Raw genomic sequence first — 55,140 nt, 5'->3', positions numbered from 1 at the left:
TATTCTATTGCGGGAAGTCTTTATGCTTTTTGCCCATACAAAAGTATAGCGGTTGGCATTGGCCTCTATTTTAGTACCATCCACATAAATATCTTTTAAGCTTAAATACCCTTGCTCTGCCAGGAGCACTACGACTTGATTAAAGATTTTTTTGAACTGCCCTTTTAGTTTCCCGGAACGAAAGTTACTAATGGTATTATGGTCTGGCTTGGCCGTGCCTGCCAACCACATAAAATGAAGGTTCTCTCCCAAGGCTTCTTCTATCTTACGGGAAGAATACAAATTACGCAAGTAGGCGTAAATCAAAATCTTCAAGAGTACTTTAGGGTGGTAACTAGATGTTCCCCCTCCTTTATATCCCTTTTCTAAAATACTTAAATCTATTTGGTCCAATATTGTATTGACAATTCGTACCGGATGATTTTTTGGGACTAAATCATCATAACTGGGTGGGAGAAGACTTAACTGGTCTTGGTTATTGGTCTTCCATACTACTTTTCGGCTCATAACTAAAGTTACGATCCTTTAGCATTAATTCAAAAAAAAGAGGCCGCCTTTTTAGACAGCCTCTTTATACTTATCCTCTAACTGGATTGTTTTCTATTAAATCTATATAAAGATTGATTTTCTTTTTAAGATCCCTTCGATGGACTATGAAATCCAAAAATCCATGTTCCTGTAAAAATTCAGCGGTTTGAAACCCTTCTGGCAATTCTTTACCAGTAGCTTCCTTAACAACGCGTGGGCCGGCAAAACCGATCAATGCCCCGGGTTCGGAAATATTTATATCGCCCAGCATGGCATAGGAAGCAGTAGTTCCGCCAGTAGTTGGGTCCGTACAAAGTGAAATATAGGGGATACCAGCATCCGCAAGCTGCGCCAATTTAGCCGATGTCTTGGCCAATTGCATAAGTGATAATGCGGCTTCCATCATACGTGCACCTCCAGATTTTGAAATCATTACAAAGGGAATTTTCTTTTTAATGGCATAGTCTATGCCCCTTGCAATTTTCTCACCTACCACACTACCCATAGATCCACCAATAAAGCTGAAATCCATACAGGCAATGACTACATCCTTACCAAGTGATTTGCCCACTGCAGTCCTAACGGCATCTTTAAGTCCAGTTTTTGCCTCGGCCGCCTTTAAACGCTCAACGTACTTTTTAGTATCCTCGAACTTTAAGGGGTCTTTTGAAGACAATTTGGCATCCAACTCGGTAAATTTGTTTTTGTCGAATAGAATTTCAAAATATTCCTTACTACCTATTCTTACATGATAATCGTCCTCTGGGCTAACATAATAATTCTTTGCCAACTCATCGGACTCAACAATTTTACCCGTTGGTGATTTATACCAAAGGCCTCTTGGGGTATCCTTTTTCTGATCGGTAGCGGTTTGTATTCCTTTTTCCTTTCTTTTGAACCAAGATGACATAAGTTTTCCTTTAGGGTTGGGGGATTATAGGGTATTCACGTTGTTAAGGTCTTCAAATGCCTTTTTTAGACGTGTAATAAATGTTTTTTCTCCTTCTCTTAACCAAACACGTGGGTCATAATATTTTTTGTTTGGCTCGTCGGCACCATTTGGATTACCGATCTGAGACTGTAAATAGTCTTTTTTGCCTTGAACATAGTCCCGGATCCCTTCCAAGAAGGCATACTGTAAATCGGTATCTATATTCATCTTAATGACGCCATAACCAATGGCTTCACGTATTTCTTCAACAGTAGAACCTGATCCACCATGGAAAACAAAATCGATATGGTTGTGTTCCACACCGTATTTTTTAGTGATGAATTCCTGAGAATTTTTTAAAATTTTCGGAGTCAATTTTACGTTTCCTGGCTTATATACGCCATGTACATTTCCAAAAGCGGCGGCAATTGTAAATTTAGGGCTTACTTTTGATAATTCCTCATAAGCATAGGCAACCTCCTCTGGTTGGGTATATAGTTTGGAATCGTCTACATCAGAGTTGTCCACACCATCCTCTTCACCTCCGGTAATTCCCAATTCTATTTCCAAGGTCATTCCCATCTTACTCATTCTGGCAAGATATTTTTTGCAAATTTCAATATTCTCTTCTATCGATTCCTCTGAAAGGTCGATCATATGAGAGCTAAATAGGGGTTTGCCGGTTTCTTTAAAATGCTTTTCACTTGCATCCAATAAACCGTCTATCCAAGGTAATAATTTTTTGGCACAATGGTCTGTATGCAAAATTACGGTAGCCCCGTAAGCTTCAGCTAATTGGTGAACGTGTTTAGCTCCGGCAACTGCACCCAAAATGGCTGCTTGCTGACCGTCATTGGATAATCCTTTTCCAGCATTGAATTGTGCACCTCCGTTGGAGAACTGTATTATTACGGGAGCATTTAAACTGACCGCAGTTTCCAGTACCCCATTTATCGTGTTCGATCCTATAACATTAACAGCAGGTAAGGCAAATCCCTTTTCTTTTGCATAGTTGAAAATCTTCTGTACCTCATCTCCGGTTGCAACTCCTGGTTTAATATTGTGTGCCATAATCTTATTTTAGTGTAATTAATTAAAAAGATGGGACAAAAGTAATAAAATATTCAGCTCTAAAAAGGATAATTTATACCTATGTTGAATATAGCGTTGGACAAATTATAGTCTCTAAACCATCTTTTGGAGGATTCTTCGGCCGGATTATAGGTTTTTAAGCCCATATCCAACCTGAAGACGAAATAGGTGAAATCGTAACGGATTCCGAGTCCAGTGCCCAATGCTATGTCTGCTAGGGAACCCAAGTTTTCGAAGTTGGCCTTCTCATCGGTAACATTGTCGAAGACATTCCAAATATTACCTGCATCGGCAAAAATAGCTCCTTTAATATCTCCTACTAAGGGAAATCTATATTCCAAATTAAAAGCGATTTTTAAATTTGCTTCGTTAAAATCGTTTACATCCTCTGTTCTGCCAGGTCCAAGGGAATAAGGCAGCCAAGCACGGTTATCGTTAGACCCTCCCGCAAAATAACTTCTAACAAAGGGGATGTTGTCCGAATTGCCATAAGGTACCGCAATTCCGAAAAAACTCCTGAATGCCAGTACGTTGGATCCTGAGGAACTCCAATGTTTTATAAAGTCGAATTCAGTTTTAATGTATTGGGAATAGGGAACACCGAAAATCAAAAGTTTGTCGTCATCACTTTTATCAAATGGGATTAAATTGGAAATTCCAGACAGTAGATTTCCGGCACTTTCCAATTTGAACCTAAACTGATAAAAATCGTCATCGGCAATCCCATTCTTGTTGTTTTTATTATACGTGAAGTTACTTGCGAATATTAAATTGTTTTCTGTAAGTCTTATTCTTCTTTCCTCAATACTACTTACATCCTCATAATCAGTTTCGCTGGAAGATACCTCGCCATTTAGAATGGCATTGGTAAAGCCAGTAGTGCCTTCCGGAATAATTAACTCAGGATCGGTACTGTCATCTGTCGTCTCAAAATAAGCGGCCAGGGCAGGTTCGGTTTCGTAATTGTCGGCAATTTCATCCAAACTCTCAAAGGTACTTTCGTATACCGCAAAAAATCGATCGGGGTTTACATTGCGGACAAATTGCACATTTAATAACTCGGCCGTATTCTTTTTGAAATCTGTTGGGGACCAATTATAACCAAATACAGTGTTCAAAGTTTGTTTGTCCAGACCAATATTCTGTTGAAAACTCGTCCCAATGGATAATTTGGTTTTGGGAAGCATGTAATTAGGTATAATTCTAGATGTATTTACGAACGGGAACCAAATTCGGGGCAAATTAAGGTTGATATCCCCTCCCGTTTCCAAAATGTTAAAAAAGCGGTTATCCACTATGTCGGGATCACTCGAGGCACCTACGCTTATCCTTCCCGAAATGCTTAGGTTTTCTGCTCCTTTAAACAAATTTCTTGCTTGTAGGGACGGACTGAACGCAATACCCAAAAATTGGATGTTGGAGTGGGTTACATCAAAATCGGTGCCCAAGGAATATTTCGGTCTCGGGGAAAGGTAGATGTTGGCCGTTAATTTGGCTGCCACACTATCTTCTACAAACTCAATATTAGGATATTTAAAAGTGTTTAGGTTAGTGATCTGTCTGTAGGTCCTTATACGATCTATTTCTCTATAGATACTATCCTTTTTAAGGAAGACAGCATCTGTGAGCGTTTTTGGCTTGTAACGCAATTTGCCTTGATAGTAAATCGTAAAGTCTTTATAATCCAGCTTATTTACACTGTCCAATCCATTGTCAAAGGTGTAGTTGGTGTAAATGTTGATTTTCTTAAAGGAATGTACCTTGTACTTTGAAGTAGAAAGGGCGTTGTCTGTTCTTGTTTTTAAATCTTCAATATTCAAAAGTATATCCAATTTTTGATTGCTTCCCAATTTGGTTGTGTCCCCAATAAGATCATAGGAAATAGAGCTTTCCTGAAAGTTGTGGATTCCAGTATTTCTAAAAAGATTGGTCAGTCGCTCCCTTTCATTGTTGAAATTGTCCAAATCTATTTGCTGACCCGATTTTATAAATGAATTTTTCATATTCACTTTATGTATGGAGTCTAAAGCGTAAGAGGTAATTTCAGTGGATATGGAGTCTATTAGGTAGGGGTTGCCCAAATCCAAGTTATAGTTAATAATAGCCCTTTGTTTTTTATTGGTGCTATCAATAGTAAAAGTGGTGTTGTTATTAAAGTATCCTTTGCTTTTGTAGTAGGCATTTAGTCGTTGTAATGACCTTCTTGTTCTAGAGGTATCAATGATGGTGGGTGGTTCACCTATATTCTTGAACCAAATGCTGGCTCCCTTGACCAAAAAAGATTCCCCTAATCTTTCCACCTGTTTTTTGGACAAAATATTGATGAGGCGCTGTTCCCTTTTTTCTTTTTTGTGCAACCATACCTGATATGAAGAATCTGGATTTTTCTTGGCCAGATTGTATAAGTTTAATCTAAGGGGGTATCCCAATAGGGTGCTGTTCGGTTTTTGAAAAATAAGGCTGTGGATATCGTCGTCGGTTACTTTAACACTATCTACGTAAAGAAGGTTTTTGGTCAACAAGAGTTCATCTTCACCAACTCTTTTTGTGGCATTACACGACGTAATTGCAATTACTAGCAATAATAATCCTATTTTCGTAATGTTAAAATACATACACGGCCGTGTCCTCATAGAAGTCAAAAATACATTATTTGTATGGTTGTTAAAAGCCAAATAAAATTTATAAAAAATTTACAGCAAAAAAAGTACCGAACACAAAATAAGTTGTTTGTTGTAGAGGGAATCAAGACTGTAAAAGAGCTATTGGAATCCACTCTTAAGGTTCATAAAATATATGTAACGGATAGCACCGTATTGGGATTGAATAATGATTTTGTTGAATTGATTAGTGAGGGGGATTTAAGGAAAATGAGTGGATTGTCCACCCCCAATAAGGTGTTGGGTGTTTTTCATTTTCCTGTGCCAAGGCAAATAGACTTTTCTGACTGGGTAATTGCCTTGGATGATGTTCGGGATCCAGGAAATATGGGTACTATTATCCGTCTATGCGATTGGTTTGGAATTACAAACCTAATTTGTTCACCCAACACTGTAGATTGTTATAATCCTAAGGTTTTGCAGGCTACCATGGGGTCTATAAGCAGGGTGAATATTGTGTACGGGGATTTGCAGCAGGTTTTGGGCGAAATAGATATTCCTGTTTACGGAGCATTTATGGATGGTACGGTGGTATATACTGAACAATTCCCTAAAAAGGGGGTATTGGTGATGGGAAACGAAGCCAACGGGGTGTCCGAAGCCATTGAAAATTTAGTTTGCAAAAAGATAAGTATACCACAGTTTGGCGCTAAAACAGCGGAAAGTTTAAATGTAGCAACGGCTACAGCTATTCTATTGAACGAAATTAGAAGGGGGTAATCCTCTATTCAAACGTAAAATTAATAAAAAGTCCTCTTGTCATCATAGCCTCAACATTGCCCGTCCAAGGGCTATTGGGGTCGTTGTCTCGAATTAATTCATCGTTAATGGCGAAAACGCCACGGATGGAAGGGGTGAACTTGAAATATTCCAAATAGAAATCAATCCCAAAACCCATTTCATAGTAATATGTGGTCTTTTTCATCCGGAAGGTGGCACTGCTGTTGTCGTCCAAACTTTGTTCATTGCTGCCCAGGTTTAATGATGTTGATGCCCCGCCAACAAGAAATGGTTTCCAATTTCCAAGTCTTTTGGCACTGACCTTTAGGAGCAAGGGAAAGTTTATATAGGTCGATTTTACCTCTCGGATTGCGTCCCTTTCATTGTCGAAACCTGGAAATCCCAAGTTTCTCTGATTGTAATGTAGTCCCGGCTCAAATCGCAGGTCCAAAAATTTATTGAGTCGTAGTTCACCAATGAGACCTACATTAAAGCCGAAGGATTTGTCTACCAGAATATCGGGCAGATCATCTTTGTATTCAAATTTAAAGTCGTATTGATTGAAGCCTAAAAAATATCCCCAATTTAATAATGGCTGGTCCTCATTTTCAAGGTTCATTACGGGTTTTTCGTTAAACTGGGCATTGGAATTCGTACCTAGTAGTATAAAACCCAATAGAAGAATAAGAATGTTTTTCATATTTTACTTTGTAGCTACATATATGGAGGCCACCCCAAATGTTTGTGGTCTATTGTCTATACCTATAAACCCAATTTTATTCAAAATATTGTTGAAGGCTGCTCCATGTGGAAAGGCAGCTGCGGATTCCGATAAATAGGCATAAGCGCTACGGTCCTTGGAGAATAACTTCCCAATGGCCGGAAGGATAAATTTGGTATACAATTTATAGCCTTGTTTAAAGGGTGTTTTTGTGGGGATCGACGTTTCCAAAACCACAAAGGAACCGCCAGGTTTTAATACCCTATATATTTCGGACAGGCCTTTTTCTAGATTTTCAAAATTCCGAACGCCAAAGGCAACGGTAATGGCATCAAAGGAATTTGCCTCGAATGGCAGATTTTCGCTATCGCCCACTATCATATTGATAATGCCATCCAAATTTTTTTCAGTTATTTTTCTTTTACCAACTTCCAGCATGCCGGCAGAAATGTCCAAGCCAATAATTTCCTTTGCACCTGTTTTGGTCATATTAATGGCTAAATCCCCAGTTCCGGTAGCGATATCCAAAATTTTTGCAGGATGTTTTTCTGAAACTATGGATACAACACGCTTTCTCCATTTAATGTCTATTCCAAAAGATATTACCCTGTTCAATCCATCGTAATTTCCGGAAATAGTATCAAACATTTTTGTTACCTGTTCCTTTTTGCCTAGCGTTGAATCTTTATATGGGGTTACCTTCTTATCCATAATCATTATATTTTTGGTAAAGATACTATATAGGCATAAAGTTATACTTCTATTTTTTACAATATGCACCGACCTCTTATTTGTTTTAACTTCCGTGTTTTGGAATACAACCCAATTTAATTGTGTAATTTTGTGCCGCTTATATTCGGATTTTATTTGAAATTGGCCTTAACAAGCTTCAGTACTATTTAACCAAAATGGATTTGATACCTATCACAAAGGGAGGTATACAAATAAATAGATGTAGTTTCCATTTTTATTAAATTTAGGTGCCGGAGGGTGCAAAATGATAACAACACCGGACCAACCATTAATTATTATGCACTTAGGTTGATGAAAAACAATTTATATATCAGATGAAAATTATTATTGCAGGAGCAGGTGAAGTAGGATTTCATTTGGCTAAATTATTGTCATACGAATCTCAGGATATTACGCTGATAGACTGTAATAAGGACAGTTTATCATATGCAGATAGCCATTTAGATATTAGGGTGCTTAGGGGAGATGCCACCTCAATTGCCATTTTAAAGGATGCCCAGGTAGAGAAATCCGACCTGGTCATTGGTGTAACGTCCTCCGAGACAACCAATATTACCTTGTGTATGTTGGCTAAACAATTGGGTTGTAAGCGAACAATAGCCCGTATTTCCAATGCCGAGTTTATCCATAATAAAGAAGCTATAAGATTTTCGGATCTGGGTATAGATGAGCTTATTTCACCGGAGGCTTTGGCAGCTACTGAAATACAGCTTCTATTAAATCAATCTGCATTTAACAATACCTACGAATTTGAGGAAGGCCTGTTGATAATGGTGGGTGTTTCCTTGCCCAAAAGTGCACCTTTTGTGGGCAGGACGGTAAAAGATGCTGCAAAAATATTTCCTGAACTACACTTTATGCCCATTGCAATTCAAAGGATGGGTACTCAATATACCATTGTGCCTCGGGGAGATACCGTTTTTAAAGAAAATGATCAGGTTTATTTTATAACCGCCAAAGAGGGGTTGGATGAACTTTATAAACTCACCGGTAAAGAGAAAAAGGAAATCAAAAACGTTATGATACTGGGAGGTAGTAAGGTTGGCTATAAAACGGCTCGTGATCTCTGTAGAAATAAGTTCAATGTAAAGCTTATTGAGAAAAACAAAGAAAAGGCCTTCGATTTGGCAGATGAGCTACCTAGTGCCCTTATCATTAATGGTGATGGACGAAATGTAGAATTGCTGGAAGAGGAAAATCTGGAGGCAATGGATGCTTTTGTTGCTGTTACCGGAAATTCGGAAACCAATATTATGTCTTGCTTGGTGGCCAAGTCCAAGAATGTTAAAAAGACAATTGCCTTGGTTGAAAACATGGATTATTTTCAATTGTCCCATTCCATAGGTATAGATACCTTGCTCAATAAAAAACTATTGGCCGCGAATAATATCTTCAGGCATATCCGTAAAGGTGAAATAGTGGCGATGACCAGGTTGAATAATTTAAATGCGGAGATTTTGGAATTCATTGTTAAACCTACATCCCAAGTGAACGGGCAAATAATTAGGGAGCTCGAATTTCCGAGGGAAGCTACTATTGGAGGCGTAATCCGGGATAACCAAGGGATCATAGCCCTTGGAGGATTTAAGATTACAGAAGGTGATAGGGTAGTGGTCTGTTGTTTGCCAAGTGCTATTCCAAAAATTGAAAAGCTATTCCTGTAGTATGGGTTTAAATTCTAAAATTATCATTCACCTCATGGGATTGCTATTGCTCTGCAATGGGTTTTTTATGATTTTGGCTGCGGTTGTCAGCGGAATTTACGATGACGGCGCTACCTTGGACATTACCCTTGCTGCAATTGTTACCATGCTGGTAGGTGTTTTGGCCATGTTCTATACCCGCAATCACAAAAAGGAAGTAAAACGCAAGGAAGGGTACATCATTGTTACCTTTGGTTGGTTGGTCATGTCCGCTTCAGGCATGTTGCCCTATCTCTTTTCCGGAGCTATTCCGGATATTACCAATGCTTTTTTTGAAACTATGTCCGGTTATACCACCACTGGCGCTTCAATAGTAGATGATATAGAGGCTTTGCCTGAAGGAATTCTTTTGTGGAGAAGTTTAACGCATTGGATTGGAGGAATGGGGATTATAGTACTTGCCATTGCCATTTTGCCCCTTTTGGGAATTGGAGGAATGCAGTTGTTTGCTGCGGAGGCTCCCGGACCAAGTGGGGATAAATTGCACCCTAGGATTACGGATACCGCTAAAAGACTGTGGTTAATTTACTTTAGTTATACGGTGGCTGAGACCTTATTATTGAAACTTGCTGGAATGTCTTTTTTTGATGCAATAAATCATTCCTTGGCAACCTTGTCCACAGGAGGTTTTTCTACGAAGAATGCCAGTATGGCCTATTGGAACGACCAACCTTTGATACAATACATAGTAATTCTGTTCATGTTTTTGGCGGGAAGTAATTTTGTGCTCAGTTATTATGCCTTTAAGGGCAAGGTGCAGAAAGTGATAATGGATGAAGAATTTAAATTCTACTCTATTTTTATAGTTTGTTTTACCGTAGTTGCCAGTTTAGTGGTCTATTTTCAGGCCAATGTGCCGGTGTCCGATTTTCATCCCATGGTTTTGGGGGAGTGGGAAAGCTCTTTTAGGCATACCTTGTTCCAAGTTGTTTCTGTTATTACGACCACAGGGTTTGTGACAGCTGATTTTACTTCGTGGACACCCTTTTTAACCATATTCTTTTTTGGATTGTTTTTTCTCGGTGGCTCGGCCGGTTCTACCGCTGGTGGTATCAAGGTAATGAGGCACTTGCTCATTATTAAGAATGGTTTGTTGGAATTTAAACGTACCCTGCATACCAATGCCATTATTCCTGTTAGGTATAATAATAAGACGGTTCAGGAAAATATTGTATACAATATCATAGCATTCTTTGTGCTTTATATGTTACTATTTATAATTGGATCCTTGGTGCTTGGTGCATTGGGGTTGGACTTTGAAACCGCTGTGGGAGGGGCTGCTTCTTCCTTGGGGAATGTAGGTCCGGCCTTAGGTGCCTTAAATCCTTTGGCCAATTTTAATAGTCTTCCGGCATTGGGGAAATGGTGGTGCGGATTTCTAATGCTCTTGGGTAGATTGGAACTATTTACGGTATTGATATTATTTTCGCCTTATTTCTGGAAGCGTATATAGAATATCAAAAACATAAAAAAAATGGACGCCGATTGGGGCGTCCATTTTTTTTTAAGACTAAAGTCTGTATTATACAACTGCCTTTATTCTGGCAATAGCTTCTCTCAATTCTTTTTCGGAGGCTGCATAGGAAATACGAATACAATTGGCATTTCCAAAGGCTTCACCGGTAACGGTAGCTACATTTGCCTTTTCCAAAAGGTAAAGCGCAAAGTCAGAGGCATTATTGATCAAGGTCCCGTTGAGTGTTTTTCCAAAAAAGCTGGAAATATCTGGGAATACATAAAATGCTCCCTCTGGTACATTAAGGTTAAATCCTTTTATTTCACCCAATAATTCCAATACAAGATCACGTCTTTTGTGGAATTCATCGATCATGAACTTAATGGAAGAAACAGGGGCGTCAAGAGCAGCTATGGTAGCGCGTTGGGCAATTGCATTGGCGCCACTGGTAATCTGTCCTTGGAACTTGTTACATGCTTTGGCGATCCATTCCGGGCCTCCAATGTAACCAATACGCCATCCGGTCATTGCAAATGCTTTGGAAACTCCGTTTACCGTAACGGTGCGGTCGTACATTCCATCAATATTGGCAATACTTACATGGCCACCAATAAAATTGATGTGCTCGTAAATTTCATCGGAAACAATAAAAATATTTGGATGTTTTCTCAATACTGTGGCCAAACCTTCCAATTCCTCCTGATTGTAAACAGATCCACTTGGATTACATGGGGAACTGAACCAAATCATTTTGGTTTTTGGCGTTATGGCCTTCTCCAATTGTTCTGGAGTCATTTTAAAATCGGTGTCGATACTCGTAGGTACTTCCACGGGGACACCTTCGGCCAATTTCACAATATCACTGTAACTTACCCAATATGGGGCTGGCAAAATTACTTCATCTCCATCGTTGAGCATTACCATGGCAATATTAGCCAAAGATTGTTTCGCACCTGTAGATACTACAATCTGGTTTAGGCCGTAAGTCAGGCCATTGTCCCTTTTGAATTTATTGGCAATAGCCTGCTTTAAATCGGCATAACCATCCACAGGGGAGTAGCTGCTATAATTTTGGTCTATTGCTTGTTTAGCAGCTTCTTTAATGAAATCCGGTATGTTAAAGTCAGGTTCCCCCAGACTTAAACCAATGATATCTTTGCCTTCGCTTTTTAATTCCCTGGCTTTAGCGGCCATAGCCAGTGTGGCCGAGGTGGACATGGAGTTGATCCTATCGGATAAATGGTTCTTCATTTTTCTGTTATAATTTACTGATATTGTAATGCGGGTTTTTTACCCAATTCTTTTAGATGTTTGAAGTGCGAAATTATAGCTTTTCTTGTAGTTTTATATTCGTTGTATGGCAAATTAAACTCATTTGCAGTCTCTTTAACAATTTTGGCAATTTTTGTGTAATGTATATGGCTTATGTTGGGGAAGATATGATGTTCCACTTGATGGTTTAAGCCTCCTGTAAACCAGTTTACAATACGGTTTTTAGTACCAAAATTTACGGTTGTGAACAATTGGTGTATAGCCCAGGTATTTTTCATGGTACCATCTTTTTCAGGTAAGGGAGTTTCAGCTTCGTCTACCACGTGCGCCAATTGGAATACCACACTCAGAATAACACCGGCAACATAGTGCATTATAAAGAATCCTATGAGAATTTTCCACCAGGCGATATCTAAAAATACCATAGGTACAATAATCCAAATGGTTATATAAATAAGCTTGGTAACGACCAACATACTCCAGTTCATGAAGGGATTGGGGAATTTTCCGTAGGCCAATTTTCTTTTGGTATAGCGATACATTTGTTGAAAATCGGTAGTAATGGCCCAATTAAAAGTTAGAAGGCCGTAAAGAAGAATGGAATAAAAATGTTGGAATTTATGGAATTTGTGCCATTTGGCATGTTTTGAAAACCTTAATATCCTACCAGCTTCCAAATCTTCATCGTGCTCGTGAATATTCGTGTAGGTATGGTGCAGAACATTGTGCTGAACTTGCCAATTATAAACGTTTCCGGCCAGGATATAAATGCTGCCTCCCATAAGTTTGTTTACCCACTTTTTATTGGAATAGGAGCCGTGGTTTCCATCATGCATGACATTCATGCCAACTCCGGCCATACCAACGCCCATGGTGATGGTCAATAACAAATTGGCCCAATTAGGGAGTCCTAGGGTCAAAATTAGAAAATAAGGTGCCAAAAATAGGGCAAACATTACGGCTGTCTTTAAGTGCAATTTCCAATTACCTGTTTTTTTTAGGTCGTTTTCCTTGAAGTAATTATTAACGCGCTTATTAAGGGTTTTAAAAAATTGGGCAGAGTCTTTTCGTGAAAATCTTATGGGATTGTTGTCCATGATTTAATTTTTTGTAAATATACGGCAATTCGGGCCCAAATTAAGTATAACTGTTTTGTTAAAACTTAGGCCATGCCTGTTAAAGTACTATTTTTGCAAAAATTTAACGAAACAAAATGGACTACACAATCATTTATAAATATTTTCCAGATTTAACGGATCTGCAGAAACAGCAAATAGAAAAATTGCAACATTTGTACCAGGATTGGAATTTGAAGATAAATGTGGTTTCCAGAAAGGATATAGATGAGCTTTATATGCGACATGTGTTACATTCATTGGCTATAGCAAAATTTCAAAAATTTAATCCCGGGACGGAAGTATTGGATGTAGGAACCGGAGGAGGATTTCCTGGTATTCCCTTGGCCATTTTATATCCCGAGACCCATTTTACCCTGGTCGATGCAATAGGGAAAAAGATCAAGGTGGTGCAGGAAGTTGTGGCGGGACTGGAAATTGAAAATGTCACTGCAGTCAATTCGAGAGTGGAAGAAATTAAGGGGCAGTTCGATTTTATCGTTAGTAGGGCAGTGGCGGCTATGCCAACCTTTACACATTGGGTGAAAGGCAAAATAAAAAAGAAATCCGAACACGAACGTAGGAATGGAATCCTTTATTTGAAAGGGGGAGATCTTGAAGAAGAATTAAAGGGATACCGTACCGTTGAAATCTATGATCTATCGGCAATATTTGAAGAGGAATTCTTTGAAACCAAAAAGTTGGTGTACTTACCCGTAAAATTTAAGGGTTAGTATTAAAGACTTAACATGTGATAATAGGACTCTCTACAAGTTTTGGCATAGGCCTTTATGTAATTGGGGATATTCCTAAATGAAAATCTTTTTACTTTATTCCGAGTTTTGTTTTCAGTGCTTTCTTTCATGGTCAATCGCTTTTATGTTAACTTTAAATTCACTGTAAATTTACAATATCTTAACGTTAAATTTACATTATAATTGTGTAAAAGATGGTTTAAATTATGTTAAAAGTTTGCTTTGGCTTAGGTTTATTCCGAAATAGATTGCTTTAGACAGTCCAAATTATGGGTTTTACGGAGCAAACGATGGAGGTGTAGTTGCCGATAATGGGTGAGAAGAATTTTATAATAAACATGGCCCGTATCTGCAAGAAGCAAATACGGGCCATGTTTATTTAGTTTTATTCCCTTATCCCAGGAATGGATACCTATAATCTACTGGAGTAACAAAGGTTTCCTTTATTAATCTTGGTGATACCCATCGCAATAGGTTTTGGGCCGATCCGGCCTTATCGTTGGTGCCTGATGCCCTTGCACCTCCAAATGGTTGCTGTCCTACAACGGCACCTGTAGGTTTGTCGTTAATATAAAAGTTACCGGCACAGTTCTGCAATGCTTTGGTAGCTTCGGCAATTGAATAACGATCTCCTGAGAGTACCGCACCGGTAAGAGCATATTCAGAGGTGCTATCTACCAATTTAAGTGTTTTGGACCAATCCTTGTCCTCATAAACATAAATGGTAACCACGGGTCCGAAAAGCTCGGTTTCCATGGTAGTATATTTTGGATCGGTCGTTACAATGACCGTAGGCTCTATAAAATAACCTTTGGATTTGTCGTAATTACCGCCTGCATAAATTTCTGCGTTTTCGTCTTTTTTAGCCTGGTCGATATATTTGGCCAGCTTGTCAAAAGAACCTTCGTGAATTACGGCCGTAATAAAATTGCTCATGTCCTCTGGGGAACCGGGTTTGTTGAACGATTCTACATCCGATTTAACTAAATCCAATATTTCTTTTGAAATGGATTTTGGTAGGTAGACTCTTGAGGCAGCACTACATTTCTGACCTTGGAATTCAAAGGCACCCCTCACAATAGCTGTAGCTACCTGCTTGGGATTAGCGGTAGGATGGGCTATAATGAAATCCTTGCCTCCTGTTTCGCCTACAATCCTAGGGTAGGTTTTGTAGATATGGATATTGTTTCCGATCTGTTTCCATAATTCCTTAAAGACGTGGGTAGATCCTGTATAATGAATTCCAGCAAAATCAGGGCTGCTCAAAGCTTCTTTAGTAATCATCACTGGATCTCCGTAAACCACATTGATAACACCATCGGGAAGTCCTGCTTCCTTAAAGATATCCACTATTACTTTGGCAGAAAAGACTTGGCTGTCACTTGGTTTCCACAATACCACATTCCCCATCATTGCCGCACTGGCAGGAAGATTTCCTGCAATTGCCGTAAAATTGAAAGGAGTAATGGCATAGATAAAGCCTTCTAAAGGACGGTATTCCACCCTATTCCAAATACCTTCGGCAGAATCCGGTTGCTCCTCGTAAATCTGGGACATGTATTCTACATTGAATCGAAGGAAATCTATAAGTTCACATGCCGCATCAATCTCGGCCTGATGTATATTTTTTGATTGTGCAATCATCGTTGCAGCATTAATTTTGGCCCTATAAGGTCCAGAAATTAACTCTGCCGCCTTTAGGAAAATAGCAGCGCGTTGTTCCCATTCCAAATTAGCCCAATGTTCCCTTGCTTCCAATGCGTTGGCAATGGCATGGGTTACATCTTCCTTCTTGGCAGTGTGATATTGGCCTACTATATGCTTATGGTCATGTGGAGGAGAAATAGGTTTGGTGTTTCCCGTTTTTACATCCTTCCCTCCAATATACATTGCAACGTCGGTGTTGGCATTAAAATAGGCACTGTATTGCTTTAGTACTTCTTCCCGCTCAGGAGAGCCAGGGGCATAACTTTTAATAGGTTCGTTATATGCCGTGGGTACTTGAAAAAATCCTTTTCCCATGATAATTTAGATTTAAGTTCAAATTTACGGCAAAGGTACTAAATGCATCTGCGATAATAAAAAGAAGTGTTGAGTGAATTTTGTTTTCAGGGATGGTATTGAAAATATAAAATTAACAGATTATTAGTGTTAATAATTTATGCAATGCACGGTTTTTTCCTTGAAAGAATATCCAGGAAAATAAGGAGAAAGACTATGTGATTTCTGAATTCTAATTTAAGGCGAACGGAGCGCTAAATTTAAATGTAGGGATATAAACCCTGAACTTATCCGAATTATTTATGCTTACCATGTTGTAATGGCCCTTCATAGCTCCAATAGTGGAAGCCAAAAGGCACCCGGAACTGTAGGTGTGCGATTCGCCAGGCTTAATTACCGGCTTTTTACCAATTACCCCTTCTCCATCCAAGACTTCCAATTCATTTAAGGAATCGTAAATCTGCCAATGGCGGGACGTCAACTGAACAGAATCCTTGCTTTGGTTTTCTATGGTAATGGTATAGCCGAAAGCAAAATGCATCTTATAGTTCTTGAAGAAAGTTCCTTCAAAACTGGTGTTCACGGATATTTTAATGCCTTTAGTTACCTGTGTTATCATAAGATTGGATTCTAAAATGTAAATAAACTACCTATCGAAAACTATACAACTTATAGTACTGACCTAAACATAAAATACAATATTCTAAAATACGTATTCAACTAGGATTATCAATCTACCTTGCCCGAGAGGATTTCCACATTGTTTTGCAAAGATAAATAGCAAATTTCGCAAATTATATTAAAATTGCAATTCTTTTAGCAATCAAAACGGTACCTCTAAAAAGCAATTAGTCAGCAAGATAAGTAAGAAGAGCCAATTTAAAAAGTTAATATTGATATGATCGGTGTAATTATATTTTTTTCTGATGTAAGTCTAAACATTTCTTCCCAGGGCACTGTTGGGAAGAGTGTTGTTGACTGAACAGCTTGGCCATCATACTTTATTATACTTTTTAGAAACTCTCATGGCCTGCCCTATAATTTCCTAAAAGCAGTTGAATTGATTATCATGGATATTTTATTGACCTACGTCAAAATTTATTTATAATCAAAAGAGCACAGATTCATGAATATTGACTTATTTTTATTTGTAATCGAATTATAATTGCGGAAATTTGAGAAAAGGTAATATGGTATTGAAAGGAGTAAAGAATGTTTTGGCGACAGGCCGGAGAAGGTTGACAAAGATGTTGGTCTATGTCCGGGAACATCCTTTCAAATCATTATTAATTGGCGCAATTGCTGGATTTTTTAGTCTGTTTTTACTTTTTTTGGTTATCTATCTGGGTGCCTTTGGCAAATTGCCGACCAAGGCCTATTTAAAGAGCTTGAAAAATCCGGTAACTTCTACCATTTATGCTTCCAATAAAGAACCTATTGGGTATTATTATCTTCAAAACAGATCTAATGCTGATAGTTCACAAATAGGGTCATCCCTTAAACAGGCACTTGTTGCTACGGAAGACGTGCGTTTCTATGAACATGGGGGAATAGATTACCAAAGTTATGCGAGGGTACTGATAAAATCGATCATATTACAGCAAAATACAGGAGGTGGTAGTACTATTACCCAACAGGTTGCCAAAAATTTGTTTGGAAGGGAAGAACAGTTTTTTCTTTCAACCCCAATTAATAAAATTAGGGAAATATTTATCGCTAGAAGACTGGAAAAAATTTACGATAAGGAGGATATCATTTTGCTATATTTTAATACCGTTTCCTTTGGCGAAAATGTCTACGGGATAGAAAAGGCATCCTCACGTTTTTTTAACAAGGCTCCCGAAGAATTGACATTGCCGGAAAGCGCAACCTTGGTTGGTCTATTAAAGGCTCCATCCTATTATAATCCCAGAAGGTTTCCGGAAAGGGCCCAGCAAAGACGAAATGTAGTGCTTTCCCAAATGCTTAAATACAATTATATCACCGAAGAAACTTTCGACGAGGCTCAGATTCCAATGAAGGTGGATTATCAGACGCCAAAAAAAGTTTCGTCTTTTTCTGCTTATTTTAAGGATTATGTAGCCGCAGAATTTGCGGTTTGGGCTGAAGATAACCCTGCACCCGATGGTCATATTTACGATTTGGAGGCAGACGGCTTAAACATATATACTACCTTAAATACCAACATACAGAAGTATGCAGAATCTGCACTGCATCGCCAAGCGGACAATCTGCAGAAACTTATGGATACCTATTGGGCTTCGGCAACTACGGAAGGGGGAAAGGAGGTGTTGTTGAAAAAATTGGTAGACCAAAATAACCATATACAACAAATGCGTCAAGCTGGAAAAACGGAAACTGAAATTGATGCTTTCGTCAAGGAAAAGAGAAAGAGAAAGTATTGGGTGATCGGCAAGGGATATGAAGAACAAATGCAGTCGTTGGAAGATTCCATTACAAAAAGTATAAATAGGTTGCATGCCGGGGTTATTGCTGTTAGTAGTGTCTCTGGTAGGATAATGGGATATGTTGGCGGAATAGATTATGGATTTAGTCAAATAGATAATGTTACCGCGCCTAGGCAGGTGGGGTCCACCTTTAAGCCAATTACCTATTTGGCGGCCTTGCAAGCAGGGGAGGAACCTTGTAATTATTATGACAACAACCTTGTTACCTATTCAAAGTATGAAGATTGGAGACCTCGAAATTCCAATAATAAGTATGGAGGTAGTTATAGTATGTATGGTGCTTTGGCGAATTCCGTGAATACGGTTTCCGTTACCCTTCAGTTGAAGACAGGAACCGAGAGGGTGTTGGACCAAGCAAAAAAAATGGGCATAGAATCGGAACTTCCCAATGTGCCTTCCATAGTGCTGGGCACTGCAGATATCAGTTTGATGGAAATGGTAACTGCTTATGCCAGTATTTCCAATGGGGGGAATAAAATAAAACCTTATGCCATTGATCGCATAGAAGATGAACAAGGTAATATATTATATGAAGCCAAGCCTATATATGAGGGTAGGGTGGCAAGCACCGAAAATATTAAGACCTTACAAAAAATGATGGAAGGTGTTATTAAGGCAGGTACTGGTTCTCGGTTATTGGGTTATGAAATTCCTTATAATCTCATTGGTAAGACCGGAACCACCCAAAATAATGGGGATGGTTGGTTTATAGCCTGCTCCCCCGAGCTGGTTGTAGGCTCCTGGGTAGGCACCTTTGATAAACGCGTGCAGTTTGCTTCCACGAGTATGGGATCTGGTTCCAATACAGCCCTGCCCATTGTGGCATCCATTTTTAAAAATTTAAGTTACTGGAAACGACCGCTACTCAGCAATTTTGAGTATGGTTTTGATTACTTTCCTTGTAGGCCATTTGTAGAATTGAATGCACAAGAGGCTTATGAATTTGCCCAGACAGATTCCATCTATTTACAGGAATTACGGGTAAGGGATACCCTTGCTGTGTTGGTAGATACACCTATTACAATCGATTCGGTCCAGGGGATTGTGCCAGGACAAATAGCGTTCGATTCAATAGTGAAGGATAGTCTTTCAATAGAATTGAATACTTCCAAAACTGATGGCAACCAATAAAACGGTTATATGAATTCGATTTTCTGATTGAATAATAATCAGCGATTTAATAGATTTAAAAATTATTGTAAATGATATATTTACCCCTATACGGACATATTGTACCTTTCTTAAATACTCAAGTACCCTAGTTAACGTACACCCTATATTTGGATGGTTGTTCATCCATTGGAATTTAGATAGTTAGATTGTAATATTTCATTTTCATTAACAATTTTTTCTTACATTTGTAGAAAAATAAATTATAGGAAAAATATTACTTTTTAAAATTATAGACTTACCCAAATAAGGACTACCAAATCTTTAGCAATGTTTCCGTAGGTATTGTAGGTTGTATATTATTCACCTTAATCATATCCAGAAAATAGTTGGCAGGCGATTTGTATGTGTCTTTTTACACTTTTTAAGGTTATGAAGATTGAAACAGTATGCATTATTGATGATGATCCCATTTTTGTTTATGGGACAAAAGTATTATTAAACTACAACAGCTGTTTTGGTTCTTCAGTTATTGTACATGAGGACGGAAAGGAGGCCTTGGAAAATCTTACTGCAATGGTTAAAGGTGGAGAACAATTACCTGATGTCATTTTTCTGGATTTAAATATGCCCATTATGGATGGATGGGAATTCTTGGATGAATTTGTGAAATTACCCTTAGAAAATAAACCTAGGGTATATATAGTGAGCTCTTCTATTGATAATCAGGATATTGAAAAGGCCCATACCTATGACATAGTAAAAGACTTTATAGTAAAGCCATTGTCCGATTCCATTCTTTCCGATCTGTTCAAGACCATAGAGACGGAGGGTGCTGCATAAGACCTCATTGTAAAATATCTGCTTCGTTTATTCTGTAGGCTTGTGGAATTTGATGATTGTGCTTTCTTGACTTATTGGAAAAACTCTAAGTTTTGTTTGGTGTTTGCCAAGAGTTGATGGGCTTGTACCTAACGTTCGTTGGAAATATAGGCCTATAGGTAAAGAATCCAAACTTTGTATATATTGGCTCATGGCCTTGCTAAAGTACGTCCTCACAGGAGATAGGAACCTGTCTCTTCCAACATTTATCCCTAATCCAACAACAAGGACAATATTGAAATTTCGATGGTTGTCAAAAATGGAGAAGCGAACCTAAAAATATATTTCCGAGATGTTTTTTTAATTATGTAATTAGAAATGAACAGGGGCTATTTTATTTATCCACCACTACCTTTTTTTCTGGGACTTTGGATTTAGATACGTCCATTTGTCTTACCGTTCTACCTTTTTCGATAATCAGCCGTATATCCTCTAGCGTTAAATATAAGCAGGGTACAATGACTAAAATAATGGCAGTTGCAAATACGATGCCGAATCCCAGAGAAATTGCCATGGGAATTAAATAATAGGCCTGACTCGAAGTTTCAAGAATAATAGGGGCCAATCCACCAAAGGTAGTCATGGTGGTAAGCATTATGGGCCTAAACCTTCTAAGGCCGGCTTCGTGAATGGAAGTGTAAATGGGGTTTCCTTCCTTTCGCCGTTTATTGGCATAGTCTATCATAATCAGTGAATCATTGACTACCACTCCCGATAATGCTATGACCCCCATTAAACTTACCAATGAGAGGTCGTAACCAAGCAAGATATGGCCTATAACGGCACCTACTATTCCAAATGGAATGGCGGTCATGACGATCAAGGGTTGTGCATAGCTGTTAAAGGCAATGGCCAGTAATACATAAATTAAGCCCATGGCAATTGCGAAGCCGGCCCTAAGGGTGTTGGTGCTTTCCCTCATATCTGCCTGACTTCCTTCAAAGCTCCAAGTGATTCCAGGAAAATCGGCCCGTAATTGTGGTAGCGTTTCTTCCTGCACCATGTTGATGACCCTTGTAACGGTATTGGCTGGTTCAACGTCCATACCAACATTGACTATTCTACGGCCATCCCTACGGTTGATACTGCTAAAGGCCTCCCTTTGTTCCACCTTCACCAAATCCATTAAGGGGACCTCCAATCCATTGGGGGTACGTATCAGGAAATCTTCCAAATTTTTGATATCCTTACGCTCTTCAATTGGCAGTTTTACCCGTACCTCAATTTCGTTCATTCCACGAAGCTGTCTCATTGCTAAAGCTCCAAAAAAACCATCGCGCACCTGTCGGCCTACCTCGTCAGAAGTGAGCCCAAGGCTTCTACCTTGAGGTAATATCTTAAAATCGAGCTGCATTTTTCCCTTGTTGTAGTTGTCCGTAACATCACGCGTATTGGAAAATGCCTTCATCCTTTCTACAAATGCGCCGCTGGCTTTTTCCAGCACATTGATATCCGAATGGCTGAGGTCTATGCTAATGGCCTGCCTTGCACCTCCAGGACCTCGTTCCGCCTCAAAGGTAATTTGGTCAACACCTTCAATATCCCCAATATTATCACGCCATAGGGCAATAATCTCGGCAGCTGTAATATCCCGTTGGTCTGGAGGCAACATCACAATTTCGACATCTATAAAATTCTGTCCACGTACATTTGTCTTAATTCCTTCTGCAACTTCATAAAGATTGTGCTCATCAAACATGCGCTGGGTAGAGATGGTGATGGCATGTGCTACCTTGGCCGCCTGGTCAGGAGTGGTGCCAACCGGTAGGCGAACCCCAGCTTCTATTTCGTCGGCTGCAACTTCGGGCATCATGATCATTCCCATATGTCCGCTATAGCCATAACCTCCTACGATGAGTAATAGAGCAACAGCGGTGGTGAGCGTAATATATCGGTATTGTAAACACTTGTCCAACAATGGGCGATATTGATTTTCTATAAAACGGTCAAAACCATTTGCAAAAGAACGCTGCCAACCTTCAAGCTTTTTTACCCATTTGTTTTTATTGGTTTCTTTTTTAAGATGCGCCAAATGGGATGGTAAAATAAATAGCGCTTCCAACAATGAAACCCCTAAAATTACGATCACCACCGCAGGTAAGGGTTGCCAGAATTTACCAGTTTCACCGGGCATAAATAAGAGGGGTACAAAGGCTATAATGGTTGTCACAATGCTAAAGACGACCGGCATGGAAACATCTTTGGTTCCCGCAATGGCAGCTTTAATGGGGCTTAATCCCTTCTGACGGTATTCGTACACATTTTCTCCCACCACAATGGCATCATCTACCACGATACCAAGCACTACCAAAAACCCGAACATGGAAATCATATTTACACTGATACCGATAAGGGGCAGGAATATCATTCCTCCCACAAATGAAACGGTCATACCCATCATTACCCAGAATGCTAGGCGATACTCTAAAAATAAGGTCAAGATAATCAGCACTATGATAATGGCGAGCACTCCATTTTCGGTAAGAAGCGATAGCCGTTCCCGATAATCCGCGGCGCGATTGCTATCTGTGCGATATTTAATACCAGGAGGTAATTGGAAATCTTTCATGATGCCCTCAACGGCATCGGCAATCTCAAGAGGGGACTGATTCCCGATTCGGAAAATGCGAAGTTCCACATAGTTTTCTTGATTGAATTGGCCGTGAAATCCAGTTTCCTCAAATCCATCGGTGATGGTGGCAATATCTTCCAAGGTTACCTTGGCCCCAGAGGCAGAAGAGACCACAGTAATATTTCCATATTCTTTGGCCCATTGTTTTCGCTCCTGCATCCGTAGTAATATTTCACCACTTTGGGTTTGTACAGCCCCTGCAGGTACATCATTGCTGCTTTGTTCAATAATATCTGCGACCTGTCCTAGGGTCAGGTTGTATTTTTGTAGGTTATGGCGGGGAATCTCGATCCGGGTTTCATAATCGGGCACATTACCTAGTTCCACCTGTGTAATCTTGGGATTACTGAGAAGGATATTGCGCAGGCGTTCGGCTAATTGACGCAATGTCCAAATATCTGCCTTGCCGTATAATCCAATTTGAAGCACATCCCGTTGACGGGATTGCAGACTTACAATGGGCTGTTCAATATCATCCGGAAAGGTACGTATACGATTAATGGCCTGATCAATATCTTGAAAAGCTTTCATTCGTTCAGATCCTGCAACAAGTTCTATAAGAATCTCTCCCGAGCCTTCATTGGCTTCGGAAGCAATTTCCTTGATTCCCTGAACTGCCCTAACGGCTTCCTCTACGGGTTGTAGTATACCTTGCTCCACTTCTGCCGGTGAAGCACCAGGATAGGCCACCGAAACTTCAACAAAATCTAACTGAAATTCTGGAAATACTTCCTTTTGTATTTTGAACATGGTAAAAATTCCACCGCCGAGAAGCACCAACATAAGTAGGTTGGTGGCAATGGAGTTCTTGGCCATATAGGCAATAGCACCTTCTTTCCTCGGTGTTTTATTTTCTTTCCTTTCCTTTTTGTCCATGGTCTAGCTATTGTGTCGGTTCTTTTTCGGAGCCTTCTGACCGTGTTCTTAGTCCAATACCATTGCTTACCGTACTTAAATCTGAGATAACTACATGTTCTCCCTCTTGTAAGCCTTTACGAATGTAGGCGTACTCGTTATCCGTCAGCACGATATCAACTTTGCGAATCTCCAATTTGTCCTCCTTCATCACCCAAACCGTTTCGTTACTTCTAATATAATCCCTGCTTAGACGTATAACATCGTCCAATTTATTGGCCTGAATATCCACTTCAACAAAGGTGCCTATCATTAGTTTAGGCTTTCCTTTCAATTCGATATTTTTAGCTAGTGGATCTATAACTTTTACCAGCACCCTTGCCAAACGGGTTTGCCCGTCCAAGGCACCAATCTGTCTGTCTAGATAACCTTCACGATACTGCTCTTCCGGCCAGGCCGTAGAATTCTTGATAATTACTGTAGCACCCCTGTCCTTATCATTTTCAGGGAAGCGTAGCCATTGCAGTTTGGAAACCGGTACGGTTGCAGTAACCCAGTAAAACTCCGTGCCAACTAGACGACCTAAATCATCCCCAGGACCAACTTGGGAACCTGTAGTGACGTTCTGGCTAAGAATATGTGCATCAAAAGGAGCACGGATAGTAGTTCTTTCCAAATTTAATAGCGCTTGGTCCACAGAGGCTTTGGCACCCACGATGGTAGCCTTAACGGCATTAAGCTGGGGCTGCCGTAATACTAGTTGTCTCTCTTCTGCGGAAAGTGGATTGTCTTTAAAAAGGGAATCATTGGTAATAAGCTCTAAATCTTGTTCAGCTATCTGCTGTCGTCCCATTTCGGTATCCAGGGTAGTCTTGGACTGAAGTAATTCACTCTTTCTGAGTTCTAGGGTGTTTTTATAATCGGAAGGGTCTATCTGCAGCAGGGGTTGATTCTTTTTTACAAAACCTCCGGGAGTAAATGCGGGATCCCTACGTATTATCTGTCCCGAAACCAACGGACTTAAGGTAATATCCTCTACAGGTTGCACTGTTCCCGTTGCTGCTACAGTAGGTTCAAATGAGCCTCCTTTTACAGTTATCACATCTACCAACATGGCCGTTTCTATACTAGCCCCTTCGGTCTTTGCTTCTGGTTCCGTAGAAAATATAAGGGTGGTGATAGCAATCCCTGCAATGAGTATAGCTAAACATATCCACAGTATTTTTTTATTGCTCATAAAGTTAAAATTCTATTGATTGTCTATTTCTCTACCCGTTTCAAATCCACCCGCCAATGCCCTATACAATGCAATTCGTATGAGAATTAGTTGCCGTTGGGACACTATATAATCCCTGCGGAGTTGTTGCTCGGCGTCCAAACCTATAAGTACATCCAGATAGGGGCTAAATCCATTAAGGAACTCCACCCTTAGTTGTCTGTTGCTTTTTTGTGCCAATTCCAACTGTCTATCTATATTTTCTACCCTTAGTTTTTGCATTAATTCCTGTGTCAGGCTGTTCTCCACTTCTTGAAATGCCTCCAAAGTGGTCTGTCCATATTCCAAAAGGCGTTGTTGTTTAATGGCCTGGTTGCGATCCACTTCAGCACTTAGCTGTCCCCCATAGAAGAGGGGGGCCAATATATTTCCGGCTAAGGTATAGGCCCAATTGTCAAAGAGATTTTGAAAGCTGTTGGAACGCAGTTGTCCCCTACCACTTACGGATATTCTTGGATATTTACTACGCACTGCAGACGCCATATCCCTATCCGAAGCCAATAATAGGGCGTAGGATTGCTGTATGTCCGGTCTACGTCTAATAAGTTCCAAGGGCATACCTGCATCGGGTAGTTCTGGTAGTGTTGGCAGGTCGGTAGATTCAAAAGCCAAATTTATTTGTGGCTGTTTACCCAAAAGTACTGCCAATTGATTTTCCAAAAGGGCTACATTGGTTTCAAAAATTATCTGTTGCTCCTTGGTACTTTCCAATAACTGGGCCTGTCTTAGGATGTCTACTGCCCTAATCTGACCTCCCACGAACCTCGTTCTTATAAGTTTAATAATATCCTCATTGGTGGAAATTTGATCCAACGAAATTTGTAGTTGTTTTTTTGCCGCTATTAGTTGGTACCAAGTTGTTGCAATTTCAGCTGAAAGAGATATTGCTGCAGTTTGGTAATCATACAGACTGGCCTCCGACCTAAATTTTTCGGCCTGTACCGAAGTACGTATCCTTCCCCATAAATCCAATTCATAATTGGCGGTCAGACCCAATTGTGTATTTTCCCCACCCACAAAATCGGGTTCGGGTAAATTAATTGCAGATTGTGCGCTAGCTCCAATTTGTGGCCATTTATCCGCGCCCTCACGTGCTACAATGGCTTTTGCTGCCAAAAATTGTTGCCAAGTAGCCGCTAGATTCATGTTAGACTGTAATGCGGAATCGATGAGGATATTAAGTTGCTCATCGTTAAAGACGGTCCACCATTTGTCTGCCAAAACACTTGAACCATTGTATGAGAATTCCTTTAAGTCATCAATGGGTAAGGCTACATTTGAAAATTTAGGGGAACAGCCAAAGAAGAGCAAAACGAAGATCAAAAAACTAAATGGAAAGGCCTTTTGTAAACCTTTTAGTTTGAATTGCATTTTTAATCCTATGGTAGTGCTTTTAGTCTGCAATGGTAGGGTTATGTTTAGGTTTTCCCTAAAATACTTTTTTTAGCGCTATTACTGTATTAACAAAATCTTAATTGTTAATAATGTCTTAAGGAAATGGGTTTGGGTTTAGCCAATACCGATTGCGTTAGTATTGATTTTTTGCTGCGTTTGCTGTAGCAGTAATTTGGGTAAACTGTTAGCTATCGGAACATACTACTTTCAGATGATAAACGGAAGAGGATATTAAATGTAACCTGTAATAACCCTTTTAACTAAGCTTATCCATAATTATTCGGTTGAATTGGAAGCCGGAATAAAATGGGCTTTCAAATCCGGTTGGGCCATAGTACTGTCCAATGGAAACATTGGTCTTTTAATACGTTTATAACCCAATCTATTAAGGTCTTGATCTACACCGCCTGGGGTCAATGCCATAACCCAATCGCCACGCATATCGTACAGTTCTGGTACCAAGTAACCTATCTTGACTACAATGATATCCGTTTCTTTTGGATTCAATCCTAAATTGGTGAAGTCGCTTAAATAATGGTACGGCTTTCTTTTTTTGGTAACGATTATCTGTATACTTCCAATTTTAACAACGACCTCTACTTCTGCGTTTACATCACCGGCCTTGATCGCTTCAATGGTTCCTTCCAGTTCCAAAGGACCTGCAAATCGGTCATCCACTGCTGCACCGGCCATGGCCTTAATTTTTCCACCTACACCTATTTCAAGGGCTTTTTCAACAAATTCCGGCCCAGGAATAGAGGCATAAATCAAGGAAGGACCTTTGTCCGATTTAAATTCCGGCCTGGCCAACAATTGTTGCAATGTCCAAGTAACGTCTCCTGAACCGCCAGCAGTTGGGTTGTCACCCATATCACTGATCATAAATGGATGTTTTTCGCTGGACAGCGCCATTTTTAAACTTTCTTCCAATGTTGTAGTTGGGGCTACAAATTCGAATTGTTTTCGCACATCCCAAAAGCTTTGCGCCAATGCTTCGGCACCTTTTTCAACTTTTTCCTTATCATCGCCGGTAACCATGACTACGGCATGGTTGCGCGGTTCATCTGCCCAGGCATATCCAATCCAAATGGCCGCGTCAATAATACCTTCTTCATTGGCTACATCGGGAACTTTTGCATAAAGGCTTTTACCTGGTTCAATTCGGGTACTGGTTTTTTCACCTGGTAATAATATGGGTACAGGGATCCAAGCCTTGTACTGAGGCTTTCCTTTGCCGTTTTCAAGTCGTTCCAGAAGATTGGTGACCGCCCTTTTTTTGGATTGGATGGCATCCTCGTGGGGTGCCATTCTATAACAGGTTATCAAATCTGTATGTTTGGCCAATTTTTCGGACACGTTTCCATGGAGGTCCATAGAGGTGGATATAAGTACATTGGTTCCTGTCACGTCTCTAATTCTTTCTATGAAGTCGCCCTCAGGGTCGTCCAATCCAACCACACTCATGGCACCGTGTAAATCAAAGAAAAGTCCGTCATAGGGACCATTTTCCTTTAATAATTTTAAGGCTTTTGTTACCAAGGATTCGTATGCCTCACGGGTTACAGTTCCGCCTGGCAATGATTTCCCGACCAAGGTAGGCACCCATTGTGCCCTATGCCTATTTAAAGAATCTATCTGAAGAAACGGGTACTTGGCAAAAATAGAGTCACCTATTTTGGCGTGAAAGGCTTCTTCATGGGTTAAGGCAGGTGAAAAGGTACTGCTTTCTATTCCCAGACCTGCAATGGCAATTTTAGGCAGTTCTTTTGTTGATTTTTCATTTTTGCCTTGTTGGCATGAAGCCATTAGGACCAAGAGAAGGATATAGCAGTTGTAAAGTGGTTTCAATATTAATTATGTTTTAGGTTCCCTATTAAGTTTGAAAATGGGTAAGGGCAATATTTTGCCTTAAAATTCCCTTTATGGGAATCCAATATAAGGATTTATTGGTGGGTTTTTTGAATAAGAATCGAACAAAACTCAATGTTCTAGAGACAAAGTCAAGCGTTTAATTCAACCTCATGGCAAATAAAAACTCGAGAATTGGGGATATGCTATTTTGGGCCAAGAATTTTAAAAATCATATAAATTTTCAGGGAACAGGTTGATGATTTTATATAAATGGCCAGCCGACTTTTGTGTAAACATTTTAATTTTTAAAATGTTAAATTTTAATAAGGGTATGTAAAAAATTCCTCTTATTTACAACCCTGATAGTTCTTCTTTTAAAATTCCAATGCTTTCCTAAATGGAATTTAATTCTTAATCATCATAGCTTATCCGGTCTCGTATACCGCCACTCTCTCGGTGAATAATGACATCGGCCTTGTATTTTCTAGCCAAACTTTTGGCCTTACGTATGGCCGTGCTCTGTTTTCGATGTTTACTGGTTATACGTTGGTTGCCTTCGCGACGCACGGCCCAGCCTTCCTCATAGGGAACCACATGGTGGTGCCAAGTTCTGCCTCGTTTGCTTTGTTGCGAGCTGTTAAAAAAGACTTCCAAAAGCTCAACAAGGGTTCGTATCCAAGATTTGACGTTCGACATATTCGATTATTGTTGTTCCAAAGATACCATTATTTCTAGTTTTCCGATTTTTGAAAATGAATCGGTGCAGCTCACGGAAAAAGTTAGAGTGTATATTGTTAGAGTGTATATTTTGGAGAAGAAGCGAGCTGGCGCGCTGGCTTCGATTCGACGGGCCGAACGCAAAAAGGCCACCTATCGGGTAGCCTTTTTTAAGTGGAATCGGGGAGAATACCTGCGGTGTTCGCCCCCTCTACGTCCTGTAAATACAGTTATCTGTCCTTACAGGCCAGATATCTAAAAACAACAAAACCCAATCAAGTAAACTTGTTGGGTTTTTAAAGTTTTGATCCACAGAATAACTGTGATTAATCGTGGAGCCGGGGAGAATCGAACTCCCGTCCAAACAAGCAATTACAATGCCTTCTACATGCTTAGTTTCTAATTGATTTTCGATGTGCACCTGACTAGAAACAGCCTAATACACACTTATCTTCTTAAGTTTTGGTGGTAGTGCCGAAGCTTCACTACCCTTATGGTGACTTTGATGGTGCTTCTGATAGGGACGCCGTCAACAAGGGCTTCCCAGAAACATCTCGCTTCCCTACCTTGTAGGGACGAGGCTAAATCCTACTATGATTCGGATTAAGCGGCAAGAGCGTAATTGTTTTCGCCAATTAAAAAGTGTGGAAAATGAGATTAACGAGCTGTAGCCCAGCGCTCGGCATGCTTACATTCCAATTGGTCTCGCTGTCAAAACCAGTCGGCCCCTTCAATGAGATAGGCATGCACAGCATGCCGTTATCGAACCTGCCTGCCGGCAGGCAGGTTGAATCCCGCCATCGGCGGGATATTATATCCAACCTGCCTAATCCTAGGATAAAGCCAGGTTGAATCCCGCCATCGGCAGAAATATTCTCTCATCTTTTTTTTCAATGAACTATGCAATCTTTTCTTGGGCGTTCCCTTTTTTTTTCTCCTGCAAGGTTTTCAAAACCTTGTAGGTGTCAAAAAAAGGGTCGGGCTATCGGCTATATTTTTTTGATTTCGTTCCCGTACTGCAAAGTACAGGGGAAAATCAAAAAAGATGCCGCCTCTATCCCTAACGCGGTCGGCAAAGGTACTCCAAAAACTATTCCAAAAAAAGTTTTGCTAGTCAACTTGTCATGTGTTATATTTATAACTTTACTAATATATATAGTTACAAAATTACATATATGAAATTTGGGATTATAAGGGAACGAAAAAATCCACCTGATCGTAGAGTGGTCCTAACACCGGATGCTTGCACAAAAATACTCGACAAATTCCCGGAAGCGGAAATTATGGTCGAGCCTTCCCCTATAAGGGTTTTTTCGGAACTGGAATATGGGGTAAAAGGCCTTCAAGTAAAGTCCGAAATGGAAAATTGCGATGTGCTGATCGGGGTAAAGGAAGTGCCCATAGCGGATTTGATTCCCAATAAAAAATATTTCTTCTTTTCCCATACTATTAAAAAGCAGCCCTATAATAGAAATTTACTTAGGGCGATATTGGAAAAGAATATTGAATTGTACGATCATGAAGTCATCACAGGTACTAAAGGACAGCGATTGGTGGCATTTGGGAGGTATGCGGGAATTGTAGGTGCCTATAATGGTTTAAGGGCGTACGGACTTAAATTCGGTTTGTTTCAGTTGCCAAAAGCGGAGACTTTGGCGGACCAGCAAGCTTTGATTTCGGAACTTAGAAAGGTGAAATTGCCAAATATTAAAATTCTCCTTACGGGTAGGGGAAGGGTAGGAAATGGCTCCAAAGAAATGCTTGATGCCATGGAAATCAAAAAAGTTGGGGTTTCCGATTATCTGAATAAAACCTTTAAAGAACCGGTCTATTGCCAGATTGATGCTTCGGAATATAACAGGCGCAAGGATGGTGTAAGAGGTAATAAGGCGGATTTATTTGCTCATCCCGGGGATTATAAATCCAATTTTTTTCGTTTTGCCAAAGTGACTGATTTTTATATCGCTGGTCATTTTTACGGAGACGGTGCACCTTACCTTTTTACACGGGAAGATGCCAAGCATCCACAATTTAATATAAAGGTCGTGGCAGATGTTAGTTGCGATATAGATGGGCCCGTAGCCTCTACCATTAGGCCCAGTACCATAGCAGATCCCATTTATGGCTATGACCCTCTCACCGAAACGGAAGTGGATTTTATGGATCCCCATGCCATTGCCGTTATGGCCGTTGATAATTTACCTTGCGAGTTGCCCAGGGATGCCAGTATAGGTTTTGGCGATGCTTTTGTTAAATATGTAATCCCTGCATTTTTTAACGGGGATGCAGACGGAGTTTTGGAACGCGCAAGAATGACGAAGAACGGAAAGCTTACCAAAAGATTCGCCTATTTGCAGGATTATGTGGACGGTGAAAGGGTAGTAAACAGTAATCCGTGAACAGTTGCGGTAAGCTGTTAAAATCGGTAATTAAACTATTTGTGGATTAAATTGGACTATTTTCTATTCCACTTTAACATTCCACTCTATCGTTGGATGTATTTTTTGGTGCAGTGTAAGCCCCTAAGGCCTCAAGTTTTAGTATTAAGGTATTCAGCTTTTCCAAGGATTTGATTTTTAAGATTTTCGTGTCTCCGGCGGAAATCCGAAAAACGGGAGAGCTGTCATAAAAGGTGTAGCCCATTGCATTCTCAAACAATAGATCGCTACTTGATATATTCTTGAGTTCCACTTCCAAAACCTGTGTTTTTCCAATATACGCTGCTTTCACAATTTCAATACTGGTCTGCAAAAATGGCTTTAAGTACTCGGCCTTTCCAACCAACAGTTCGTTATAAACGGCAACCGTTCTACCTGCAAAAAGTGCCTCCTTTAATCCTTCAATGTTTTTTTCTTTGGCAAATACCAAGGTAATGGGCCTATGGTTTCCTTTTTGGGTGTAGCTCCAATCTATTAGTCCGTGAATGTCACTGGTTCCCATAATGGTTAAATTGTTTTCAAGGGCGAGGGCAAGTGCTTCTTCGGAATAATCCACAGTATTAATGACTTCAATACCGTGCAATTCACCTTTTTTAATGCGCTCTTTTTGGAAATCACTGAGTATAGGGGTTCCGGCCGGACTTTGGGCATACCAGGCGGGATGGTTCCAAAATACAAAGGCATTTTGTTTCTTTGCAGTGCTAAAGGCATCCTTGGCATCTTCATGCAATAATTCGTTGGCATCAGTAATAAAAACGGCATTGTTATGTCCAACAGGAGCAGAACGTGTTATTTCAGAACCTGGGATTATTAAAAGATCGTGTTCCTTGGCTTCTTCCATGGCCAAATGGTAGGCGCGATTACGATCCGGATGTGGTATATCTTCTTTATGGGGCTGGTACTCCAAATGTTCTGTAAGGGATATGGCATCCAAGTTTTCCCGTAGTGCTTCCTCCACTCGTATTGTTGGCCAAACCTTACCATCGGAAAATACACTGTGCATGTGTAAATCGGTCTTCAAGGTAACATATCCATCTATGTTGGGGTAGGACAGGGCCTGTGCCCCGGAATGTGAATGGTTTTGGGCGTTTAAGCCTAAGAAAGTTAATAGCAATGCCAAGGCTCCAATGGTAGTTTTCATTTTGGTTGTTTTTTTCAAAAATAATGGATAGGATACCTTGAAAATAAAGAAAAATATGTTCATTTGGTTAAGAAAAGGTAAATTAAGTCCATCATGAATCCAGCTGAAGAATTTATCCTTAATCAGTCAGAACCCTACAGAGGTATCCTTCTGTACCTTCAATCCGTCATTGAAGGTACAATTCCAGGTGTGGAGTTGAAATTTAAATATAAGATCCCTTTTTACTACATCAACGGCAGGCCCTACTGTTATTTAAACCAAAGCAAGGATTATGTTGATCTAGGGTTCTGGAATGCGGCCCATTTAACTGTGCATTTGGAGCAAATGAACACAGAAGGACGAAAAATGATGAAATCCCTTCGTTACAAATCCCTGGAAGACATTGATACTAACGTTCTAAAGGAAGTCCTGGAGGATGCCTATAGCGTTAAGGATAGAAAGTTTTGGAAGTAAAATCAACCAACAAAATAATAATTGGTCGTGAGATATTAACCCAAATTTCTACAAGTATTAATAAATCTTACTGACCACTGACCACTAGCCAATGGCTACTCCTTAATCAATCCCTTGTCCTTATATAGCTTAATATACTGGTTGCTCAACGAATCTGAATCCTTGTATTTTTTCCTTAGTCCATTAAGTTTCTCCTTCAATTCGGATACTACTTGGGCATAGTCCGGATCGCTAAATACATTGTTTAGTTCTTGTGGGTCTGTTTCCTGATCATAGAGTTCCCATACATCTACATCGTAATAAAAGTGTATTAATTTAAACTCCTTAGTGGCAATGCCATAGTGACGTTTTACGGCATGTTCTGCTGGATATTCGTAATAGTGGTAATAAACGGCATCCCTATCCCATTTTTCCTTTTCCCCTTTCAGCAAGGGTACCAGACTTTTTCCCTGCATATCTTCAGGAGCTATTACCCCGGCAACTTCCAAAAAGGTCTGGGCAAAATCCAAGTTCTGTACCATTTCATCCTCTGTAGTGCCTGGAGAAATTAAATTTGGCCATTTTATAAGTAGTGGGGTTTTAAAGGATTCATTGTACATAAACCTTTTGTCGAACCAGCCGTGCTCCCCTAAGTAAAAACCTTGATCTGAGGTGTACACGACCAAGGTGTTCTCCGCAAGTCCCTCGTTATCTAAATAATCCAAGACCCTACCTACGTTTTCATCTACAGCGGCAATGGTCCCTAAATAATCCTGCATATACCGTTGGTATTTCCAAACCATTAGGGTGGAATCGTTCATATTGCCGTATTCCTTCTTAAATGCATCGTTAATGGGCCCGTATACTTGGTCCCATTCCGCTTTCTGTTTTGGATTAAATTTATTTACACCTCCAGCACCTAAATGTTCCTTAATACTTAATTCGTCCAGTACCTCATCCGCTATTTTAAGGTCATAGCGCAACGTCATATGCTTAAGAATGTTCATTTCAGCAGATCCGGCCGTAGTTTCACGTGTAGCATAATCATCGAACAAAGTAGCCGGTAAGGGATAGGTGTTTTTTGTAAATTCTTTGTAATGCCTTGGTGCGGGCATCCAGGACCTGTGTGGTGCCTTGTGCAAATACATCAACATAAAGGGTTTTTTGGCATCCCTACGGTTTTGTAGCCAATCCAAAGTGAGGTCGGTGGTAATATCTGTCACATAACCTGTAACAGTGGTATCCCCAGTAGCCGTAATAAAACGGGGGTTGTAATAGTCTCCCTGTCCTGGCAGAATCTTAAATTCATCGAAACCCTTGGGGTTGTTGCCAAAATGGAGCTTCCCGAACATGGCCGTTTGGTAGCCTGCTTTCTGCAACAACTGTGGGAAAGTTACATTGGTAGTGTCAAAAGGGGAAATGTTATCTATCTTACCGTTAATGTGACTATGCTTTCCGGTCAGGATTACGGCACGCGACGGGGCACAAATGGAATTGGTAACACTGGCATTGGTAAAGAGCATGCCTTCCTTGGCAATCCTGTCTATATTAGGGGTCTTAATGAGCTTGTCATCATAGGCGCTAATGGCCTGATAAGCATGGTCATCGGACATGATGAATACTATATTCGGTTTTTTGGAATTTTGTTGTTCTACTTTCTCCTTACAAGAGGTCATTAATAAAAAGAATCCTCCGAAAATGATATAAAATAGTATGCGATTCATAAGTATGGGTTAGGGTGAACATTAATTATGCCTGTATAAATTTTTTATTGACATTACAGTTGGGTCAAATTTATGTTTTTAACGCACAAATGCCAACTAAATGCCCTGTAAGAATATAAAATATATGTTCAGGAGCCCCTAGTTGATTAGTATGGATTATGGAAAGGAGATATATTTTTTGTTTAAAATCTTTAAGTTGCCTTTTCTATATTACATCAGATCTATAAAAAAAATGCCGGATATTCTCCTGCTGCATTCAATAAATATTCCGATAAAACCTTTAAAGAGTCTTATTGTAGTTAAAGGGAATTTACCGTTTTGCGTATCGCTACCAAATTGGTCAATAATTTTTCAAGATGATCCAGATGCAGCATATTGGCACCGTCACTTTTGGCATTGGCAGGGTCAAAATGGGTCTCCATAAAAATACCGTCGGCACCAGTAACAATACCTGCTCGTGATATGGTCTCTATCATATCAGGTCTTCCGCCCGTAACTCCGGAAGACTGATTGGGTTGTTGTAGGGAGTGGGTTACATCCAATACCACTGGTGCATACTGCTTCATAGTCGGGATGCCACGGAAATCCACAATCATATCCTGGTAGCCAAACATAGTGCCTCTATCGGTTACCATAACTTGTTCGTTATTGGAATCAAGTACTTTTTGTACTGCGTGCTTCATGCTTTCCGGGCTCATGAACTGTCCCTTTTTTAGATTGATCACTTTTCCGGTTTCCGCTGCCGCAACAACTAAGTCGGTCTGACGAACCAAAAATGCAGGTATTTGCAGGATATCTACATATTCTGCGGCCATATGGGCATCAGAAATTTCATGAATATCCGTAATGGTAGGTACCTTAAAAGTTTCGGATACTTTTCTAAGAATTTTTAGGGCCTTTTCATCCCCAATACCGGTAAAGGAGTCCACACGGCTGCGGTTGGCCTTTTTAAAACTTCCCTTAAAAACGTAGGGAATATTCAATTTATCGGTAATGGAAACTACTTTTTCCGCAATTCGCATTGCCATTTCTTCCCCTTCAATGGCACAGGGGCCACAGAGTAGAAAAAAGTTATTGCTTTTGGTATATTTAAGTTGAGGTATCAGTTCTAGATTCATCGATCTTAATTTTGGGGCAAAGATAGGAATTTGAAGGCAGCAAATTATTCATTGACCATTCTAAAGGTGTTTTGGAAGTAGGTTAAATTTGTGATAATTCTAGGTTATCTAGGAACTTGGATGACAATATAACGGGATAATTGTTGTAAATTAAAGGGTTAATCAAAAAACAGGACATCATGGAAATTCAAAAATTACTTATTCCGGAATTGGAACACGAAGTAGCCCTTACAGAGAAGTTCTTAAGACGCATTCCTAAGGATAAATTGGACTGGCGCCCACACCCTAAATCCATGTCCATTAAGCAATTGGGCAGTCATTTGGCCGAATTGCCTAGTTGGGTGGTAGGTACTATGTCGCAAGATGAGATGATAATGGATGAATACAAACCTCCAATTAATGACAATGTGGACGAAATGGTTGAAACCCTGAAATCGGCTGCAAAGGAAGCGGCAGATTCGCTAAAAGTAGCCAATAGTGAATATGATAGGAAATGGAAAATGATTCAAGGAGGGCAGACTGTGATGGAAATGCCCAAGTACCAAGTGCTAAGGGGGATGGTATTAAATCAATTTCCACATCATAGGGCTCAATTGGGTGTATGCCTTCGGTTGTTGAATCAGTCGGTTCCTGCTACTTATGGACCTTCTGCAGATGAGCAATAAATCAATATAGAAAAAAAGTAGGGTTTCAATTTGGAGGGTTAGTACGACTTTTCCGAATTTAAAGAGGATTATCCCAAGCTTTGTAAAACTACTTCAATATCAATAAGATAAGAAAAATTGGGCTTTTGTAGTTAGCGTAAAAAAAATGAGTATCTTTGCGCCCGCATTTAGGGTGCTTAGATGCGTATAAAATCATATTATGGGAGTAACAAAAAACATAGCTATTATAGCCCACGTTGACCACGGTAAAACCACCTTGGTAGATAAAATAATGTATCACTGTCAACTATTTAGGGAAAATCAGAATACTGGTGACCTAATTTTGGACAATAATGACTTGGAGCGTGAAAGAGGTATTACTATTACCTCAAAGAACGTTTCCGTAGTTTACAAGGATACCAAGATCAACATTATCGATACCCCTGGTCACGCCGATTTCGGTGGTGAAGTGGAGCGTGTTCTTAACATGGCTGATGGTGTTCTTTTGTTGGTGGATGCCTTTGAAGGTCCTATGCCGCAAACTCGTTTTGTACTTCAAAAGGCAATAGATCTAGGTCTAAAGCCCTGTGTTGTTATTAACAAGGTAGACAAGGAAAACTGTACTCCAGAGGAAGTACATGAGAAAGTTTTTGATCTAATGTTCGAACTTGGAGCAGAAGAATGGCAATTGGACTTTCCAACCGTATACGGTTCTGCAAAGAACAATTGGATGAGTGATGATTGGAAAAACCAGACCGAGAACATTGAGCCGTTGTTGGATATGGTTATTGAGCATATTCCTACTTTTGAACCTAAGGAAGGGAATACGCAAATGTTGATCACTTCTTTGGATTTCTCTTCTTTTACCGGTAGGATCGCTATTGGTAGATTGCAAAGAGGAACCTTGAAAGAAGGTCAACAAGTCTCTTTGGTAAAAAGGAACGGAAGTATTGTAAAGTCGAAAATTAAAGAACTATATACCTTCGAAGGAATGGGCCGATTAAAGGTTCAAGAGGTTGCCACCGGAGACATTTGTGCTTTGGTAGGTATAGAAGGCTTCGAAATTGGTGACACTGTTGCTGATATTGAAAACCCTGAGCAATTAAAGACTATTGCTATAGATGAACCAACTATGAGTATGTTGTTTACCATTAACGATAGTCCATTTTTTGGAAAGGATGGTAAATTTGTAACTTCCAGACATATCAATGACCGTCTAAAAAGGGAATTGGAAAAGAATTTGGCATTAAGGGTAAATGAAACCGATAGTGCCGATAAGTTTTTAGTTTTTGGTCGTGGAGTATTGCACCTTTCAGTTTTAATTGAAACTATGAGAAGGGAAGGCTATGAATTACAAATTGGGCAGCCACAGGTAATCATTAAGGAGGTTGATGGGGTGAAATGTGAGCCTATTGAGCAATTGACCATAGATTTACCTGAAGAAGTTTCAGGTAGGGCAGTAGAAATGGTTTCTATCCGAAAAGGGGAGATGACCAGCATGGAGGCCAAGGGAAATAGAATGATTTGTGAATTTTTAATCCCTTCACGTGGTATTATTGGCCTAAGAAACCAATTATTGACAGCTACTGCGGGTGAGGCCATAATGTCTCACCGATTTTTGGAATATCAGCCCATGAAAGGGGATATACCACAAAGACAAAATGGTTCCTTGGTGTCTATGGAAACAGGAAAGTCTATTCCTTACTCAATAGATAAATTACAGGATAGAGGTAAGTTTTTTGTTGATCCGGGAGAGGATATCTACGAAGGTCAGGTAATTGGAGAAAACTCCAGAGGTGACGATATGACCGTTAACATTACCAAAACCAAGAAATTGTCCAACGTTCGTTCCTCAGGGGCGGATGATAAAGCCAAAATTGTTCCGGCCATTAAGTTTTCATTGGAGGAAGCTTTGGAATATATTCAAAAAGATGAATATGTGGAGGTAACTCCAAAACATATCCGTTTAAGGAAAATACATTTAACGGAAAACGATCGTAAGCGTAATAAAATAGCATAAATATAAAAGTCCCTTTTAAAGGGGCTTTTTTGTTCTATTAAAATATCCATGAGCCACCTTTGTAGGTGGCTTTTTTTTGCCATAGATTTTTTAGCTCCATTCAAACTAGTGAGGCTTGGTAAAACCGGTCAGGAAAATTGTCAATTTAACCTTATGGATTAAGAAATCGCTAAAAATTTGGGCTTCATTTTCCTACTTTCTTAATAATTTGAACTAAGTCTATTTTTCTTCGCTTCGGTTGTGAATTTTGGCTAATTTAAAGTTGAATTACAACATAATTCGGCCTAACCAAATATATAAAATATGCAACTAGAAGGAAAAAATGTACTCATCACAGGCGGTACTAGAGGTATTGGGAAGTGTATTGTACAGGAATTGGTAAAAGGTGGTGTACGCCATATTGCCGTAATAGCGCGTGATAAACAAAATTTGAAACAATTATCCCAAGAATTTGAAGACGTCAAGTTTATACGCATTGTTGGCGATGTGGGAGACATAGAAGTTTTACGGGAGGCTGCGGCGAATATAGAAGACAAATGGGGGCATTTGGATATCCTAATCAATAATGCCGGTATAGTATCTGCTGGTCCTTTGGAGGATATACAGGATGAAGACCTTTATGATCAAGTAGCGGTAAATATTACTGCGGTGCTTTTGCTTACTAAATATTGCATACCACTTTTAAAAGCATCCCAAGAAGCTGCTATTTTAAATATATCTTCAGGTTTGGGTCTCTTGGGCATGCCGTTCTATGCGGCCTATGGAAGTACTAAGGCGGCCGTACGCCAATTTTCGGACGCCATGCGAAGGGAACTTGCTCCGTTTAACATAAGTGTTACCTGCTCTTTTCCAACCGCCACGGATACGGATATGATGGAGAAATTTAAAGGTAGAACAATGGATTCTCCAGAATTTGTGGCCCAGCGCACAATAGAAGGATTATTAAATAAGGAATTACATGTAATTTTTGGAGGTGAGGAGCGACTGAAGGAAAATATCATGAATTTTGAAGCCCCTCAAGAATTTGATAAAATAGTGGCAAAGAATTATGAGGACCGAAAAAAAGCAAGTATAGGCCATAAGGCCGTTTAATCCTTACGGGATTAGTAATAGTAAAACACAATTTTAAATATGAAGTATACGCTTATTTATGCAGTAGTAATATGTAGCTCCTTGATATCTTGTAAGGAAACCACAAAGCCAAAGCAGGAGGTTGCCGGGACCGAAGTGGTTGGAGAAACCAATTCTGGTTCTATTCCAATTTCTTGGGTAAATAATAGGGTTGAAAAGGCAAAAAAGAGACTTGATGGGTCAGAAGCGGGAAAAGTGGTTTGGGATGCCATGGAAGCCATGGGAGGATTAAATAAATGGTATAGCAATGGCTATTTGTCCTTTAGATTCAATTATCAACCCTTGGATGGCTCTGTGCCCAGGGATACGTATCAGACTATTGATACATGGAGCAATAAAGCCAGACACCACAGTGTTACGGACAGTACCGCAATTTATGGATGGGATGGAGAAAATGCTTGGGTAACTTCCAAGGACAGTACCACTTTTAAATATAATTTGCGCTTTTGGGCCTTGACCCCTTTGTATCTTGCCGCACAGCCTTTGGTGTTGGACGGGGAAGGTGTTAATTTGGAGTTGTTGCCTCAAGTAAACTATAAGGATACACTACAGGATGTGGTGAAGGTAACATTCGATTCAGGGACTGGTGATGCTCCGGACGATTATTATATATTGTATTTGGATGCCAAAACGCACCTTTTATCAGCACTTCGGTACATAGTTTCCTATCCAGGGTATTTTCCAGATGGAGGAAATAATCCTGAAAAAATTATGGATTTGGTTAGTCGAACTACGGTTAACGGTATAAATTTTCCTTTAAAATTCAATACTTATTGGTCTACGGAGGATGGTCAACCAAAAGGTGAGCCTATCACCACTATTGAATTGAGCGATATAGAGTACCAAAGTCAGTTGGAGGAAGGTTTTTTTGAACGTCCAGAAGGAGGAATGCTCTTGGAAGGTCTGTAATGAATATAATATAAAAGAGGTGATTTTCAAAGTTGGAAAATCACCTCTTTTGTTTTGCTTATGTTCGGACATTACATTGTGCCCTGGTTTTGTTGGCTGGTAAAGATATTATGAAGTACAGCTAGCTTTCTTTAATGTAAAACTCCCTTTTTATTATAGGCCGCCGCTGCTGCACCAATAATGCCGGCGTGATTTTGTAATTCAGCTGGAATCACAGGAGTTTCAATACTTATGTAGTCCTTAAATTCGTCCCAGTCTTTGGAGGTTCCTCCACCTAAAATAATTAGATCGGGAGACACGATCAATTCAACCAACTCCAAAAAGACGTTAAATCGCTTGCCCCATTTCTTATAGCTGAGTTCTTCCCTTTCCTTGGCGGAAGCTGCGGCCCATAGTTCTATTTTATCATATTTTTTATACGGAATCTGTCCCAATTCAAAATTTGGGATCAACTCTCCGTTGTAAAAGGCACCGCTACCCAATCCTGTTCCTATAGTGATCATCAGTACAAGGCCATCCTTGCCCCGGCCTACACCAAAATTCATGGATGCGTATCCTGCGGCATCGGCATCGTTTACCACGGTAACAGGCAATCCTGTAGCTTCGCTGAACAATTCATTAACATTAACACCGGCCCATTTTTTATGTAAATTTCCCGGAGTTTTGCAGATGCCATTTTTTATAACGGTAGGAAATCCACAGCCTATAGGTCCGCTATAGTCAAAATGTTTTACGATTTTGGCTACAACTTCGGCCATGGGTTTTGGTTTTCTAGATTTTGGAGTGGGTATCCTAAACCGCTCCGTTATCATTTCACCAGTTTCCATATTCACTAAAGCTCCTTTTATGCCCGAGCCACCGACATCTATTCCTAGGATTTCCATGTATTATATTAAAATATTTGTAAACAAAGTAACAAAAAACTTTTGGGAGTTGTAGTATGCATACCTCTCGGACAGACTTTTGTAGTCCTGATGAGCTTTGCTAACACAATTGCAACTTTGGTCATCTTGGTTCTTATTAATTCTTTAGTTCCCTTTATATAGGCCCGTATTTCCCTTTTCCAACAAAGGCATAAGAGACTGGACGATGTCCTGGTTAATATGGGATATATTTTTGGTTTCGTAAGGGTCCGAAGCATGATCGTAAAGTTCCACGGTGGGTTCCTCTTCTCTAAAGTATTTGGTTAATCTGTATCTATCCGTTCTCAACGAAATTCCATTTCTGAAATAACTATAAGCTGTCTGATCGGTATTGGATTTATCGGCAATAAAACTATCCCTAAAGCTTTCCCCGTCTATTTTATGTTTCATATCTATATGGCACATTTCCATTATGGTTGGATAAATGTCCACGGTCTCTAAGATGGTTTTTACCTTTTTATTCTGATGTTCCTCAAAGGGTGATCTTATGATCAAGGCACTATTCAAGGCATTTTCAAACAGGGTATGTTTTCCCCAAACCCGCTGATCTCCCAGATGCCAACCGTGGTCCCCCCATATCACGATAATGGTATTTTTATCCAATCCCAATACTTTTAGTTCATCCCATATCATCCCTATTTGCGCATCTATATAACTTATGGAAGCTAAATAGGCATGTCCCAACTTTTTTGCATAATCAATGGAAACTGGTTCTGATAGGTTTGGATGTTCATCGCCAAGGGCGTATCCATTAAATTCGCCGCTTTCATGTAAACTTTTCAAGCTTATGTTTTCTGGAATATTGGGATTTGGGGAAACAGGTATCTGTTCCCTGTCATAAAGGTCCCAGTACTTTTTGGGTGCATTAAACGGAAGATGTGGCTTAAAAAATCCTACTCCCATAAAAAAGGGGCTTTTCTTATCCTTTAGTTCCCTGAGTTTTGCAATGGCCAGTTCGGTGGTAAGTCCATCTGGATAACCCTTGTCGTTCACTTCCCCTGCTTCATATGGCTTTACCTGTTTCTTTAGGCTTTGGCGATTTTCTCCGTTTGCGTAGGCAAAGAAGGCGTTCCAACCCGTGCCCCATTTACCTGGATTGAACAAGAGTTCGTCCCAGCTATGTGGCAGCTCTTTTTTTGTGGAAACCGGTTCTTCATAACCGTAGACCAAACCGTCGGAAGAGTGACTAATTTTGCCTATACCAACTGTGTAGTAGCCATTCCGTTTAAGGTGATGGATAAAGGTCTCCGGAACATTACTTTCCTTTGCATTGGATATTTCCATTTCAATAGCACTGTTCTTCAAATGTAATGGCTTGCTTGGGCGCATACCGGTTAATAGCGCATATCTAGACGCCCCGCAGGTAGGGACCTGTACAAAGTGATTCATGAAAACAGATCCTTCGGACGCCAAAGCATCCATATTTGGCGATTGAACAATCCGATGGCCATAAGCACCCAATTCTGTTCGTAGATCATCAACGGCAATAAACAGAACATTGGGTGGATTTTGTGCTTGCTTGCATTGCAGATTACTTCCCAGGAATACTAGAATTGCCAGTAGGACAAATGGTTTTTTAAAAAGGGTTGGCATGGGTAAATTATATTATAGGGTTAAAATAGCTTCAAATTTATGGACTGGAACAATATTAAGCCAACCGGCCTGAATCTTTAAGGAAATCAAAAATTAATTTATCAACCTCGGATACGCTTTCCCTGTCCTTGTAATTCAGCCAAAAAATTTCACCTACTTCCGGGTCAAAGTTAAGTTCTCCTGTATATTCGGAGGAATAACAGGTTGATCTGACCAATATATTGGGTTTCCTGCCGTCGGCCCGTGCTTCAAAAATCCCCAAATGTTCAAAGGAAGAGATTTCTAAAATTATTCCCAGTTCATTTTTGATTTCCCGGGACAAAGTCATTACGTCCGACTCTTTTAGTTCTTTTTGTACCACCGGAAGCATATAGTTGTTTTTTCCTTTAGGCCTAATGGCCAATAGCTTTTGGTCCACGATAAAGATCCATGCCAATTGATCTATGATTTCGGACGAAGGCTCAATATAGTAATCAATGGAATTTAGGGAGTGATTCTTATCAATAGAATCCAAAAGTTGATCTATGGCTGTCCCAAATTTGGTGAGTGTCCCTAACTTGTGGTTTCGGCCAAGGGCACTGGAAATGGTCTCGTCCCGATTGCCAAACTTATAACCGTCCTTCTTGATCCAGACCAGGTTTAAAAGATGCTGCATCCCAACATTTCCCAATTGATCTATGGATATGGCAATTTTTAGAAGATACTCTCCCAGTCCCACTATGCCTTTTTGGATTAGTCCATGAAAAACACCATAAATAAAACCCAAAGGGAGGGTGAAAATGAGTAAAAATATAGAGATGAAGAACAGGAGGATCCCAATCAACGGATTCACCTTTTTGTCTACCTTATAGACTTGTTTTTTTAAAATCATTGGCCTTAGTTGGTTGCTTAAAGGTATAAAATAATTTTTGTGGAGGGGAGGAGTTTTGAAAGTGATATTGGGAATGGGGAAAATGAAATCATTTCAATAATTAAAAGTGTAGATGCAATAATATTAAATAAATGCTATATTTGAGAAATTCAAAAATTAGGGCATGACCAATTGTTTATTATTTAAAAAAAGAGCTATGTCCTTTTTATATTTCGACTTCTAATCCTGTTATGTATAATTTAAGCTTCTCCGTTAGATCCAAATAATCATTTTAATAACTTATTGATGAAAAATTACATTGCCCTTGTCCTTGGCGTTTTTATAATATTCTTGAATTCTTGTGATAGCAAAAAAAGGGAAGGCGAACCCCGAATTTTGGTCTTTTCTAAGACTATGGGCTTTAAGCATGCTTCCATACCCAAAGGATTGGAAGCAATTCAAAAGTTGGGAAAGGAAAACAATATTGGTGTAGATACGACGAAAAATGCCGATGTCTTTAATGATGACGACTTAAAAAAATATTCTTCAATAGTATTTTTGAGTACCACAGGCAATATATTGGATGCCAAACAAGAGGCCGCTTTTGAAAGGTATATTCAGGCAGGTGGAGGTTTTGTTGGGGTACATGCCGCAACTGATACCGAATATGATTGGAATTGGTATGGAAGATTGGTAGGGGCCTACTTTGCCAGTCATCCTGCAGGTACACCGGCTGCGGATTTTATTATTAAGGACAACACTTTTGGTGCTACCAGCATGTTTACCGATTCTATCTGGCACCGTAGTGATGAACTCTATAATTTTAAGAAAATAAACCCTGAGGTAAAGGTTTTGATGACCGTTGACGAAAAGAGCTATGAAGGGGGTATTAACGGAGATCATCACCCTATGAGCTGGTATCACGAATACGACGGCGGTCGTTCCTTTTATACCGCCTTGGGCCACACTGAGGAAAGTTTTTCCGAAGAGTTGTATTTAAAACATCTATTGGGAGGTATTCAATATGCCATAGGGAAGAATGAAATCCTGGATTATACAAAGGTTACTACTCAGATTCCTCCGGATACCGATCGCTTTACCAAAGTTTCTTTGAAATATGGCGACTTTTTTGAGCCTACGGAAATGGCCGTTTTACCCAATAATGATATTTTGATCTCCCAACGAAGGGGCGAGATAATGTTGTACAAAGCAGCTACAAAAGAATTGTCCCAGGTGGGATTTTTGGATGTTTATAACAAAACATTGAGTGCAAATGCAAATGCGGAGGAAGGACTAATGGGCTTACAGAAAGATCCAGATTTTGAGGCCAACCATTGGATTTATTTGTACTACAGTCCAACAGGCGATAAGTGGGTGAACCGTTTGTCCAGGTTTAAATTTGAGAACGATGTTTTGGATACCACTACCGAACAAATCATTCTTGAGGTGGATAGTCAGCGTGAAATATGTTGCCATACAGGTGGGTCCATAGCTTTTGGTCCTGATAACATGTTGTATTTGTCTACAGGGGATAATTCCACTCCATTCAGTGAAAAAGGGGTGAAATACGTGAATAGTGGTTTTGCTCCTTTAAACGACTTACCAGGAAAAGAACAATACGATGCCCGTCGATCTTCTGGAAATACCAATGATCTGAGAGGAAAAATATTGCGGATTAAGGTAAAAGAGCATGGAAGTTATAGTATTCCTGAAGGTAATTTATTCCCTGAAGGAACTGCCAAGACCAGACCTGAAATATTTACTATGGGTCATCGTAATCCATATAGGATTTCGGTAGATCCCAAAAGAGGTTATGTATATTGGGGAGATGTGGGGCCAGACGCTAGGGCAGATAGTTTGGATACTAGAGGTCCCAGAGGTTATGATGAAATGAATCAGGCCAGGGAAGCTGGAAATTTTGGTTGGCCGTTATTCGTTGCAGACAATAAGCCCTATCGCGACTATGATTATGCTACCGGGGAAAGTGGTGAAGCCTTTGATCCCGAAAAGCCTATCAACGATTCAAAAAATAATACAGGGCTAAGGGAACTTCCTAAGGCTATACCGGCATACGGTTTTTATCCATATGTAGCATCTCAGGAATTCCCGCAAACAGGTACTGGAGGCAGAAACGCTATGGCGGGACCTGTGTATTATTCTGATCTCTATAATGGTCCTAATGCCCTACCAGAGTATTACGATGGTAAAGTGTTGGTTTATGATTGGATACGTGGCTGGATGATGGCCGTTAGCTTATTTCCCAATGGGGAATTCAATAAGATGGAACCATTTGCGGATCATATTAATGTAAATAACCTTATAGATATGGAAGTTGGTCCTGATGGTAGGGTGTATCTATTGGAGTACGGTAGCGGTTGGTTTTCTAAAAATGATGATTCTGCTTTGAGTTATATAGAATACAATGCGGGCAATAGGCCTCCGTTGATAGAAAATATTACTGTTGATAAAACATCTGGAAAACTTCCTTTGACCATTACTGCAAAAGTAGAGGCAAGGGATAGGGAGCAGGATAACATGACCTATGTGTGGGATTTTGGGAATGGTGAAACCAAGGAAACTACTACCCCAGATATTACCTACACCTATGAAAATGTAGGGGATTATATTATGTCCGCCACTGTTTTGGATATCAAGGAGGCTTCGGCTAAAAGCCAAGTGCTTAACATAGTGGCCGGTAATTCCAGACCGGAAGTGTCTATAGAAATCAATGGAGGAAATTCATCTTTTTTTATGCCAGGGGTGGCTTTGAACTATAAAGTTTCCGTGACCGATCCAGATGGTTCCGTGATTGATGGGGACAATATTTTTGTTTCTATAGATTATCTGGAAGGCATGGATGAGGCCTCGCTTTCTTTGGGACATCAAGAAGTTTCGGCGGCCGTTACCGGAAAAGCCTTAACATTGGCATTGGACTGTAAAACCTGCCATAAGGAAAAGGAAAAATCAGTTGGACCCATGTACCGCGATATCGCTGAAAAGTATAAAAATGATAAAAAGGGGCTAAGCTATCTGCAGGGCAAAATTATTGCAGGAGGTAGTGGTGTTTGGGGAGAAGTAACCATGCCTGCACATCCCAACATGACAAAGGATGAATCAAGACAGATAGGTCTGTATATCCAGTCTCTAGCAAGTACGGCCGTTAAAAAGAAATCCTTGCCTGCAGCGGGAAGCATAATTCCAAATCCTACTAAGGGCGCTACCGTAATGGTGATTACGGCCAGTTATACAGATAATGGGGAAAACAATGTTAAACCGTTAACGGGGTCTAAATCGGTAGTATTGCAAAGAGACGCCAATGCTGACAATGAAGGAACCAAGTAAAGGTTTTTTTTGGTGAATTACCTTATTGGGATAGTTGTAAAAGTGGCAACCCTAAAGGGTAAGTTTTGTGAAATTGGATGCTATCTGGTGGATTGATTTTTTTTACGATCCTCCAGGTTGATATCTAAAGCCTTTAATGGGTAAATGGGTCCGAATAATGAGTCATAATTGCCATTTTATCTTTCGGGTCAGTTATTCATCCAGTTTTTAAATTCGGCGGCTTTGGCCTTGCTGACTACTACTCGCTCTCCATGCACTGGCATTACGTTTACGATAAGTTTTCCATTGAAATATTGCTTTATGCCAGAAATAGCATCTCTTTGAACAATAAATTGGCGGTTAAGGCGGTAAAAAATGTCAGGGTCAAGGTCATTTTCAATATCTTCTAATTTTTGTTCTATGATATACGTTTGTTTATCCTTGGTAACCGCTTTAACGATGCCATTATCAATATATAGGTAGGCAATTTTGTCTGTCTTTAATGGTATCAATTCATCTCTGTGATGGACCAAATACATTGATTTGTAGCCTTTTTTCTGGTCTTTTAATAAATGCAGTAATCCCTCGACTTGATTAGAAATAAGGCCCTTACCTTTTTTCTGCTCTTTAAATTGAATTAGACTTTCTTCCAACTCATCCTCATCTATGGGTTTCAATAAATAATCGATGCTATTAAGTTTGAAAGCTTTTAAGGCATATTGGTCATAAGCGGTAGTAAAGATTATGGGAGCATCAATTTTAATGGCGTCAAAAATTTCAAATGACAACCCATCGGCCAGGTGTATATCCATAAAAACTAGGTCGGCCCCCTGATTTCGGGAAAAATAATCGACTGAGGTTTTTACCGAGTCAAGAACTGCCAATACCTCAATGGTATCCTCCAAGTTTTTTAGCATATAGACAAGATTTTCACTTGCCGCCAATTCATCTTCTACAATAACTACTTTCATGTCATTTTGTTCAAAGGTAACATTACACGGAATATGTCATTTTGTTTATCAACAATAATTTGCTGCTTTCTTATCATGTAATAACGTTTGTACAGATTTAAAAGTCCGGTACCGGTACCTTCTGCCAATGTAGTCCGCGCACGTACTTTGTTTTCCACATAAATGCATTCGCCCTGTGAGTAAATTTGAACTTTTAATGGATGTGTTTCTGAAATCTCGTTATGTTTTACCGCATTTTCTACCAATAACTGTAATGCCAATGGTGGGATTTTTCTGTCAAGATATTTTTCGTCAATGGCGATATCAATTTGAAAACGGTTCCTGTATCTTGTTTTTATTAAATAGGTATAGCTTTCCAGGAATTTAAGTTCCTCTTTTAAAAAGACCAGATCTCTATCCCCGCTTTGCAATATATAACGGTACATAAAGGAAAGCTTTTTAACAAACATGGTAGCCTCCTTATTGTCTCGTATAAGGGAATTGAGTGTATTTAGGGAGTTGAAAAGAAAATGAGGGTTGATTTGATTCTTTAGGGCAGAAAGTTCATTTTGTAGGTTTTGTTGTTTTAAGTGTTCATTTTCCAGAATACTTTCACCCTGAATAATTTTTAGCCTTAAAATTCTGGAGATAAAAAGTATGATGATGAGGACAACGATGAATATAAAATCTTGAAAATCCTCTTCCCTGTTAGAAACGTCCTTTTCAATAAAAATAGGGTATACTAAATTTAGGATAGCAATAGTGGCCACTAGAATTCCAATATTGCCCACGAGCCTCAATCCCCAATCCACCAAGCGGTTCTTTCTAGGGATGCGATAAATAAAATTAGTATTGAACTGCAGTGCAGACCACGAAAAAAGGAAGAAAAACCAGAATTTTAAGTCTAGATCTACGAACAACTCACTGGAAAAAATCTCTTTATTAAAACCGGTTGACCTGAAAAGTGATATGGTGAGTGGAAGGGTCACTAAAACGGCAATCAGTAGGGCGATTTTTATTATTTCGAGCTGCTTTACCTGTTTTGGACTATCCATTTTAACCTAGTTAATTTTTAAATATAGTTCTTTATTTATCTCTATCATAGTTCCGTATATGGAATTTGATTGATCTAACAATCTTATAAAAAATAAGCCCTTGGAAATGCCAAGGGCTTAGATATAGTCGATTTATTAAGCTGTTCTTTATTTAGAGAAGGGGTTAAATCCTTTAGGAAGATAGTTCATAACCTCAAAACCAAGATTAATTTCCTCTTCCATTTCTTCTATTACAATGTCGTTTAGGTTCAGTTCCATACCGTCATATGCATTAAAGCCAATGGGAAGATATTTTGCCGGATCAAAATCCAAAACAACTTCTTCCTCCAATTCCTCAACAATAATACTGTCAAGGTCCAATTCCATTCCAGCGTAAGCATCGAATCCAATGGGGAGGTAGGTTGCCGTATTGAATCCTAAATTAATTTCTTCCTCATTTTCAATAAGGTTAATTTGATCCAAGCTTAAATTTCTTACTTCTTCATCCATAAGCAATCCTTCGGCAAAAGGGTTGTGGGATTCAATATAACAGTTAATGTCATCAGATTTTAGACATTTGTCCTTCCCTGAAAATGAGAATAATGAAAGAGATACTAGTATGGTACTTAATAGTAAAGCTGTGTTTTTCATGATATATAATTTTAATATTTTGATTTGCATTTTATTTCTGGTACAAAGATAATGGGCGTATTAGTGACTTTTAGGTGGATATTAAGTGAAGTGGACAAAATGGTGGGTGAAGCGACTTTGGATTTAACTGAAACGAACGGGATTTGGAAAATAAAGTAATAAAATTGGTGTAGTATGGCTTATGCGCAACTAGTTAAGCCAATAAGGTGGCCAGTTGTTTAAGGTCAGCTTGATGAAGGATATGGTGGGTCTAGCTAGACTAGGGGATTTTCTTTTTTAATATTTACACTGCCCGTTGTATGACTTCAAAAACCTTATTGCCATCGCACTTTAATGTCTTTGATGGATATTTAAGAATAAGGGCGTAGTCGTGGGTGGCCATAAGGATGGTCCTTCCTGTTTTGTTGATGTCCTGCAGCACTTTCATAACTTCTACGCTCGTCTGAGGGTCTAGATTTCCTGTAGGCTCGTCCGCCAGTATTAGATCAGGATCATTCAACAGGGCTCGTGCAATGGCAATACGCTGTTGTTCCCCGCCAGAAAGTTCATGGGGAAATTTAAAGCCTTTGGTTTTCATGCCAACCTTATCCAAGACATCTTCGATCTTGGCGTTCATTTCGCTACGGTCTTTCCAACCAGTTGCTTTTAGCACAAAAAGAAGGTTGTTGTTGACATTACGGTCAGGTAATAATTTAAAATCCTGGAAAACAACGCCTAGTTTTCTTCTCAAATACGGAATCTCCTTTTCCTTTAAAGTGGTAAGGTCGAAATCTACAATGTGGCCTGTTCCCTGTTTTAACGGGAGGTCGCCATATAAGGTTTTCATAAAGCTACTTTTTCCACTGCCCGTTTTCCCGATAAGGTACACGAACTCTCCTTTTTTTATTTCGAGGCTTATATCGTTCAATACTAAATTTTCTCCCTGAAATACGGCTACATCCTTCAGCTGCAATATGCTTTCGCTCATAGTTTTTAATGTTGATATAAATGTAATAAGTTCCTATGGAAATAAATCAAATCTTCTTAAAAAATCTTTTTCTTTATCATATACTTGAGGACAATATTTATCGTTATATAATTTAATTACGGTAATTCTTAACTTCTAGAGAACATTATGCTAAGAAAAAAAACCGCTGTAATACTGTGTTTTTTTGGGTCTTTGTTTTATGCAAATGCCCAAGAATCTAAAATTTATACTTTTGACCAGAAGGACTACCAAGAAGCTTTGGCCTTGTATAACAACAAACAGTATCAAGCAGCTCAGACAATCTTTGACAAGGTAAAAAACAATACCAGGGATGAAGAAACCCAGGCCAACAGTGCTTATTATGCCGCTACAGCGGCTATTCGCCTAAATCAGTTGGGGGCCGACAGGTTAATGGAGGATTTTGTAGAAAAGTACCCTACCTCCACCAAGCGCAATTCCGCCTACCTGGATGTGGCGGATTATTATTTTGAAACCAGTAAATATCCCTATGCCTTAAAATGGTATGCCAAGGTAGATCAGAGTTCCATGTCCAGAAAGGATAAGGAACGCTTCAATTTTAATAATGGATATGCCTTATTTTCATCCAACAAACCTAAAGATGCCGAGCGTTATCTAAATCAGGTCACCACCTCGCCCACATATGGTTCCCAAGCAAAATATTACTTGGGATATATTGCATATCAACAAGACGATTATGCACAGGCCAATCAACGTTTTGATCAGATAGCGGATCAAGAATTGTTGGAAGAGAAACTGTCCTATTATCAGGCAGATATGAATTTTAAATTGGGCAAGTTTGAAGAGGCTATCGCCCTGGCAAAAAAACAATTGCCAAAATCTGATCGTTATGAGGTCTCCGAGCTTAATAAAATTATTGGCGAGAGTTATTTCAATCTAAAACAATACGCCAATGCCATACCTTATTTAAACGAATACAAAGGTAAAAGAGGAAAATGGAGCAATACAGATTATTATCTGCTTGGCTATTCCTATTATATGCAAGGCGACTATGCAAATGGGATACAACAATTCAATAAGATAATTGATGGGAGTAATGATGTTTCGCAAAATGCATATTATCATTTGGCGGAATGTTATCTAAAATTGGATAAGAAACAGGAAGCTTTGAATGCCTTTAGAAATGCATCCCAAATGGATTTTAACCCTGAAATTCAAAAGGATGCCTACCTAAATTATGCCCGATTGAGCTATGAAATTGGGAATGCTTATGAGCCCGTTCCAAAAGTTTTAACTACTTATCTGGAAAAATATCCCAATGATGCCCATAAAGCAGAAATGCAGGAGCTGTTGGTAGATTCTTATATTACCTCAAAGAATTTTGCCGGGGCGATGGACCTTTTGGAAAAAAACAAAAATTTTGCCAGTAAGGCTACGTATCAAAAGGTGGCGTTTTATAGGGGAGTGGAATTATTTTTGGAGCTGAACTTTGAGCAAGCTTCCGTCGTATTCAAAAAATCTTTGGACAATGCGGAAGACCAATACTTCAAGGCCAGGTCAAGCTACTGGAAGGCCGAATCTGACTATAATATGAATCATTTTGATGATGCCTTGGCGGGATACCTTCAATTTAAATCCATTCCAAGTGCCAAATCTACCCCTGAATACAAGGATTTAGATTATAATTTGGCATATACCTATTTCAAGTTAAGAAATTATTCCAATGCCATAGCAGCATTTTCCAGTTATGCGGAGACCAGCAACGATGGGGTAAAATTGAATGATACCTACCTGCGTTTAGGGGATAGTTATTTTGTTAGCAGTAAGTATTGGCCTGCTATAGAAACTTATAATAAGGCAATAGCCAGGAATATACCGGAGAGTGACTATGCCGCATACCAAAAAGCATTAAGCTATGGATTTGTGGACAGGAGTGCCACGAAGATTGAGGAACTTTCCAATTTTGTATCCAGATATCCCAACTCGACCCTTAAGGATGATGCTCTGTTTGAGTTGGCCAATTCCTATGTGAGAGCCAATAACACGGAAAGAGGGTTGCAACTTTACGATCAATTGATAGGGGATTACAGAGGAAGTTCTTTGGTACCGCAAGCTATGTTACGTCAGGGGTTGGTGCATTATAATGCCAATAGAAACGAACAGGCTTTGTCCAAGTTTAAAACGGTTGTCAGGGACCATCCCAATACACAGGAAGCGCTTCAGGCCGTAACTACCGCTAAACTTATTTATGTGGATTTAGGAAGGGTAAATGAATATGCCCAGTGGGTAAAAGGGCTTGACTTTGTGGAGGTGACGGATACCGAATTGGACAATGCCACTTTTGAATCTGCGGACAAACAATATATAGAAGGTAACCAGGATGCTGCCATTAAGGGTTATGAAACCTATATTAAACAATTTCCAAACGGTTTAAATACATTGAAGGCCAATTTTAATTTGGCACAATTGTATTTTGGAAAGGGCCAAAAGGATAAAGCCTTGCCCTATTTTAAAAATGTAGCAAGTAGAGGAATCAATGAATATGCCGAACAGGCCCTTACAAGGGTGTGTGAGATTTATGTAGGCAAGAATGATTATGTTACTGCCATTCCTTATTTGGAACAATTGGAGTCCAAGGCTGAAATTCAGCAGAACATCACTTTTGCCCAGTCCAATTTAATGAAAGGCTATTATGAGCAGTCAGACTATGGCAAGACCATTGCGTATGCCGGAAAAGTGTTGTCTAATTCCAAAATAGACAACCGTATAAAAAGTGATGCGCAAATAATGATAGCAAGATCGTCCATTAAGACCAATGATGAAAACAGGGCGGAAAAGGCGTATGCGGAAGTGTTGAAGATTGCTACGGGAGATTTGGCGGCAGAAGCACTTTATTATGATGCCTATTTTAAGAATAAGGCCCAAAATTACGAGGCATCCAATGCTTCAGTTCAAAAATTGGCAAAGGATTATGCCGGATATAAGGAATGGAGCGCAAGGGGATTGATCGTTATGGCCAAAAATTTCTACGCCTTGGGAGATGCATTCCAAGCAACCTATATTTTGGATAGCGTTATTGCCAATTTTGGTGATTTTCCAACTATTGTGGCCCAAGCCAAACAAGAGTCATCCATAATTAAGGCCAAAGAAGCCCAAAGTAATTCCTCCATTAGTACAGATGGAAATTAAAAATTCCTTGCAAAAAGAACAATATATGCACAAGCACATAAAAATTTCCATAGTTGCCATTACTGGTTTATTTCAAATCGGATTGGCACAGGACGATAAAAAAGACATAGGTACGGAAACGGTGACAGTGGTAAAGGCCTATGCGCCTACCATTTCAGATGCTTTTAAGGTGAAATCGATGCCCACCTTGAACGATTCCATCGTTCTACAAAAGAAACCTATTAATTACAGTATATTTTCAGTCCCAGTGGTATCTACCTTTACGCCTGCCAAGGGTAAGGCTTCAGGGGTAAAAAAGACTCCACCGGAAAAAATATATAATTCCTATGCATCCGTAGGCTTGGGCAATTTTAATAATGCCTTGGTGGATTTTTATACCAGTAGTGCCCTGAATAGGGATGAGCGATTGGATCTAAGCCTTAATCACCATTCCTCTAGGGGGGAAATTGCCGGTACTGCTTTGGATAATGTATTTTACAATACCAAATTGGATGCCAACTACACCAAAAAGGATAGGGACTTAAGTTGGGGAGCCAATATTGGGGCGCAGCATCAATTATATAATTGGTACGGAATTCCCAATGGATATTACACAGAGGAAACGGTGAACGGCATTGATGAAAAGCAGAACTATTTTAATGTATTTGCAGGTGGTTTTGTGGAAGTGGAAGATTCTTTTTTTAAGAGCGTCAATTTAGTGGTGAGACGGTTTTGGGATGCAACCAAATCAGGTGAAAACAGAGCAGTTTTAAAGCCGGCCTTCGAATTTCCTTTGGGAGATGAATTATTGACCCTCAAGGCTAAAGTGGATTATTTGGGCGGCAAGTTTAAAAATGGACAGGTTGCCAATGATTCCAATATTCCTGGCATAGATTATTCCCATTTACAGGCGGGGATAAATCCCAATATAAATATCTTAGGGGATGATCTTTCGCTTAATCTTGGTGTGAATTTGGTGTATGGTATGGATTTGGAAAATAGTGAGGGTAATTTTTATATTTATCCTACTATAACGGCATCCTATCGTTTATTGGATGAGGTGGCCATTGCCTATGGAGGGGTAGAAGGGGAGTTGAAGCAAAACTCGTTCTATGGCTTTGTGGAAGAGAACCCATATGTTTCCCCTACCTTGGACATTCAGCCCACGGACCAACAGTACGATGCTTACATAGGTTTAAAGGGACAATTATTGCCCAACCTTAGCTATAACTTAAAAGGGTCTTATACGGCCGA

General features: G+C 39.6%; 40 protein-coding genes and 1 other RNA gene (1 of these 41 running past the window's edge). 15 read left to right on the top strand and 26 right to left on the bottom strand.

Annotated features, from left to right (window positions below; all coding sequences use genetic code 11):
- From MWU78_RS06210 to MWU78_RS06195, 4 genes are all read right to left on the bottom strand, one after another.
- Positions 1-507: transposase (locus MWU78_RS06210; RefSeq protein ID WP_246996000.1), on the bottom strand; the 507-nt coding region annotated here is incomplete at its 3' end.
- Positions 508-577: 70 nt separating this feature from the next.
- Positions 578-1,438: an acetyl-CoA carboxylase, carboxyltransferase subunit beta gene (gene accD, locus MWU78_RS06205; RefSeq protein WP_187581741.1), complete on the bottom strand. Its 861-nt coding sequence runs from the start codon at positions 1,436-1,438 to the stop codon at positions 578-580.
- A 24-nt stretch (positions 1,439-1,462) separates the two neighbouring features.
- Positions 1,463-2,530: a class II fructose-bisphosphate aldolase gene (gene fbaA, locus MWU78_RS06200; protein WP_246995998.1), complete on the bottom strand. Its 1,068-nt coding sequence runs from the start codon at positions 2,528-2,530 to the stop codon at positions 1,463-1,465.
- Between the two features lie 59 nt (positions 2,531-2,589).
- Positions 2,590-5,133, bottom strand: coding sequence for a BamA/TamA family outer membrane protein (locus MWU78_RS06195; RefSeq protein ID WP_348647059.1), 2,544 nt, complete (start codon positions 5,131-5,133; stop codon positions 2,590-2,592).
- Between the two features lie 75 nt (positions 5,134-5,208).
- Between MWU78_RS06195 and MWU78_RS06190 the strand changes: the two genes are divergently transcribed.
- Positions 5,209-5,931, top strand: a complete 723-nt coding sequence (locus MWU78_RS06190) for an RNA methyltransferase (RefSeq protein WP_246995994.1) — start codon at positions 5,209-5,211, stop codon at positions 5,929-5,931.
- A 4-nt stretch (positions 5,932-5,935) separates the two neighbouring features.
- Here MWU78_RS06190 and MWU78_RS06185 read toward each other — a convergent pair whose 3' ends face one another.
- Together MWU78_RS06185 and ubiE are read right to left on the bottom strand one after the other, a co-directional pair.
- Positions 5,936-6,631 carry a porin family protein gene (locus MWU78_RS06185; protein ID WP_246995992.1) on the bottom strand — a complete coding sequence of 232 codons (696 nt, stop codon included), beginning with the start codon at positions 6,629-6,631 and terminating at the stop codon, positions 5,936-5,938.
- 3 nt (positions 6,632-6,634) lie between these two features.
- Positions 6,635-7,363 (bottom strand): bifunctional demethylmenaquinone methyltransferase/2-methoxy-6-polyprenyl-1,4-benzoquinol methylase UbiE, encoded by a 729-nt coding sequence (gene ubiE, locus MWU78_RS06180; protein WP_246995990.1) that lies wholly within the window; start codon positions 7,361-7,363, stop codon positions 6,635-6,637.
- Positions 7,364-7,719: 356 nt separating this feature from the next.
- Here ubiE and trkA point away from each other — a divergent pair, with 356 nt between their 5' ends.
- The gene (gene trkA, locus MWU78_RS06175) at positions 7,720-9,069 is read left to right on the top strand and encodes a Trk system potassium transporter TrkA (RefSeq protein WP_246995988.1); all 1,350 of its coding nucleotides are present in this window, start codon (positions 7,720-7,722) and stop codon (positions 9,067-9,069) included.
- 1 nt (position 9,070) lies between these two features.
- Complete coding sequence (locus tag MWU78_RS06170) at positions 9,071-10,561, top strand: potassium transporter TrkG (RefSeq protein ID WP_246995985.1); 1,491 nt, start codon at positions 9,071-9,073, stop codon at positions 10,559-10,561.
- A gap of 69 nt (positions 10,562-10,630) precedes the next feature.
- Here the strand turns inward: MWU78_RS06170 and MWU78_RS06165 are convergent, their stop codons facing one another.
- A complete protein-coding gene (locus MWU78_RS06165; RefSeq protein ID WP_246995983.1) occupies positions 10,631-11,815 on the bottom strand; it encodes a pyridoxal phosphate-dependent aminotransferase in 1,185 nt (394 codons plus the stop codon).
- Positions 11,816-11,829: 14 nt separating this feature from the next.
- Positions 11,830-12,933, bottom strand: a complete 1,104-nt coding sequence (locus tag MWU78_RS06160; protein WP_246995981.1) for an acyl-CoA desaturase — start codon at positions 12,931-12,933, stop codon at positions 11,830-11,832.
- Positions 12,934-13,049: 116 nt separating this feature from the next.
- On the opposite strand from MWU78_RS06160, the gene rsmG reads away from it, so the two are divergent.
- Positions 13,050-13,685, top strand: coding sequence for a 16S rRNA (guanine(527)-N(7))-methyltransferase RsmG (gene rsmG, locus MWU78_RS06155; protein ID WP_246995979.1), 636 nt, complete (start codon positions 13,050-13,052; stop codon positions 13,683-13,685).
- A gap of 414 nt (positions 13,686-14,099) precedes the next feature.
- On the opposite strand, the gene pruA is transcribed toward rsmG, so the two are convergent.
- Complete coding sequence (pruA, locus tag MWU78_RS06150) at positions 14,100-15,728, bottom strand: L-glutamate gamma-semialdehyde dehydrogenase (RefSeq protein WP_246995977.1); 1,629 nt, start codon at positions 15,726-15,728, stop codon at positions 14,100-14,102.
- A gap of 211 nt (positions 15,729-15,939) precedes the next feature.
- Positions 15,940-16,326, bottom strand: coding sequence for a Co2+/Mg2+ efflux protein ApaG (gene apaG, locus MWU78_RS06145; RefSeq protein WP_187581727.1), 387 nt, complete (start codon positions 16,324-16,326; stop codon positions 15,940-15,942).
- 556 nt (positions 16,327-16,882) lie between these two features.
- Here apaG and MWU78_RS06140 point away from each other — a divergent pair.
- Both MWU78_RS06140 and MWU78_RS06135 read left to right on the top strand, forming a co-directional pair.
- Positions 16,883-19,306, top strand: coding sequence for a transglycosylase domain-containing protein (locus MWU78_RS06140; protein WP_246995975.1), 2,424 nt, complete (start codon positions 16,883-16,885; stop codon positions 19,304-19,306).
- Between the two features lie 411 nt (positions 19,307-19,717).
- Positions 19,718-20,128, top strand: coding sequence for a response regulator (locus tag MWU78_RS06135; protein ID WP_246995973.1), 411 nt, complete (start codon positions 19,718-19,720; stop codon positions 20,126-20,128).
- 373 nt (positions 20,129-20,501) lie between these two features.
- Here the strand turns inward: MWU78_RS06135 and MWU78_RS06130 are convergent, their stop codons facing one another.
- The 6 genes from MWU78_RS06130 to ssrA form a co-directional block, all read right to left on the bottom strand.
- The gene (locus MWU78_RS06130; RefSeq protein ID WP_246995971.1) at positions 20,502-23,675 is read right to left on the bottom strand and encodes an efflux RND transporter permease subunit; all 3,174 of its coding nucleotides are present in this window, start codon (positions 23,673-23,675) and stop codon (positions 20,502-20,504) included.
- 7 nt (positions 23,676-23,682) lie between these two features.
- Positions 23,683-24,891 carry an efflux RND transporter periplasmic adaptor subunit gene (locus MWU78_RS06125; RefSeq protein WP_246995969.1) on the bottom strand — a complete coding sequence of 403 codons (1,209 nt, stop codon included), beginning with the start codon at positions 24,889-24,891 and terminating at the stop codon, positions 23,683-23,685.
- Between the two features lie 12 nt (positions 24,892-24,903).
- Positions 24,904-26,301, bottom strand: a complete 1,398-nt coding sequence (locus MWU78_RS06120; RefSeq protein WP_246995967.1) for an efflux transporter outer membrane subunit — start codon at positions 26,299-26,301, stop codon at positions 24,904-24,906.
- 300 nt (positions 26,302-26,601) lie between these two features.
- Positions 26,602-28,131 carry a M81 family metallopeptidase gene (locus MWU78_RS06115; protein WP_348647063.1) on the bottom strand — a complete coding sequence of 510 codons (1,530 nt, stop codon included), beginning with the start codon at positions 28,129-28,131 and terminating at the stop codon, positions 26,602-26,604.
- A gap of 456 nt (positions 28,132-28,587) precedes the next feature.
- Complete coding sequence (locus MWU78_RS06110; protein ID WP_246995964.1) at positions 28,588-28,872, bottom strand: DUF2188 domain-containing protein; 285 nt, start codon at positions 28,870-28,872, stop codon at positions 28,588-28,590.
- A 351-nt stretch (positions 28,873-29,223) separates the two neighbouring features.
- Positions 29,224-29,622: a transfer-messenger RNA gene (ssrA, locus tag MWU78_RS06105) on the bottom strand.
- Between the two features lie 446 nt (positions 29,623-30,068).
- On the opposite strand from ssrA, the gene MWU78_RS06100 reads away from it, so the two are divergent.
- A complete protein-coding gene (locus MWU78_RS06100) occupies positions 30,069-31,292 on the top strand; it encodes an NAD(P)-dependent oxidoreductase (protein ID WP_246995962.1) in 1,224 nt (407 codons plus the stop codon).
- A gap of 73 nt (positions 31,293-31,365) precedes the next feature.
- On the opposite strand, the gene MWU78_RS06095 is transcribed toward MWU78_RS06100, so the two are convergent.
- Complete coding sequence (locus MWU78_RS06095) at positions 31,366-32,472, bottom strand: Sb-PDE family phosphodiesterase (RefSeq protein ID WP_246995960.1); 1,107 nt, start codon at positions 32,470-32,472, stop codon at positions 31,366-31,368.
- A gap of 93 nt (positions 32,473-32,565) precedes the next feature.
- On the opposite strand from MWU78_RS06095, the gene MWU78_RS06090 reads away from it, so the two are divergent.
- Entirely contained in the window at positions 32,566-32,925 is a 360-nt protein-coding gene (locus MWU78_RS06090) for a DUF1801 domain-containing protein (RefSeq protein WP_246995958.1), read from the top strand.
- 95 nt (positions 32,926-33,020) lie between these two features.
- On the opposite strand, the gene MWU78_RS06085 is transcribed toward MWU78_RS06090, so the two are convergent.
- Together MWU78_RS06085 and kdsA are read right to left on the bottom strand one after the other, a co-directional pair.
- A complete protein-coding gene (locus MWU78_RS06085) occupies positions 33,021-34,628 on the bottom strand; it encodes a sulfatase (RefSeq protein ID WP_246995957.1) in 1,608 nt (535 codons plus the stop codon).
- A 299-nt stretch (positions 34,629-34,927) separates the two neighbouring features.
- Positions 34,928-35,746 carry a 3-deoxy-8-phosphooctulonate synthase gene (gene kdsA / locus MWU78_RS06080; RefSeq protein ID WP_246995955.1) on the bottom strand — a complete coding sequence of 273 codons (819 nt, stop codon included), beginning with the start codon at positions 35,744-35,746 and terminating at the stop codon, positions 34,928-34,930.
- Positions 35,747-35,925: 179 nt separating this feature from the next.
- Here kdsA and MWU78_RS06075 point away from each other — a divergent pair, with 179 nt between their 5' ends.
- From MWU78_RS06075 to MWU78_RS06060, 4 genes are all read left to right on the top strand, one after another.
- Entirely contained in the window at positions 35,926-36,411 is a 486-nt protein-coding gene (locus MWU78_RS06075) for a DinB family protein (protein ID WP_246995953.1), read from the top strand.
- A 199-nt stretch (positions 36,412-36,610) separates the two neighbouring features.
- Positions 36,611-38,410 (top strand): translational GTPase TypA, encoded by a 1,800-nt coding sequence (gene typA, locus MWU78_RS06070; RefSeq protein ID WP_246995951.1) that lies wholly within the window; start codon positions 36,611-36,613, stop codon positions 38,408-38,410.
- Between the two features lie 303 nt (positions 38,411-38,713).
- On the top strand, positions 38,714-39,502 hold the full coding sequence (locus MWU78_RS06065) for an SDR family oxidoreductase (protein ID WP_246995949.1): 789 nt from the start codon (positions 38,714-38,716) through the stop codon (positions 39,500-39,502).
- A gap of 39 nt (positions 39,503-39,541) precedes the next feature.
- Positions 39,542-40,450: a hypothetical protein gene (locus MWU78_RS06060; RefSeq protein WP_246995947.1), complete on the top strand. Its 909-nt coding sequence runs from the start codon at positions 39,542-39,544 to the stop codon at positions 40,448-40,450.
- Positions 40,451-40,581: 131 nt separating this feature from the next.
- Here MWU78_RS06060 and ppgK read toward each other — a convergent pair whose 3' ends face one another.
- The 3 genes from ppgK to MWU78_RS06045 all read right to left on the bottom strand — a co-directional run bounded on the left by ppgK (position 40,582) and on the right by MWU78_RS06045 (position 43,837).
- Positions 40,582-41,334 (bottom strand): polyphosphate--glucose phosphotransferase, encoded by a 753-nt coding sequence (ppgK, locus tag MWU78_RS06055; protein WP_246995944.1) that lies wholly within the window; start codon positions 41,332-41,334, stop codon positions 40,582-40,584.
- A gap of 144 nt (positions 41,335-41,478) precedes the next feature.
- Positions 41,479-42,966 carry a sulfatase gene (locus MWU78_RS06050; protein ID WP_246995942.1) on the bottom strand — a complete coding sequence of 496 codons (1,488 nt, stop codon included), beginning with the start codon at positions 42,964-42,966 and terminating at the stop codon, positions 41,479-41,481.
- A gap of 55 nt (positions 42,967-43,021) precedes the next feature.
- Positions 43,022-43,837: an NUDIX domain-containing protein gene (locus MWU78_RS06045; RefSeq protein WP_246995940.1), complete on the bottom strand. Its 816-nt coding sequence runs from the start codon at positions 43,835-43,837 to the stop codon at positions 43,022-43,024.
- A gap of 285 nt (positions 43,838-44,122) precedes the next feature.
- On the opposite strand from MWU78_RS06045, the gene MWU78_RS06040 reads away from it, so the two are divergent.
- Positions 44,123-47,158, top strand: a complete 3,036-nt coding sequence (locus MWU78_RS06040; protein ID WP_246995938.1) for a ThuA domain-containing protein — start codon at positions 44,123-44,125, stop codon at positions 47,156-47,158.
- A 188-nt stretch (positions 47,159-47,346) separates the two neighbouring features.
- Here the strand turns inward: MWU78_RS06040 and MWU78_RS06035 are convergent, their stop codons facing one another.
- The 4 genes from MWU78_RS06035 to MWU78_RS06020 form a co-directional block, all read right to left on the bottom strand.
- Complete coding sequence (locus MWU78_RS06035; protein WP_246995936.1) at positions 47,347-48,108, bottom strand: LytTR family DNA-binding domain-containing protein; 762 nt, start codon at positions 48,106-48,108, stop codon at positions 47,347-47,349.
- On the bottom strand, positions 48,105-49,142 hold the full coding sequence (locus MWU78_RS06030; RefSeq protein WP_246995934.1) for a histidine kinase: 1,038 nt from the start codon (positions 49,140-49,142) through the stop codon (positions 48,105-48,107). The genes MWU78_RS06035 and MWU78_RS06030 overlap by 4 nt, the downstream gene beginning before the upstream one ends.
- 147 nt (positions 49,143-49,289) lie before the next feature.
- Complete coding sequence (locus MWU78_RS06025; RefSeq protein WP_246995932.1) at positions 49,290-49,772, bottom strand: hypothetical protein; 483 nt, start codon at positions 49,770-49,772, stop codon at positions 49,290-49,292.
- Between the two features lie 283 nt (positions 49,773-50,055).
- On the bottom strand, positions 50,056-50,739 hold the full coding sequence (locus MWU78_RS06020; protein WP_187581709.1) for an ATP-binding cassette domain-containing protein: 684 nt from the start codon (positions 50,737-50,739) through the stop codon (positions 50,056-50,058).
- Positions 50,740-50,886: 147 nt separating this feature from the next.
- On the opposite strand from MWU78_RS06020, the gene MWU78_RS06015 reads away from it, so the two are divergent.
- Positions 50,887-53,907: a tetratricopeptide repeat protein gene (locus MWU78_RS06015; protein WP_246995930.1), complete on the top strand. Its 3,021-nt coding sequence runs from the start codon at positions 50,887-50,889 to the stop codon at positions 53,905-53,907.
- Between the two features lie 25 nt (positions 53,908-53,932).
- Positions 53,933-55,140: the 5' portion of a TonB-dependent receptor gene (locus MWU78_RS06010; RefSeq protein ID WP_246995928.1), read on the top strand. It continues 544 nt past the right edge of the window; only the first 1,208 of its 1,752 coding nucleotides appear in the window; its start codon is at positions 53,933-53,935; the stop codon falls past the right edge of the window.

This window comes from Arenibacter sp. F26102, assembly GCF_023015865.1.
Lineage (GTDB): Bacteria > Bacteroidota > Bacteroidia > Flavobacteriales > Flavobacteriaceae > Arenibacter.
The sequence above is the reverse complement of the archived record's forward strand: the minus strand, read 5'-3'. Positions and strand labels throughout refer to the sequence as shown.

Coding starts and splice junctions, on each gene's coding strand:
- accD (WP_187581741.1), bottom strand. CDS start 1,438: ATGTCATCTTGGTTCAAAAGAAAGGAAAAAGGAATACAAACCGCTACC.
- fbaA (WP_246995998.1), bottom strand. CDS start 2,530: ATGGCACACAATATTAAACCAGGAGTTGCAACCGGAGATGAGGTACAG.
- MWU78_RS06190 (WP_246995994.1), top strand. CDS start 5,209: ATGGTTGTTAAAAGCCAAATAAAATTTATAAAAAATTTACAGCAAAAA.
- MWU78_RS06185 (WP_246995992.1), bottom strand. CDS start 6,631: ATGAAAAACATTCTTATTCTTCTATTGGGTTTTATACTACTAGGTACG.
- ubiE (WP_246995990.1), bottom strand. CDS start 7,363: ATGGATAAGAAGGTAACCCCATATAAAGATTCAACGCTAGGCAAAAAG.
- trkA (WP_246995988.1), top strand. CDS start 7,720: ATGAAAATTATTATTGCAGGAGCAGGTGAAGTAGGATTTCATTTGGCT.
- MWU78_RS06170 (WP_246995985.1), top strand. CDS start 9,071: ATGGGTTTAAATTCTAAAATTATCATTCACCTCATGGGATTGCTATTG.
- MWU78_RS06165 (WP_246995983.1), bottom strand. CDS start 11,815: ATGAAGAACCATTTATCCGATAGGATCAACTCCATGTCCACCTCGGCC.
- MWU78_RS06160 (WP_246995981.1), bottom strand. CDS start 12,933: ATGGACAACAATCCCATAAGATTTTCACGAAAAGACTCTGCCCAATTT.
- rsmG (WP_246995979.1), top strand. CDS start 13,050: ATGGACTACACAATCATTTATAAATATTTTCCAGATTTAACGGATCTG.
- pruA (WP_246995977.1), bottom strand. CDS start 15,728: ATGGGAAAAGGATTTTTTCAAGTACCCACGGCATATAACGAACCTATT.
- apaG (WP_187581727.1), bottom strand. CDS start 16,326: ATGATAACACAGGTAACTAAAGGCATTAAAATATCCGTGAACACCAGT.
- MWU78_RS06135 (WP_246995973.1), top strand. CDS start 19,718: ATGAAGATTGAAACAGTATGCATTATTGATGATGATCCCATTTTTGTT.
- MWU78_RS06130 (WP_246995971.1), bottom strand. CDS start 23,675: ATGGACAAAAAGGAAAGGAAAGAAAATAAAACACCGAGGAAAGAAGGT.
- MWU78_RS06125 (WP_246995969.1), bottom strand. CDS start 24,891: ATGAGCAATAAAAAAATACTGTGGATATGTTTAGCTATACTCATTGCA.
- MWU78_RS06120 (WP_246995967.1), bottom strand. CDS start 26,301: ATGCAATTCAAACTAAAAGGTTTACAAAAGGCCTTTCCATTTAGTTTT.
- MWU78_RS06115 (WP_348647063.1), bottom strand. CDS start 28,131: ATGGCTTCATGCCAACAAGGCAAAAATGAAAAATCAACAAAAGAACTG.
- MWU78_RS06110 (WP_246995964.1), bottom strand. CDS start 28,872: ATGTCGAACGTCAAATCTTGGATACGAACCCTTGTTGAGCTTTTGGAA.
- MWU78_RS06100 (WP_246995962.1), top strand. CDS start 30,069: ATGAAATTTGGGATTATAAGGGAACGAAAAAATCCACCTGATCGTAGA.
- MWU78_RS06095 (WP_246995960.1), bottom strand. CDS start 32,472: ATGAAAACTACCATTGGAGCCTTGGCATTGCTATTAACTTTCTTAGGC.
- MWU78_RS06090 (WP_246995958.1), top strand. CDS start 32,566: ATGAATCCAGCTGAAGAATTTATCCTTAATCAGTCAGAACCCTACAGA.
- MWU78_RS06085 (WP_246995957.1), bottom strand. CDS start 34,628: ATGAATCGCATACTATTTTATATCATTTTCGGAGGATTCTTTTTATTA.
- kdsA (WP_246995955.1), bottom strand. CDS start 35,746: ATGAATCTAGAACTGATACCTCAACTTAAATATACCAAAAGCAATAAC.
- MWU78_RS06075 (WP_246995953.1), top strand. CDS start 35,926: ATGGAAATTCAAAAATTACTTATTCCGGAATTGGAACACGAAGTAGCC.
- typA (WP_246995951.1), top strand. CDS start 36,611: ATGGGAGTAACAAAAAACATAGCTATTATAGCCCACGTTGACCACGGT.
- MWU78_RS06065 (WP_246995949.1), top strand. CDS start 38,714: ATGCAACTAGAAGGAAAAAATGTACTCATCACAGGCGGTACTAGAGGT.
- MWU78_RS06060 (WP_246995947.1), top strand. CDS start 39,542: ATGAAGTATACGCTTATTTATGCAGTAGTAATATGTAGCTCCTTGATA.
- ppgK (WP_246995944.1), bottom strand. CDS start 41,334: ATGGAAATCCTAGGAATAGATGTCGGTGGCTCGGGCATAAAAGGAGCT.
- MWU78_RS06050 (WP_246995942.1), bottom strand. CDS start 42,966: ATGCCAACCCTTTTTAAAAAACCATTTGTCCTACTGGCAATTCTAGTA.
- MWU78_RS06045 (WP_246995940.1), bottom strand. CDS start 43,837: ATGATTTTAAAAAAACAAGTCTATAAGGTAGACAAAAAGGTGAATCCG.
- MWU78_RS06040 (WP_246995938.1), top strand. CDS start 44,123: ATGAAAAATTACATTGCCCTTGTCCTTGGCGTTTTTATAATATTCTTG.
- MWU78_RS06035 (WP_246995936.1), bottom strand. CDS start 48,108: ATGAAAGTAGTTATTGTAGAAGATGAATTGGCGGCAAGTGAAAATCTT.
- MWU78_RS06030 (WP_246995934.1), bottom strand. CDS start 49,142: ATGGATAGTCCAAAACAGGTAAAGCAGCTCGAAATAATAAAAATCGCC.
- MWU78_RS06025 (WP_246995932.1), bottom strand. CDS start 49,772: ATGAAAAACACAGCTTTACTATTAAGTACCATACTAGTATCTCTTTCA.
- MWU78_RS06020 (WP_187581709.1), bottom strand. CDS start 50,739: ATGAGCGAAAGCATATTGCAGCTGAAGGATGTAGCCGTATTTCAGGGA.
- MWU78_RS06015 (WP_246995930.1), top strand. CDS start 50,887: ATGCTAAGAAAAAAAACCGCTGTAATACTGTGTTTTTTTGGGTCTTTG.